Annotated in this window: 52 protein-coding genes and 3 pseudogenes (1 of these 55 only partly in view); 33 read left to right on the top strand and 22 right to left on the bottom strand. The window is 58.9% G+C overall.

All coding sequences use genetic code 11. The annotated features are described in order from the left end of the window. The 4 genes from AC1DE4_RS24180 to AC1DE4_RS24165 all read right to left on the bottom strand — a co-directional run. Positions 1-931, bottom strand: the 5' portion of a protein-coding gene (locus tag AC1DE4_RS24180) for an amino acid ABC transporter permease (protein ID WP_477883438.1). Its footprint begins 167 nt before the window's first position; 931 of the gene's 1098 nt are visible here — the first part of the coding sequence; the start codon lies at positions 929-931; the stop codon falls past the left edge of the window. Positions 932-933: 2 nt separating this feature from the next. Continuing rightward, entirely contained in the window at positions 934-2082 is a 1149-nt protein-coding gene (locus tag AC1DE4_RS24175; protein ID WP_477883436.1) for an amino acid ABC transporter permease, read from the bottom strand. Positions 2083-2150: 68 nt separating this feature from the next. Then, positions 2151-3170, bottom strand: coding sequence for an amino acid ABC transporter substrate-binding protein (locus tag AC1DE4_RS24170; RefSeq protein ID WP_477883434.1), 1020 nt, complete (start codon positions 3168-3170; stop codon positions 2151-2153). Positions 3171-3346: 176 nt separating this feature from the next. After that, entirely contained in the window at positions 3347-4822 is a 1476-nt protein-coding gene (locus AC1DE4_RS24165; protein ID WP_477883432.1) for an amidohydrolase family protein, read from the bottom strand. 170 nt (positions 4823-4992) lie between these two features. Between AC1DE4_RS24165 and AC1DE4_RS24160 the strand changes: the two genes are divergently transcribed. Beyond that, positions 4993-6558: an ABC transporter substrate-binding protein gene (locus AC1DE4_RS24160; RefSeq protein ID WP_192305231.1), complete on the top strand. Its 1566-nt coding sequence runs from the start codon at positions 4993-4995 to the stop codon at positions 6556-6558. Positions 6559-6735: 177 nt separating this feature from the next. Here AC1DE4_RS24160 and AC1DE4_RS24155 read toward each other — a convergent pair whose 3' ends face one another. Beyond that, positions 6736-6900 carry a hypothetical protein gene (locus AC1DE4_RS24155; RefSeq protein WP_169682114.1) on the bottom strand — a complete coding sequence of 55 codons (165 nt, stop codon included), beginning with the start codon at positions 6898-6900 and terminating at the stop codon, positions 6736-6738. Between the two features lie 13 nt (positions 6901-6913). On the opposite strand from AC1DE4_RS24155, the gene AC1DE4_RS24150 reads away from it, so the two are divergent. Genes AC1DE4_RS24150 through AC1DE4_RS24125 form a run of 6 tightly spaced genes read left to right on the top strand, consistent with a single transcriptional unit; the run spans position 6914 to position 13508 of the window. After that, on the top strand, positions 6914-7882 hold the full coding sequence (locus tag AC1DE4_RS24150; RefSeq protein ID WP_169682115.1) for an ABC transporter permease: 969 nt from the start codon (positions 6914-6916) through the stop codon (positions 7880-7882). 18 nt (positions 7883-7900) lie between these two features. Beyond that, positions 7901-8860, top strand: a complete 960-nt coding sequence (locus tag AC1DE4_RS24145; protein ID WP_477883429.1) for an ABC transporter permease — start codon at positions 7901-7903, stop codon at positions 8858-8860. A 5-nt stretch (positions 8861-8865) separates the two neighbouring features. Then, entirely contained in the window at positions 8866-10059 is a 1194-nt protein-coding gene (locus AC1DE4_RS24140) for an amidohydrolase family protein (protein WP_477883427.1), read from the top strand. Beyond that, the gene (locus AC1DE4_RS24135) at positions 10059-11546 is read left to right on the top strand and encodes an amidohydrolase family protein (RefSeq protein WP_477883425.1); all 1488 of its coding nucleotides are present in this window, start codon (positions 10059-10061) and stop codon (positions 11544-11546) included. The genes AC1DE4_RS24140 and AC1DE4_RS24135 overlap by 1 nt, the downstream gene beginning before the upstream one ends. Next, entirely contained in the window at positions 11539-12522 is a 984-nt protein-coding gene (locus AC1DE4_RS24130) for an ABC transporter ATP-binding protein (RefSeq protein ID WP_169682119.1), read from the top strand. The genes AC1DE4_RS24135 and AC1DE4_RS24130 overlap by 8 nt, the downstream gene beginning before the upstream one ends. Then, the gene (locus AC1DE4_RS24125) at positions 12519-13508 is read left to right on the top strand and encodes an ABC transporter ATP-binding protein (protein WP_477883423.1); all 990 of its coding nucleotides are present in this window, start codon (positions 12519-12521) and stop codon (positions 13506-13508) included. The genes AC1DE4_RS24130 and AC1DE4_RS24125 overlap by 4 nt, the downstream gene beginning before the upstream one ends. 178 nt (positions 13509-13686) lie before the next feature. On the opposite strand, the gene AC1DE4_RS24120 is transcribed toward AC1DE4_RS24125, so the two are convergent. Then, positions 13687-14364, bottom strand: a complete 678-nt coding sequence (locus AC1DE4_RS24120; RefSeq protein ID WP_477883421.1) for a GntR family transcriptional regulator — start codon at positions 14362-14364, stop codon at positions 13687-13689. A gap of 130 nt (positions 14365-14494) precedes the next feature. Between AC1DE4_RS24120 and AC1DE4_RS24115 the strand changes: the two genes are divergently transcribed. The 3 genes and pseudogenes from AC1DE4_RS24115 to AC1DE4_RS24105 form a co-directional block, all read left to right on the top strand. Continuing rightward, the gene (locus AC1DE4_RS24115; protein ID WP_037135497.1) at positions 14495-15124 is read left to right on the top strand and encodes a flavin reductase family protein; all 630 of its coding nucleotides are present in this window, start codon (positions 14495-14497) and stop codon (positions 15122-15124) included. Between the two features lie 22 nt (positions 15125-15146). Next, on the top strand, positions 15147-15869 hold the full coding sequence (locus AC1DE4_RS24110; RefSeq protein WP_169682121.1) for an aspartate/glutamate racemase family protein: 723 nt from the start codon (positions 15147-15149) through the stop codon (positions 15867-15869). 221 nt (positions 15870-16090) lie between these two features. Then, positions 16091-16249 (top strand): annotated as a pseudogene (locus AC1DE4_RS24105) (3,4-dihydroxy-2-butanone-4-phosphate synthase); the annotation flags it as partial. A gap of 471 nt (positions 16250-16720) precedes the next feature. Here the strand turns inward: AC1DE4_RS24105 and AC1DE4_RS24100 are convergent. Beyond that, on the bottom strand, positions 16721-17095 hold the full coding sequence (locus AC1DE4_RS24100; protein WP_169682122.1) for a DUF983 domain-containing protein: 375 nt from the start codon (positions 17093-17095) through the stop codon (positions 16721-16723). 53 nt (positions 17096-17148) lie between these two features. Beyond that, a complete protein-coding gene (locus tag AC1DE4_RS24095; RefSeq protein WP_169682123.1) occupies positions 17149-17565 on the bottom strand; it encodes a DUF983 domain-containing protein in 417 nt (138 codons plus the stop codon). A 314-nt stretch (positions 17566-17879) separates the two neighbouring features. On the opposite strand from AC1DE4_RS24095, the gene AC1DE4_RS24090 reads away from it, so the two are divergent. Then, entirely contained in the window at positions 17880-19256 is a 1377-nt protein-coding gene (locus tag AC1DE4_RS24090; protein WP_477883418.1) for an aminotransferase-like domain-containing protein, read from the top strand. Positions 19257-19298: 42 nt separating this feature from the next. Here the strand turns inward: AC1DE4_RS24090 and AC1DE4_RS24085 are convergent, their stop codons facing one another. The 6 genes from AC1DE4_RS24085 to AC1DE4_RS24060 all read right to left on the bottom strand — a co-directional run bounded on the left by AC1DE4_RS24085 (position 19299) and on the right by AC1DE4_RS24060 (position 24216). Further along, entirely contained in the window at positions 19299-19739 is a 441-nt protein-coding gene (locus AC1DE4_RS24085) for a type II toxin-antitoxin system HicB family antitoxin (RefSeq protein ID WP_169682125.1), read from the bottom strand. Positions 19740-19744: 5 nt separating this feature from the next. Beyond that, entirely contained in the window at positions 19745-19933 is a 189-nt protein-coding gene (locus tag AC1DE4_RS24080; RefSeq protein WP_477883415.1) for a type II toxin-antitoxin system HicA family toxin, read from the bottom strand. A gap of 384 nt (positions 19934-20317) precedes the next feature. After that, a complete protein-coding gene (locus AC1DE4_RS24075; RefSeq protein WP_169682126.1) occupies positions 20318-20617 on the bottom strand; it encodes a putative quinol monooxygenase in 300 nt (99 codons plus the stop codon). Positions 20618-20738: 121 nt separating this feature from the next. Next, complete coding sequence (locus AC1DE4_RS24070) at positions 20739-21539, bottom strand: type 1 glutamine amidotransferase domain-containing protein (protein ID WP_477883413.1); 801 nt, start codon at positions 21537-21539, stop codon at positions 20739-20741. 121 nt (positions 21540-21660) lie between these two features. Then, positions 21661-22416, bottom strand: coding sequence for an alpha/beta fold hydrolase (locus AC1DE4_RS24065; RefSeq protein WP_477883411.1), 756 nt, complete (start codon positions 22414-22416; stop codon positions 21661-21663). 267 nt (positions 22417-22683) lie between these two features. Further along, positions 22684-24216, bottom strand: coding sequence for an ATP-binding protein (locus tag AC1DE4_RS24060; RefSeq protein ID WP_477883409.1), 1533 nt, complete (start codon positions 24214-24216; stop codon positions 22684-22686). Between the two features lie 439 nt (positions 24217-24655). Here AC1DE4_RS24060 and AC1DE4_RS24055 point away from each other — a divergent pair, with 439 nt between their 5' ends. Both AC1DE4_RS24055 and AC1DE4_RS24050 read left to right on the top strand, forming a co-directional pair. Next, positions 24656-25762, top strand: a complete 1107-nt coding sequence (locus AC1DE4_RS24055; RefSeq protein ID WP_477883407.1) for an NADH:flavin oxidoreductase/NADH oxidase — start codon at positions 24656-24658, stop codon at positions 25760-25762. A 353-nt stretch (positions 25763-26115) separates the two neighbouring features. Next, a complete protein-coding gene (locus AC1DE4_RS24050; RefSeq protein WP_477883405.1) occupies positions 26116-28962 on the top strand; it encodes an ATP-binding protein in 2847 nt (948 codons plus the stop codon). A 19-nt stretch (positions 28963-28981) separates the two neighbouring features. On the opposite strand, the gene AC1DE4_RS24045 is transcribed toward AC1DE4_RS24050, so the two are convergent. Then, positions 28982-30691, bottom strand: a complete 1710-nt coding sequence (locus AC1DE4_RS24045) for an FAD-dependent oxidoreductase (RefSeq protein WP_477883403.1) — start codon at positions 30689-30691, stop codon at positions 28982-28984. A 455-nt stretch (positions 30692-31146) separates the two neighbouring features. On the opposite strand from AC1DE4_RS24045, the gene AC1DE4_RS24040 reads away from it, so the two are divergent. The 3 genes from AC1DE4_RS24040 to AC1DE4_RS24030 all read left to right on the top strand — a co-directional run bounded on the left by AC1DE4_RS24040 (position 31147) and on the right by AC1DE4_RS24030 (position 33851). Beyond that, positions 31147-31614 carry a GlcG/HbpS family heme-binding protein gene (locus AC1DE4_RS24040; protein ID WP_477883401.1) on the top strand — a complete coding sequence of 156 codons (468 nt, stop codon included), beginning with the start codon at positions 31147-31149 and terminating at the stop codon, positions 31612-31614. Then, the gene (locus AC1DE4_RS24035) at positions 31611-32351 is read left to right on the top strand and encodes an SDR family oxidoreductase (protein WP_169682135.1); all 741 of its coding nucleotides are present in this window, start codon (positions 31611-31613) and stop codon (positions 32349-32351) included. The genes AC1DE4_RS24040 and AC1DE4_RS24035 overlap by 4 nt, the downstream gene beginning before the upstream one ends. 129 nt (positions 32352-32480) lie before the next feature. Further along, on the top strand, positions 32481-33851 hold the full coding sequence (locus AC1DE4_RS24030) for an NAD-dependent succinate-semialdehyde dehydrogenase (protein ID WP_477883399.1): 1371 nt from the start codon (positions 32481-32483) through the stop codon (positions 33849-33851). Here the strand turns inward: AC1DE4_RS24030 and AC1DE4_RS24025 are convergent. Then, a complete protein-coding gene (locus AC1DE4_RS24025) occupies positions 33808-34344 on the bottom strand; it encodes an NB-ARC domain-containing protein (protein ID WP_477883397.1) in 537 nt (178 codons plus the stop codon). The genes AC1DE4_RS24030 and AC1DE4_RS24025 overlap by 44 nt on opposite strands. Between AC1DE4_RS24025 and AC1DE4_RS24020 the strand changes: the two are divergent. From AC1DE4_RS24020 to AC1DE4_RS23985, 8 genes and pseudogenes are all read left to right on the top strand, one after another. Continuing rightward, positions 34340-34534, top strand: a pseudogene (locus AC1DE4_RS24020) (LysR substrate-binding domain-containing protein); the annotation flags it as partial. The gene AC1DE4_RS24025 and the pseudogene AC1DE4_RS24020 sit on opposite strands and share 5 nt — an antisense overlap. Before the next feature lie 29 nt (positions 34535-34563). After that, complete coding sequence (locus AC1DE4_RS24015) at positions 34564-35064, top strand: N-acetyltransferase family protein (RefSeq protein ID WP_477883395.1); 501 nt, start codon at positions 34564-34566, stop codon at positions 35062-35064. A 113-nt stretch (positions 35065-35177) separates the two neighbouring features. Then, entirely contained in the window at positions 35178-36179 is a 1002-nt protein-coding gene (locus tag AC1DE4_RS24010; RefSeq protein ID WP_477883393.1) for a LacI family DNA-binding transcriptional regulator, read from the top strand. 148 nt (positions 36180-36327) lie between these two features. Beyond that, positions 36328-37362 (top strand): sterol desaturase family protein, encoded by a 1035-nt coding sequence (locus tag AC1DE4_RS24005; protein ID WP_192241072.1) that lies wholly within the window; start codon positions 36328-36330, stop codon positions 37360-37362. Continuing rightward, positions 37359-37670, top strand: coding sequence for a MocE family 2Fe-2S type ferredoxin (locus AC1DE4_RS24000; RefSeq protein WP_018857947.1), 312 nt, complete (start codon positions 37359-37361; stop codon positions 37668-37670). The genes AC1DE4_RS24005 and AC1DE4_RS24000 overlap by 4 nt, the downstream gene beginning before the upstream one ends. 74 nt (positions 37671-37744) lie before the next feature. Further along, on the top strand, positions 37745-38689 hold the full coding sequence (locus AC1DE4_RS23995; protein ID WP_025662313.1) for a substrate-binding domain-containing protein: 945 nt from the start codon (positions 37745-37747) through the stop codon (positions 38687-38689). Positions 38690-38740: 51 nt separating this feature from the next. Next, complete coding sequence (locus AC1DE4_RS23990) at positions 38741-39946, top strand: NAD(P)/FAD-dependent oxidoreductase (RefSeq protein ID WP_477883390.1); 1206 nt, start codon at positions 38741-38743, stop codon at positions 39944-39946. After that, complete coding sequence (locus AC1DE4_RS23985; RefSeq protein WP_477883388.1) at positions 39946-40779, top strand: sugar phosphate isomerase/epimerase family protein; 834 nt, start codon at positions 39946-39948, stop codon at positions 40777-40779. The genes AC1DE4_RS23990 and AC1DE4_RS23985 overlap by 1 nt, the downstream gene beginning before the upstream one ends. Before the next feature lie 323 nt (positions 40780-41102). On the opposite strand, the gene AC1DE4_RS23980 is transcribed toward AC1DE4_RS23985, so the two are convergent. From AC1DE4_RS23980 to AC1DE4_RS23965, 4 genes are all read right to left on the bottom strand, one after another. Next, the gene (locus tag AC1DE4_RS23980; RefSeq protein WP_018857951.1) at positions 41103-41324 is read right to left on the bottom strand and encodes a hypothetical protein; all 222 of its coding nucleotides are present in this window, start codon (positions 41322-41324) and stop codon (positions 41103-41105) included. Between the two features lie 294 nt (positions 41325-41618). Then, a complete protein-coding gene (locus tag AC1DE4_RS23975) occupies positions 41619-42137 on the bottom strand; it encodes an RES family NAD+ phosphorylase (RefSeq protein WP_026371874.1) in 519 nt (172 codons plus the stop codon). Further along, positions 42134-42523, bottom strand: coding sequence for an antitoxin Xre/MbcA/ParS toxin-binding domain-containing protein (locus AC1DE4_RS23970; protein WP_192241113.1), 390 nt, complete (start codon positions 42521-42523; stop codon positions 42134-42136). The genes AC1DE4_RS23975 and AC1DE4_RS23970 overlap by 4 nt, the downstream gene beginning before the upstream one ends. A gap of 251 nt (positions 42524-42774) precedes the next feature. Then, positions 42775-45801: an alpha-mannosidase gene (locus AC1DE4_RS23965; RefSeq protein ID WP_477883385.1), complete on the bottom strand. Its 3027-nt coding sequence runs from the start codon at positions 45799-45801 to the stop codon at positions 42775-42777. Positions 45802-46013: 212 nt separating this feature from the next. Between AC1DE4_RS23965 and AC1DE4_RS23960 the strand changes: the two genes are divergently transcribed. Beyond that, positions 46014-47150 carry an ROK family protein gene (locus tag AC1DE4_RS23960; RefSeq protein ID WP_477883383.1) on the top strand — a complete coding sequence of 379 codons (1137 nt, stop codon included), beginning with the start codon at positions 46014-46016 and terminating at the stop codon, positions 47148-47150. A gap of 15 nt (positions 47151-47165) precedes the next feature. On the opposite strand, the gene AC1DE4_RS23955 is transcribed toward AC1DE4_RS23960, so the two are convergent. Next, entirely contained in the window at positions 47166-48212 is a 1047-nt protein-coding gene (locus tag AC1DE4_RS23955) for a Gfo/Idh/MocA family protein (RefSeq protein WP_041912232.1), read from the bottom strand. Between the two features lie 269 nt (positions 48213-48481). On the opposite strand from AC1DE4_RS23955, the gene AC1DE4_RS23950 reads away from it, so the two are divergent. The 7 genes from AC1DE4_RS23950 (at position 48482) to AC1DE4_RS23920 (ending at position 55280) form a co-directional block, all read left to right on the top strand. Next, on the top strand, positions 48482-49780 hold the full coding sequence (locus tag AC1DE4_RS23950; RefSeq protein ID WP_113489847.1) for an extracellular solute-binding protein: 1299 nt from the start codon (positions 48482-48484) through the stop codon (positions 49778-49780). A gap of 68 nt (positions 49781-49848) precedes the next feature. Then, a complete protein-coding gene (locus AC1DE4_RS23945; protein ID WP_062369754.1) occupies positions 49849-50778 on the top strand; it encodes a carbohydrate ABC transporter permease in 930 nt (309 codons plus the stop codon). After that, entirely contained in the window at positions 50775-51617 is an 843-nt protein-coding gene (locus AC1DE4_RS23940; RefSeq protein WP_477883380.1) for a carbohydrate ABC transporter permease, read from the top strand. Before AC1DE4_RS23945 ends, AC1DE4_RS23940 begins: the two co-directional genes overlap by 4 nt. Before the next feature lie 41 nt (positions 51618-51658). Further along, positions 51659-52897 (top strand): ROK family transcriptional regulator, encoded by a 1239-nt coding sequence (locus AC1DE4_RS23935; RefSeq protein ID WP_477883378.1) that lies wholly within the window; start codon positions 51659-51661, stop codon positions 52895-52897. A gap of 31 nt (positions 52898-52928) precedes the next feature. Further along, positions 52929-53783 (top strand): sugar phosphate isomerase/epimerase family protein, encoded by an 855-nt coding sequence (locus tag AC1DE4_RS23930; RefSeq protein WP_477883376.1) that lies wholly within the window; start codon positions 52929-52931, stop codon positions 53781-53783. 22 nt (positions 53784-53805) lie between these two features. Continuing rightward, complete coding sequence (locus AC1DE4_RS23925; protein WP_113583040.1) at positions 53806-54876, top strand: ABC transporter ATP-binding protein; 1071 nt, start codon at positions 53806-53808, stop codon at positions 54874-54876. Positions 54877-55091: 215 nt separating this feature from the next. Beyond that, positions 55092-55280, top strand: a complete 189-nt coding sequence (locus AC1DE4_RS23920; protein ID WP_477883373.1) for a hypothetical protein — start codon at positions 55092-55094, stop codon at positions 55278-55280. Positions 55281-56177: 897 nt separating this feature from the next. Here AC1DE4_RS23920 and AC1DE4_RS23915 read toward each other — a convergent pair. Next, entirely contained in the window at positions 56178-56396 is a 219-nt protein-coding gene (locus AC1DE4_RS23915) for a helix-turn-helix domain-containing protein (RefSeq protein ID WP_477883452.1), read from the bottom strand. Positions 56397-56549: 153 nt separating this feature from the next. Here AC1DE4_RS23915 and AC1DE4_RS23910 point away from each other — a divergent pair. Further along, a pseudogene (locus AC1DE4_RS23910) lies at positions 56550-56675 on the top strand (LysR family transcriptional regulator); the annotation flags it as partial. Positions 56676-56775: the final 100 nt, after the last annotated feature.

The raw sequence follows: 56775 nt of genomic DNA, 5'->3' as shown, positions 1-56775 counted from the left end.
GCAGACCGACGATGGTGACGAGCGTTGTGTCCTGAAAGAAGCCGATGAAAAGCGCGACAAGTGGAGGAATAACCTTCTTGATTGCCTGCGGCAGTACTATCTTGAACATGACGAGCCAATAGCCCATCCCCAAAGCCGCCCCGGCTTCGAGCTGGCCCTTCGGTACATCCTGCAGGCCGCCGCGAACGATTTCGGCGATGTAGGCAGCCGCAAAGATGATGATGGCGATCTGGGCGCGCAGCAGCTTATCCACGGTGATGCCATCTGGCATGAACAGCGGCAGCATCACCGTTGCCATGAAGAGAATGCTGATCAACGGTACGCCGCGCACGATTTCGATGAAGCTTGTCGCCAACACCCGGATGACAGGCAGATCAGAGGCACGCGATAAGGCAAGCAGGATGCCGAGCGGCAGCGCGCAGATAAGACCGATGAAGGAAAGCATGAAGGAGAGCGGGAGGCCGCCCCACTGTGTGGTCGGGATCGCAGGCAGGCCGAAGATGCCGCCGGCCATCAAAACCCAAAGTCCCGGCAGGATAACGACGATCCAGAGCAGTAGGAGCCTGCTGCTCCACAGCCGCGGCACCATCGAAAGGAAGGAGGCGCCAAGGAAGACGATGAGTGCCAGCAACGGCCGCCATTGCTCTTCGAAGGGGTAGAAGCCGAATGCCATGTAGCGAAGCTTCGTGCTGAGAAACGGCCAGCAGGCGCCGCTCGCTGTCTTGCAGGCTTCCGGCGTGCCGGTAAACGTCGCGTTGAGAACGAGCCACTGGGTTGCGAGCCAGCCTATTGTGGCAAGGACCACGACGCAAAGCACCGTTATCAGCGCATTGCCTGGTGTGCCGAACAGATCGCGCCGCCAGCCGGATTGCCGCGGAGGAGGGGCTTCGCTTGTGGTTGTTGTGACGAGCACGAGTTGAAGTTCCGTCACGGTCAGCGATCCTTTAGAACTACGTGGCTGTTATACCAGTTCATGAGCAGCGAAATGGCGATCGACAGGCCGAGATAGGTTCCCATAAAGATCGCAATGGTTTCCATCGCTTGACCCGTCTGGTTCATGACGGTGTTGGAGACCATCACGAGATCGGGGTATCCGATGGCAATCGCCAGCGAGCTGTTCTTGAAGACGGTAAGATAGGTGTTGGTGAGCGGCGGAATGATCAGCCGCAGCGCTTGCGGCAGGATGACCAGACGCATAGCGCGGCGCCGGGGGAGACCGAGTGCCATCGAGGCTTCCCATTGCCCCTTGTTGACGGCCTGGATGCCCGCGCGCACGATCTCGGCGACGTTTGCCGAGACGCTAAGCGCCAACCCGAACAGCAGCGCGACGAATTCGGGCTTCACCTGCAGGCCGCCGCTCAGACGGAAACGGCCTTTTTCCGGAAGATCGAATGTCATGGCGATACCGCCAAGGAAAACCACGAGCGCGATCGGTGTGATCGCGGAGATCCAGGCGAAAAGTACGCCGTGGTTCGGCTGGCCGGTTGCAACCCGGCGGCGCATGGCGACGTGCCGGATGACAATGGCACAGGCTATGCCGATGACAAGAGCGGCGGCCCCCAAGGCAAGGCCGCGTTCGAAGGTGACGGAGGGGATAACGAGGCCGCTGTTCGACAGATAGACATGTGGCGCCAAAGTCAGCGCTGCGCGCACCGGCGGCAGCACATTGATAATGACGGCATACCAGAACAGCAGATAGAGCAGTAGAGGAACATTTCTCAACGCCTCGACATAGGCGAGCATCAGCCTTTGCAGCAGTGGATTACGCGACATGCGGCCGATACCGACCAGAAGCCCCAGAATGGTGCCGAAGAGGGCGGCAAAGATGGAGACCTTGACGGTGTTGGCGAACCCGACGAACAACGCTCGGGCTACCGTATCGGTCGGCTGATAGGATAGCGCGGCGTCGCTGATTACGAAGCCAGCCTGCCTCGAAAGGTAGGAGAAGCCGGTTGCGATATCGTGCTTGGCAAGATTTTGGCTTGCGGTCGCAAACATCGACCAAGCGATGAGAGCGATCACGCCGATCGCCAACCATTGATAAAAAAGCGCGCGGTAGCGCGCATTGCGCAGCAGAGCCATTCGAGCCCTCCGTCGAGAGAACCGCGAGAGGTGGTCGCGCCCGCGCGGGGGCGGACGCGAACCTTATCTCAACGGAAAGGCGGCGCGTAGAGCAGGCCGCCCGCGTTCCATTGGGTATTTGGACCGCGGGTCATGCCGAGACGGGTTTTCTCGCCGACGGCGCGTTCGAAGACTTCGCCGTAATTGCCGACAGACTTGACGATGTTGTAGCCCCACTTGTCGTCGAGCTTCAGCATTTCACCGAGCTTGTCGGTAACGCCGAGCATGCGCTGGATTTCCTGATCGTCGCTCTTGAGCTTCTCGTCCACATTGGCCTTTGTGATGCCCTTTTCTTCGGCCGCCATCAGCATCCAAACCGACCAGGAGACGATATCGCGCCAGTTGGAGTCATTCTGACGGACGGCCGGCGCCAACGGTTCCTTCGAGATCGTTTCCGGCAAAACGACGTAGTCATCAGGATTATTGGAGACCGCGCGGATCGAGGCTAGGTCCGAGCGGTCAGACGAGATCGCGTCGCACCGACCGCTGAAAAAGGCAGCGCGGTTTTCATCCGGGCTTTCGAACACAACGAGTTCGAACTTTGCACCCAGCTTGCCGAAGAAGTCGGTAAGGTTCTGCGCCGTGGTGGTGCCCGGCAGGGTGCAGATCGCAGCGTCCTTGAGTTCGGCGGCACTCGTCACGCCGAGCGACTTCGAGACCATCAGGCCCTGGCCGTCATAGAAGACGACGGGCGCAAAATCGAGGCCGAGCGAGGCATCACGGGTATAGGTCTGGGTGGTCTGGCGCGACAGGACGTCGATTTCGCCGGACTGCAGCGCCTGGAAGCGAGTGTTGATGTTGGTCGGTACGTACTCGACCTTTTCGCCATCACCGAAGACGGCAGCTGCAACGGCGCGGCAGATGTCGGCGTCGAAGCCTTCCATGCGACCCTGGTCGTTAGGGGCAGCAAAGCCCGGTGTCGCAAGGGAGACACCGCAAACGAGCTTGCCGCGCTGTTTTACGGTGTCGAGTGTGTCTGCATGCACTGTCGTGGTTCCCAGTAGTCCGAGAACTGCACCAAGGCAACCTGCCAGAGTCCGTCTTTTCATTCATTCCTCCCTTTTGATTGATGCATGATCGCCGGCAGCTCCTCTCCGCCTCGAGGGCCATAATGCATACACGATTGTGTACAATACCTTTCAATTATTGGCAACACGGACTCTGATAGCTGATGCACGAAGAATGCACGTCACCCGGCGTATGGCGGGATGCACGACTTCCTGGGTCAGCACATGGGGGGGTGAGGCGGCAAAACTGGTTCGTCGAAGGTGCGCAGCAGGCGGCCCCACCCGGGGTCGTGCATATGGGCTTCAAGACCGGCACGCGCCGCCAATGCCAATGCTTCCGCCTGGCCGAAGGAAATGGCCGCATCAACGTCGACGGTCCTTACCTGGCCACCCTCCATCAGGACATTGCCATCGACAATAACCATATCGACGTCGCTTCCGAGCGCTTGGTGAACGAGGCGGTGAACGGGCATCCACATCGGCATTAGATGTGGCTTGCGCATGTCGATGATGGCGATGTCGGCCTTCTTGCCGACTTCAAGCGATCCGATTTCATGTTCCATGCCGATGGCGCGAGCCGCGTCGATGGTTATCATCTCGAAGACCTTGCCCGGTGGCAGCAAGTAGCGATCGTGGTTGTGCAGCAGGTGCTGGGTGAATTGCGCCAGCCGGGCGGTCTGCAGCATGTCGAAATGACGGCTGGGTGCTGCGCCATCCGTCGTGATGGCAACCCGGATACCCTTTGACATCATCTCCATGATTGGTGTTGAGCGGCCGGGCGGGGCGTGTGTAACGTGGGTGCCGGTCTCGGCCAGGATATCGATTTCCTCATGCGAGATGCCCCAGCAGTGTTGGAGGTGGATATCCGGTCCGAGAAGGGCATTTTCCTTGTCCTGAAACGCCATGCGGATTTGACCGGCAAAGGCGTCGGAATGCAGCCGAACGCCCCACTTTCGTGCAGTTTCGCGGATGCGACGAGCTTGCAGGCGATCATTTTCGGTGAGTCTCACGGCCTGGTCCGGCGTGGAGGCATTCGAGGGTTCGACAGAGGGAACGATGGTGAACGGTGTGAGGAACACCTTGATGCGGCCCTGCGCGCTGCCGTCCAGCGCCTCAATAACGGCTTCGCTGCCTTCGATCATTTCGTCGAAACTGACGTGACGTCGCTCTGGTGAGCCGGTTTCCCAGCGCGTGACAGGATGCGGCCAGGGCAGGCCGGAGGGGCCGACGCAGATGATTTCCCGCAGTCCGATTTCGCTGTAGGCACGAGCGTGATTGATCGCAAATACCGGATCATCGGCACGCGGCATCGAGGTGATGATGCTGGCCGACGTCGTTACCCCTGCGCACAGGCGTTCGATGCCTGAAACGAGGCCGTCGGCGTACCAATAGTCTCGCGTGACGTAGTGGTAGTAGGTGGGCGTGACGACTTTCATCCACATGGAGTTGGTATCGGCCGCAATGCTGCGGATCAACGCATGGCCCGCATGTCCGTGGGCGTCAATGAGGCCGGGAATGATCAGTTTGCCGCGGCAATCGATGACCTGTTTGTCCGTGTGTCGTTGCTGAAGCTCATCTGCCGTGCCGATATCGACGATCCGGTCGCCCTGGATTGCCAGAGCGCTGTCCTCGATAATCCGCCTCTCGTGATCCACGGTTACCATGGTGCCGTGCAGCAGCAGCAAATTTCCCATGCTCTTTCCTCCGCTTTTTCGAACATCGTAATATTGGCAACTTTAATCGTTGTTTTTGGGTACGATAATTGTCAACAATATAATTGACAATGACGACGAGCAAAACAATACTCCGCTTTGCCTGGGGTCTAGGCCGGTCAGGCTTATCAACGATCCATAAGGGGGGAATCATGTCCCGTGTGAAAAGCTTCATCCTCGCCGCGATGGCCGCGGCTGCCATCGCCGTTCCTGCCAGCGCAGAAACACTTCGCTGGGGCGGACGCGCCGATCTCTATTCGCTCGACCCCTATTCGGTGCCGTCGACCTCGAACCTCGCTTTCCTCAATCACATCTATGAGGGCCTGGTGCGCTATGGGCCTGAATTCCGGATCGAGCCCGCACTTGCCACCGAATGGAAGCTGGTTGATGGCAAGACCTGGCGCTTCACCTTGCGAAAGGGCGTAAAGTTCCATGACGGCGCCGATTTTACGGCCGACGACGTGGTTGCATCCTTCACCCGCGTTTCCGATGCGACCTCACCGCTACGTGGAAACATTCCGCTCTATGCTGGAGTGACCAAGGTTGACGACTATACTGTCGATATCGCCGTTACTGCGCCGACCTCGCTGTTCCTCAACGACATCACCAACATTTTCATCTTTGATGCCGGCTGGCTGAAGACCAACAATAGCGAGAAGCCGACGGACGTTGCCACGAAGACCGAAGGCTATACCACCATGCACACCAACGGCACGGGCCCGTTCAAGCTCGAAAGCCGTGTGCCGGACAGCAAGACGGTTCTCGTCGTCAATGACGGGTGGTGGGATGAGAAGAAGCATAATCTCGACCGTATCGAGTTCGTGCCGATCGCCTCTGCCGCAACCCGTGTTGCTGCGCTTCTCTCCGGGGAAATTGATCTCATCGACAGCGCGCCGATCCAGGACCTGCCGCGGCTTGAGTCGTCGCCGGGCATCACCGTCAAGAAGCGCACCGAGCTGCGCACTGTTTTCCTGAACTTCAACCGCAAGGAAAAGCTGGAAGACGGTCGTCCGAACCCCTTCAACGACATCCGCGTGCGTCAGGCTGTCGAAGCCTCTGTCGACCGTGAGCTCATCAACAAAAAAGTCATGCGCGGCCTTGCCCGCCCTTCCGGTTCGTTGATCGCGCCAGAAATCTCCGGCTACGACAAGGCACTCGATACCTATAGTCCAGCTGATCCGGAACTGTCGAAGAAGCTGCTGGTCGAAGCCGGACAGACGGATCTCGCCTTCACCTACACTTGCATGAATGACGAAAGCATCAACGAGGAAGATATCTGCTCAGGTATCGCCAACATGATGAAGCGCGGCGGTTTCAAACCAACGATCGATATCGCTCCGCGCGCCGTCCAAACCCCGAAGCGCAGCGCCGGCAAGGCCGACATGTTCAACCTCAGCTGGGCGAACGAGCCGACGCTAGATGCCTACTCGATGTTGGCGCAGGTGCTGTCGACCAAGCAGGGCGCAATGGGGGTTTCCAATTACGGCAACTGGTCCAATCCGGAACTCGACAAGCTCGTTGCTGCCGCTGCCCAGGAACCGGACAATGCCAAGCGCCTTGCGCTTGAAGGCCAGGCCCTGAAGATCGCCAAGGACGAAGTCATGCTGATTCCGCTGCACCAGCAGCCGATCGCCTGGGCCATGCTGGGCACGGTCAAGAGTATCGACTTTCGCGCCGATAACAAACCGCGTCAGTGGTTGACCAAGATGGGACAGTAACGGCCAGACATTCTCGTGTGACAATAGAAGAGCGTTTCATCGAGCCATGAAGCGCTCTTTTCATGTGGGGTTGCACGAGTTCCATCGGTCACAGCTTGGCCGAAAATGTTGGTAATAACGCAATTTTTAATCACCAATATTGTCTACAATTACGTTGACAACTTTTTAAAGCCTGTCTTAATAGGCAAAGACGAGAGCAAGGGAGGTTGTGCGCGGAGGAGTGCTCGTCTCGCTACGATCGGCAAGCTGCAGCGGCGGGCGCTCGGCTTCCCGCGAGCCGGTCTCCCAGCTCTTGATGTGATTGATCGAGCCGTCCGGCCTTTTGCCGGGAGTGGCGCGCACCTAAGGGGTTCCCATGCTGGTTTTCATCATCAAGCGCCTCGGGAATGCGATCCTGGTGATGCTTGCCGTCGCCATGCTTGCCTTCCTGATCTTCAGGTTGGCGGGTGACCCCGTCGAGCTGATGGTCGGAGAGCAGACCTCGCAAGCGGACAAGGATGCGCTGCGTGACCGGCTGGGCCTTAATGACGGTCTCATCACCCAATATGTGCGTTTCGTCGGCGATGCAGCGCAGGGCAATTTCGGCGTTTCCTACCGTAACGGCCAGAAGGTGCTGCCGCTGATCGCCGAACGCTTCCCGGCGACACTGGAATTGGTGCTGGTCGCAACATTTCTGTCGCTCGTCGTCGGCCTGCCGCTTGGGGTGATTACAGCCATCAAGCGCGGCAAGTGGTATACTGAAGGCCTGCAGTTCCTGTCTATTGTCGGGGTTTCACTACCGAGCTTCGTCGTCGGCATCCTGCTCATCCTCGTCTTCGCCGTCATCCTTGGCTGGGCGCCATCCTTCGGGCGCGGGGACGTGGTGCAGATCGGCTGGTGGTCGACGGGGTTCCTGACGCCGTCCGGGCGCGCCGCCCTGATCTTGCCGTCGATCGCGCTGGCACTCTATCAGATCACGCTCGTCATGCGGCTGGTGCGCGCTGAAATGCTGGAAGTCCTTCGATCGGATTTCGTCAAGTTCGCCCGCGCCCGCGGTATCCCGCGTTGGCGCATCTATTTCCGCCATGCCTTGCGCAACTGTCTGATGCCGGTCGTCACCATGACGGCCATGAATGTCGGTTCGCTGATTGCGTTTGCGTTGATCACCGAGACCGTCTTCCAGTGGCCGGGTATGGGCATGCTGTTCATCCAGGCGGTGACCTTCCTCGATATCCCTGTCATGGCCGCCTATCTCTGCATCATCGCCTTCATCTTCGTCGTGCTAAACACGCTGGTCGATATCACCTATGCGGTGATCGATCCCCGTCTGCGTTCGACACGCTAACTTAAGGGGACCGGTTCGATGACCCTTCCACAAACGACCATGCAGCCAACGGCAAAGCCGACCCGTCCCTCGATCCTGAGGCGTATCCGCAGCAGCGACATCTGGTGGTCATTCACCCAGAGCCGCTCGGCGCAGATCAGCGCGCTCGTGCTGGCGATCCTCGTTCTCGCGGCGGTCTTTGCCCCGCTGATCGCCCCGCAAAATCCCTATGACGGCGCTTCACTCGACATGTGGAAGGCGGAACTGCCGCCGATCTGGGCTCCTGAAGGCGAATGGCCCTACCTGCTCGGCACGGATACGCAGGGACGCGATATGCTCTCAGCCATCCTCTACGGCACACGCATTTCCATCGTCATCGGCGTCGCCTCCGTGGTGCTGTCGCTGGTGATCGGCATGGCTGCGGGTTTGATCGCCGGCTATTTCGGCGGCTTCACCGACAATCTTTTGATGCGCATTGGCGATATCACGCTGTCGATCCCGACCATCCTTGTCGCCATCCTTGTTTCGACGGTTGTTCGGCAGATGCTCCCGGAATATCTGCGCGACGCCGGAGCTTCTGCGGTGCTCGTGCTTGCCATCGCGCTCTCAGCCTGGGTGCAGTATGCACGAACTGTACGTGCCCAGGCGATCGTGGAAAGCGGCAAGGACTATGTGTCGGCGGCAAAACTCATTGGTGTGCCGGCCCGCCGCATCATGATGCTGCACATCCTGCCCAACACGCTGACACCGGTCATGGTCRCCGCTACGCTGAACTTCGGCATGGCGATCCTGACGGAAGCGACGCTGTCGTTCCTCGGCATTGGCATGCCGCCGACCCAGCCGTCACTCGGCACGCTGATCCGCATTGGCAACCAGTTCCTGTTTTCCGGTTCCTGGTGGATCGTCCTGTTTCCCGTCATTCAACTCTGCCTGCTTGTCGTCACCGTCAACATGCTCGGCGACTGGTTGCGTGACGCCCTTAATCCGAAACTGAGGTAAGTCCCATGCACGATCTCCTTCTCCGCAATGTCAGGCCCATGGCCGGCGAAAGCTGCGACATCCTGATCAAGAACGGAAAGATCGCAGGCCTTGGTAACTATCAGCCCGAGACCGGCATGGCCGTGGAGGATGGTCACGGTGCAATCGTTTCGCCAGGCCTGATTGATGCCCATACCCATCTCGACAAGACGACCTGGGGCATGCCTTGGCATGTCAACAATCGTGCCGCGATCCTGCGTGGCCGCATCGACTTCGAACGCGAAAACCGCCTGGACATCGGCATCGATCCGCATCGCCAGTCGATGCGACACGCAATCGGCCTTGCGGCCCACGGCTCAACCCATATCCGCAGCCATGTCGATATCGACACTACGCACGGCCTGTCGATCGTAGAAGGCGTCTGGAAGACACGGGATGCGCTGAAGGGCATCATCGATATCGAAATTGTCGCCTTCCCGCAGTCCGGCGTCATGGTCATGCCGGGCACAGTGGAGCTTCTGGACGAAGCCCTGCGTCAAGGCTGCGAGGTGCTAGGTGGTATCGACCCCTGCGGTATCGATCGGGACCCCAAGGGGCAGCTCGACATCCTCTTTGCGCTTGCCGTCAAGCACGGCGTCGATATCGACATCCATTTGCACGAGGCAGGCGATCTGGGTGCCTTTACGATGGAACTGATTTTCGAGCGCACCCGCGCCAACGGTATGGAAGGCAAGGTGGCGATCAGTCACGCCTTCGCGCTCGGCATGAACGACTATCTCCGCGTCGGCAAGCTGATTGAAGAGATCGCCCGCCTCGACGTCGCGATCCTGACCACCGGTGCGCCCTCGGCCACCGTGCCCTCGATCATGCGACTGAAGGAAGCCGGCGTGCGGGTCGGCGGCGGCTGTGACGGCATTCAGGATACCTGGGGTCCGTGGGGCCAACCGGACATGCTCGACCGCGCAAAGATCATCGGCATGAAGAATGGCCTGCGCTCGGATCAGGAGCTGGCCCATGTGCTACATGTCGTTTCCCAGGGGGGCGCCGATGTCATGCGACTGGACGGTTACGGCCTCGATGTCGGCTGCAACGCCGACTTCACGCTGTTGACCGGTGAGACGCTGGCCCATGCAGTCGTTGACGTCGCGCCGCGGCCGCTGGTCGTCAAGAGTGGCCGCGTCGTTGCCCGTCAGGGCAAGGCCATCGTGGAGATGCCATAGTGAGCGATATCCCTCTCGATCTCGGCCGCCGTCCTGAAGGCCGCACGCTGATCACTGCAAGCTGGGTTGTCGGCCACAGGGACGGCGCCCACCGCCTGCTGCGCAACGGCGAAGTGGTGTTCGAAGGTGGCGAAATCCTGTTTGTCGGCCATCGCTTCCCTGGCGAAGTCGCCCGCCGCATCGATTACGGCAATGCGCTGATCAGCCCCGGCCTCATCGACCTCGATGCCTTGTCGGATCTCGACACAACCATCCTCGGCATCGACCATCATCCCGGCTGGGCCAAAGGCCGGGTCTGGCCGCGCTCCTATGTCGAGGCTGGTCCCTATGAAATGTACAGCCAGGAAGAGCTGGCCTTCCAGAAGCGCTTCGCCTTTGGACAACTGCTCTTGAACGGCATTACCACCGCTGCTCCGATCGCCTCGCTGTTCTATCGCGAATGGGGCGAAACGGTCGCCGAATTCGATGCTGCCGCCGATGCTGCCGGCGAACTCGGTTTGCGGGTCTATCTGAGCCCCGCCTACCGCTCCGGCGGTATGGTGCTGGAACAGCCCGGTCGCATGGTACCGGTGTTCGACGAGGAGCGTGGTTTCCAAGGCTTGAAGGAAGCCATCGCCTATATCGAGCGTCAGAACGGCCGCCATGGCGATCTCGTGCGCGGTATGCTGGCGCCCGACCGGGTAGAGACCAGTACGCTCGCGCTGATTCAGCGCACGGATGCGGCAGCCCGCGATCTCGGCTGCAAGTTCCGCCTGCACATGGCGCAGGGTGCGATGGAAGTCGATACGGTGCGGATGCTGCACGGCACGACGGCGCCGGTCTGGCTGGCCAATGCCGGCCTGCTCAGCGATCGGTTGATCGCGCCGCATGCGACCAATGCGACGGAAGAGGACCTGGGACTCTACGCGGAAAACGGCGTCTCGATCGTTCACTGCCCCCTGGTTTCCGGCCGTGGCGGCAGCATCCTCAATTCCTTCTCCGCCTGCCGCAAGCGGGGCATCAACATCGCGATGGGCACGGACACGACACCGGCGGACATGCTGATGAACCTGCTCGCCGGCCTGATCACCGGCCGCATCGCCGACGGTGCACCCGACAAGCTGCGTACGGTCGATCTCTTCGATGCGGCCACGATCGGTGGCGCTCGCGCGCTCGGGCGCGATGATATCGGCCACCTGTCGCCTGGCGCCCGCGCCGATATCGCCGTCTTCGATCTCGATGACGCGGTGATGGCGCCGTCGATTGACCCGATCACGACGTTGGTCACCGGCGGTTCAGGCAAGGTCACCCGCGCCGTCTTCGTCGATGGCCGCGTCTCGATGCTGTCGCGCAAGGTGGCGGGCATTGACATGGAAACGGCCCGCATTCAGGCACAGGTCCAGTATGACAGACTGATCGCCAAATACCCCGAGCGAAGCTGGGACAATCCCCCGGTTTCGGAAATCTTCCCGCCGAGCTATCCAATCGAGGTGGACGCAAATGGGTGAAGCACAACAGGCGGTCATCGATGTCCGCAACCTGAAGGTCGAGTTTCCAGGTCGCCGCGGCACGGTGACTGCGCTGTCTGATGTTAGCCTTTCGATTCGTGCGGGCGAAATTCTCGGCGTGGTCGGGGAGTCCGGCGCCGGCAAGTCGATGACCGGCCTTGCCATCCAGGGCCTGCTCGAACGCCCCGGTCGGATCGCCGCCGGCGAAATCTGGCTTGGCCAACGCCGAATCGACGCGCTTAACGACAAGGAAATGGAGCGCATCCGCGGCCGCGAGATCGGCGCGATCTTCCAGGACCCGCTGACCTCGCTAAACCCGCTGTTCACGGTCGGCGCGCAGCTCACCGAAACCATCCGCCAGCATCTCTCGCTCGGTAAGGCCGAAGCGCGGGCACGCGCCGTTCAGCTCTTGCGCGATGTGGGCATCCCCTCGCCGGAGGAGCGGGTCAGCCACTATCCGCACCAGTTTTCCGGCGGCATGCGCCAGCGCGTGGTGATCGCGCTTGCACTCGCAGCGTCCCCGAAGCTGGTCATCGCCGACGAGCCGACGACGGCGCTCGACGTGTCGATCCAGGCGCAGATCATTTCGCTGCTGCGCCGTCTCTGCAAGGAGAAGCAGACTGCCGTCATGCTCGTGACCCACGACATGGGCGTCATAGCGGAAGCCGCCGATCGCGTTGCGGTAATGTATGCCGGCCGCCTCATCGAGATCGGCCCGGTCGAGCAAGTGCTGCATGCCCCGTGCCATCCATATACGCAGGGGCTGATGGCCTCGATCCCGTCGCTCGGCGCGCGGGTGCAGAAACTGAACCAAATCGACGGTTCGATGCCCCGGCTAGACGCGATTCCGCCCGGCTGCAGCTTCAATCCGCGCTGTCGCTCCGCCGGGGCGCGGTGTCTAGACCAACGTCCCGAACTCACCGCTGTCGGCGATGGTGCAAGTGCCTGCTGGCTGAACGCAGGAGGAACCGCATGACCGTATCCGCTCAGAAAGTACCGGCGCTGACCGTCCGCGGCCTGTCCATGACCTTCGACGTTTCCGTCCCTTGGCTGAACCGCGTCATCGAGCGCAAGCCCCGTCAGTTCGTGCAGGCCGTAAACGGCATCGATTTCACTGTGCCGGCCGGCGGCTGCCTCAGCATCGTCGGCGAAAGCGGTTGCGGCAAGTCGACCGTGGCGCGGCTGGTGACCGGCCTGTTCAACCCGAGCGCGGGCGAAATTGGCTTCGCGCCGGGCCGCAAGGGGGCGCCGCTCTCCGCCCAGATGATCTTCCAGGACCCCTATGCCTCGCTCAACCCACGCTGGCGGGTGAAGAACATCATCGCAGAACCGCTGCGCGAGCTGAAGCTGCGGGGGACGCAGGCCGAAATCACCGAGCGCGTGGAAGACCTGCTGCGCACAGTTGGTCTTTCAGCCTCGGACGGCGAAAAATTCCCGCACGAATTTTCGGGCGGCCAGCGCCAGCGTATCTCCATTGCACGTGCGCTTGCGAGCGAGCCGGAATTCCTAGTCTGCGACGAGCCGACGTCGGCGCTCGATGTTTCGGTACAAGCGCAAGTTCTGAACCTCATGCGCCGGTTGCAGGATGAGCTGGGCCTGACATATCTCTTCATCAGCCATGACATGAGCGTGGTACGGCACATGTCGGATCGCATCGCTGTCATGTATCTCGGCCGCATCGTGGAAGAGGGGGAGACGGAAGAGCTCTTCGCGAACCCGCGCCATCCCTATACGCAGCTTCTGTTGCAGACCATTCCCAACATCGACGCGCCGCAACGCGATCGGGAGCTTTCGGGCGGTGAAGTGCCGAGCCCGCTAAAGCCGCCGACAGGGTGCACTTTCCATCCGCGCTGTCCGATGGCGACCGCGCGCTGCTCGGCCGAAGTGCCGGCCGTGCGCACGCTTGCCGGTGGCACGCGCGTTTCCTGCCATCTGGTAAACGATGAGGTCGTTCCGGCTTGAGTCGGCATTCATACTGCAAGGTGCGGCTTGCCACCTTCGCCGCAGCCGGGCGGAGGGGCTAGACGGACCGGATAAAGGGGAAGGCTTCCTCAGGGTCGTGGAGACAACCTCTCATCGCCTCGCATTCGCTCGGCACCACTCTCCGTCAAGCGGGGGGCTCAAGATCGAGCTTCGATTGTCACGCCAGCGCGGCACGCAGGTCGTGAGAAAGGTCGCGGATCTCGCTGAGGTCGAGCTCGGATTCAACGTGTTCGAGATGATGCGCCATCAGGTGGGTCGCCTTGTCTGCATCGTTGGCAGAGATCGCCTCTACGATCTCGGCGTGCTCGTCAGGTCCGCAGTTGAAGCGGTTTGTGTTGCGATAGACGGCCGTGATCAGGGAGGAACGGGAGATCAGGTCCCTCATGGTGGTGAAAAGGAAGTCGGAACCGACGGTTTCGGCAAGCAGCAGGTGGAAGCCGCCGGAGAGCTTTATGATATCAGTGGTGACATCCTGGGTATTGGCGATGCGCTCCTTGGCAACATGCTCGCGCAGGCGCTTCAGGTCAGCTTTGGAGACGGACTTGCACAGGCGCTCAACAACGCAACGCTCCACCGTGCGACGCACGAAGAACACGTCGCGCGCCTCTTCGACGGAGGGCTTGGAAACGAAGGCGCCGCGATTGGGAATGATGGTGACGAGACCGTCGCGTTCCAGGACTGTCAGCGCCCGGCGGATGCGGGCGCGGCTGACATTGAAGATCGCGGCCAGTTGCTCTTCCTTCAGCTGTACCCCCGGACGCAGTCGGCGCTCGGCGATGGACAGCCAGACTTTCTCGACAATCTGCTGCGTAGAAGGACCGTTTTGCTCAGTCATCAAGTTGACTCCCCATTGGCCGTAGAGAGCGTGATGCCGCAGAAAAAGTCAACCGTAACAATGGGATTTTGATTGCAAGATTGTGAACAATATGAAACGATATTGTTGATTAAAATATCGGAACTCGATCATGGAATTCGACTTCACCCAGCTTGAGCCGCAAAGCCGCTACCGTCTGCTGACGAACTTCATCGGCCCGCGCCCGATTGCGCTTGTCACGACCCGGTCCGAAGCCGGCCACAACAATGCAGCGCCGATGAGCTTCTTCAACGTCTTCTCTCACGATCCGCCCATCGTGGTGCTCGGTATTCAACCGCGCCTTTCCGGCGAAGAAAAAGACACGATGGCCAATATTCGCCGGACGCAGGAATTCGCCATCTCCATGGTGGATATGGCCATTTCCCGGCAAATGCTGGTGTGCGGACTGGGGTTTGACAACGAGATCGACGAACTCTCCATGGCCGGGCTGACGGCGAAGACCTGTAGCAAGATCGACGCGAGTTATCCTGCTGAAGCACCGTGCGTTTTCGAATGCCGGATCGAGCGGTTGATCGACTACCCGCGTCGTACCCTCGTTCTTGGCGAAGTCGTTCACATGCACGTCCGCCGCGAATGCCTGGATGAAGAGGGGCGCTATGTCGACCCTGAGCGCTACCAGCCTATCGCTCGGTTGCACGCCGACAATTACATCACGTCGGACCGTCAGTTCGTCCTGACGGCTCCACCGATTGCCGATTTCATAAAGCCGCAAGACAAATAAGGGCTTTGAAAGGTTCGACCATATGCACATTCGTTTGATCAATCCGAATTCAACCGCGTCCATGACGGCCCAGGCGCTGGCTAGTGCCCTGCGTGTGAAGCAGCGGGATACGGATGTCTCCGCCGTCAACCCCTTCGATGCCCCGGTCAGTATCGAGGGTGGTGCGGATGAAGCGATGGCGGTACCGGGCATGCTGGATGAAATACGCAAGGGCGAGCATCTGGGCGTCGATGCCTATGTCGTTGCCTGCTTTGACGATCCGGGGCTCCATGCCGCCCGTGAGGTAGCGCGGGGACCGGTGATCGGTATCTGCCAGGCCGCCGTGCAGGTCGCCATGACCATCAGTCGCCGCTTCTCGATCATCACCACGTTGCCGCGCTCCATCCCTATAATCGAGGATCTGGTGAGCGATTATGGCGCCGAGCGTCATTGCCGGAAGGTGCGAGCCATCAACCTGCCGGTGCTCGGGCTGGAGGAAGATCCGGTTGCCGCCGAGCAGTTGTTGATCCGCGAGATCGAGATTGCCAAGAAGGAAGACCGGGCCGAAGCCATCATCCTCGGTTGCGCCGGCATGTCGGCACTCTGCGATCGGTTGCGCGAGGCCACGGGCGTTCCTGTCATTGACGGCGTAACATCGGCGATCAAACTAGCCGAGGCTTTGGTCGGTGCCGGGTATACGACGTCGAAGGTCAATGCCTATGATTATCCGCGCGTCAAGGAGACCAAGGTGGCTGCCTGCGCTTGAATTGGAAACCAGACGACGACAACAGCAAACCGCCTAACCACGGCCGCGCGGCAAAAAGTGATCGTCGAGTAACGGCCTTCGACGCGCCAGCACGTTTCCCGGTCTGTTGGCCACGGCGTTTCTGAGAATCGCCCTCTGCACGCGTTCGCGGCTTTAGGGTGGCAGGGTACGCGACTGGGCCTACCGCTAGCAGCACGTTGCAATGGGCTATGTCGCTCTTCGGCGTCCTGTTCCGGCCAGGCCACACGGAAGCTGCCGTCGACCTTTCGAGGCTTGCAGGACTTGCTCCGTCGGGCGTGATCTGCGAGGTGGCAACGATAGCCCACTTTCCAGACTTGGAAGTATTCGCGAAGCGGCACGGTCTTCAGGGCCAAGGCTGACCGGGCCCGCCGGCGATCGCGTTCAACGCAATCGGAAAATGTAGCGCTCCGGGAACGTCTCTAAGCGTGGCACATTTGGTACCATCATGGGAAGCTCAAGTCCAAACCGAGCATCCTGCTAAAGGTGAAGGCGACTAGCCCCACGCCTATTAGTGCTAACATGAAGACTGCAGCCATCTTGCCGCCGGTGCGTAGCATAGCTTTCGTTTCCCCCTTCTCCCCCTGATCGTAGTGCCACTTGATGGCGAAGAACATGGCTATGCCTAACGCCAGTAGCTTAAAAGTAACGAAGACTATAGGTACCCAATCCATATTGAAGGCTCTCTTGTGCATCGTGACGACCAACTTTGAAACCGTGCGCAAGCACCCCGGCTTCCGGCTTGACGCGTCAACGCGTTTTCAATTCGGTCTGCGATTGCTGGTGTCGATATCAACCGCGCTCGGTGTGCGATTGCGTGGCTCCCGTCGAACCTAGTCGGGGTCGATCATTCCCTCTTTTGCGTTGAAGCAGAACCGGCTGCTGATAAGCCGGCCTTTCAACGCCCGAAGGGGCAGAAGACAAGCGAGAAGCACGGGCGGGAAAGCGGCGAAGAGGTGGACCCAGATAGAAGGCGAATAAGCAACCTGGATCCGGCACGCCAGCGCAACACCTGTTACCCATATGAAGCAAATTACAAAGAACGCCAGTCTATCCGCCGGCGCGGCCAAAGAACGATCGGGGCCACAAACTTCGCATTTAGGCTTCACAGTTAGAAAGCCAACATAACGCTGGCTTTGCCCGCACTGGGGACACAGCCCTCGCAATTCAGTTTTGATTGACGACAGCGGAGGCCATTGGTTGGTCATTTTCGTGCGTTCCAAGAATTGATTGGATGTGTCTATGCCCGCAGGAGCCGACGTCAGTCGTGCTCGATTTGCGGCTCGGGTGCAGTAGGCCTCACGTAGTCGCGGTCGATTTTTCCTTCCTCTGCCTTGAAGAAGAACTGACTGTTGATCAGCCAGCCCTTCAATGGCCGGAGCGGCAAAAGACATGCCAGCAGTACCAGCGGGAGAGAGGTGAATAGGTGCACCCATATTGAGGGGGAATAGGCAACCTCAATCCAACATGCCACCGCGACGGCCGGCACGCATGTGAAGCAGATCACGAAAAACGCCGGCCCGTCTGCGGGATCGGCGAAGGAGTAGTCGAGGCCGCAAACTTCGCATTTGGGCCTGACAGTCAAGAAGCCGTCAAAAAGGTGTCCTTGCCCGCACTGGGGACACAATCCGCGCAGTCCCGTTTGAATGGGTGGCAGTGGAGGCCATTCCTCCGTCATCGCGTTACACTTCCATAATTGATTGAATTAATGTATGCATACAATAATCCAATCAACTCCTACAGTTTACAATTTGTCGCAGCTGTCGGCGCGTACCTGAAAGTGATTGACCGGTTCAGATTTCAGCCTGAACACCGCCGCAACCTCGACGCATCTGGGAGCTGCCACTCGATCACCACTCCGACAAAACATCATTTCTGTTATTATGGCTCCGAAATTCTGGGAGTCGTTCATCCCGGCCAAGCTCCTTGACAATCAGGAGAAATATATGGAGCTTATATGGATACCATGTAGTTACATTGAATGGAAAATCGATGACCGCGGCATCTTGGACACCCTACCTTGGCACCCGCGAGGGACCCATTTATCTATCGATTGCGGATGCTTTGGCCGAGGACATCGCAAGTGGTCGATTGGCCGAAGGGGTGCAACTTCCAACGCAGCGCAAACTCGCTGACGACCTCGGCATCGACTTCACCACAGTCAGCCGAGCCTACTCGGAGGCCCGCAGCCGTGGCCTGATTGAAGGCAAGGTGGGTCAAGGAACATACGTGCGATCAAAGCGTGGCGCGCGACCATCACAACAGCCCTCTGGCGTCGTCGACATGAGCATGAACCTGCCGCCGCGGTTTCTCGATCCCGTCCTGGAACAGAGAATGTGGGATGGGGCGAAAGACCTTCAGCAACAGGGCTTGGACCTCCTGCTAAGGTATCAGGAACCCGGCGGCATCATGGAGGATCGTATCGTCGGCGCGTCTTGGCTTTCAAGGCGGCTTCCGGGGATATCGCCTGATCGTGTGGTAGTCGCCTCAGGCGCGCAGGGAGCGCTTCACGCCATTCTCAGCGTCTTGACGGAGCCTGGTGATATCGTCTGCGCAGAAGAACTCACGTACCCCGGATTCCGCTCGATCGCATCCCATCTCAGGCTCAAATTGGCACCGGTTGCAATGGACGATCACGGGCTTGTTCCGGACGCCTTTGCGCAGGTATGCAGGGAGGCGAAGCCGAAAGCGCTCTATTGTACGCCAACGCTTCACAATCCGACTACACGGACACTGCCCGTTCATCGAAGGCACGATCTCGTAAATGTTGCGCGGACATATGGCGTGCCGATTATCGAGGACGACGCGTATAGCGCCCTTGTCCCGGCCCCGCCACTGCCACTCGCAGCACTGCTGCCCGAGGCGGTCTATCATGTGGCGAGCTTATCCAAATGCCTGTCTCCCGCCCTTCGAGTCGCATATGTCGCCGTGCCTGAAGGTCGTACGCAGAGGGTGGCCAACGCGATCCGGGCGTCGGCGTCAATTGTTTCTCCGCTCACGAGTGCTCTCGCGTCTCAATGGATAGAGACGGGAGTAGCGGATGTTGTCAGAGGCGAAATAGTCAAGGAAACAGTGAAGCGCCTGGATTCCGTCAAGGCGCTCCTTCCGTTCGATGTCGAATCCTCTCCGGGCGGCTTCCACGTGTGGCTTAAGGTTCCTGAACCTTGGACGCGAGGCGAACTGGTTTCCAGATTGCGTTCGATAGGGATCGGTATCGTCACCAGCGACGCCTTTGCAATTGCGTCCGCGCCCGAAGCCATACGACTTGCGCTTGGCGCTCCGGTGAACCTGGAGGAACTTACACGTGCCCTCCGGATTTTGGCAGACCTTCTAGCCCAGCAGCCCGCGTTCTCGACGATGGTGGTCTGACCGAAGAATCGCAAGGCCTCGACCATCCTCACTGTCGCCCGCTTAGGCCCCTAGCCGTGTCTCTGCGTAGTTATCGTCGTAGTCGTCGTTTGCGTGCCCGATCTCATGCTTGGCAGCTCGGACCAAGAAGCCTGATCGGGTCAACCCATGGGCTTCTGCGAACGCATCAATTGCCTTTAGGACATCTTCTGGCAGAGTGATATTTACGCGAACCGCTCTTTTGGCTTCCGTCTTGACGCCAACTAGAATTGCAACGCCGTCTTGGTTCTCCGCGTCTGCCATCACCGCCTCCAGTGTGGAGGGTTCGGGAATTGCTTCGCCGTCTTCGGCTAGACCTTCAATGTGTAGGGCTAAGGCTTCTTCGGCCATAGCTCGCGCATCGTCGAGGTCCGTTCCAGCAGTGATCAGGCCAGGAAAATCGGGAAAGGACACGCCGTAATCACTGTCAGCGTCCTTATGGATCAATCCGATATAGTTGCGCATGTTCGCTACCTCAGTTTAAGTCCGGCTTGTTTCTCGATACTCTTCAGTGTTCCGATTGGGATGTCCCTTTTCGGGTGTGGAACAGTGACGCGTCCAGGTTTCTCGGGATGCCTAAACTGGACATGGCTGCCCTTGGTGGCGAAATCGTACCAGCCATCCTTTTGCAGGGCCACAATGATATCACCGCTCTTCATTCCCGGACCATACACACGAATGTGTATGGCGACAAGCGCAACATAATATGACTCCCGATCCTCAGTGAGTGAAGGTGAGGTTCTCGCCACCAACGCGCGACGGACCCTTCACAATCGAAACATGTTCCCGTTTGTACTTAGAAAGTCGTGACATATCGAAGGGAACCGGCGCCACAGGCGAACAAAGAAGATAAGCGTTAGCAGGTACATAGCTATTCGCGCAGATTGTTTCCGGTTCGATCCTGTTCACGACCTTAGAATTTGCTACGGGTGGCGACTGGGTGAGGAGACCTATCCTTGCCTAGAGCATCGCCGGTCACGTGCGGTGGAATAATTGCTCACCCGCGCCGCGACCGTCAGGGGCGGCGCGGAGCCGACAAGCACTTATCCGATTGCTACCGTCTCCAGGACCCATGCCGTTCGCTCAGCGAGTTCAGGAATCTTGCCGAGATAAGCTTGATAGTGGGGTGTCATGCGATGCGCCTCGACGGCGGCTGCGTCCAGGTAGAGTTCGTCCAGTATGTAGCGCTCGCCATGCGCTCGGTCGCACCATACATCCCAACGTAGATTGCCAGGCTCGGCTCTACAAAGTGGCGCCATGCCAATGAGCAATGCTCGCAGCTCGGGCGCCTTGCCAAGGTGAGCGGTCAGGATAGCGATGATCTTGGTCGGCGTTTGCGTCATGCCGAAAGCTCCTGATTGACCGCACGTGGGCGAGTCGTTGGGGCATATGACAGGTTGTGGGTCTGGACAACGGCATGGAAGGTGCACCAACACCTTTCATGCCGCACCGCACTTCATCAATTCAGGCCGAAACCGTCACTCGGTCGAGGGCGGCGATCAATTTCGCTGCAAGGGGATGATCCGATCGGGGATTCTGACCTGTGATAAGCTCGCGGTCTTCCACCACATGCGGGGAGAAGTCGACCGGGTTCGTTGTGACTTCGCCACCCGCCATGCTCAGCGCGTCGGGCATCGTGAAATAAAGCTTGCCATGGAGAATCTGCTCTTCGATTGGTTTCTCTTCGCTGGCTGAGAACACCGTCATCTTGTAGCTGGCATACTGCCAGCCCCTAGCGAGTTCGGACGCTTTGGAAATGTCGCCTGCAATCAGGGCGGCCCGATATTCCCTTGCGTGGGGTAGCGCGGCGAGCGAGGCAATAGGCCCGTGGCAAAGGAGGGCCGTTGGTTTCCCGCGTGCATGAAAGTGCCGCAGGATTTCGCCGAGATCAGCGTCCTGCATGAGATCGACGACCGGTGCCTGGCCGCCAGGCACAAACAGGCCAGCATAGCGATCGAGCCCGCCCTCTATCACCGATCGCAAGGTCCTAACATCGTTCATCGCTCGATGGTCCTTGAAAAATGCGTGCCCGCGCTTGTAGGCAGCTTCGTCGCCGTCAAAATGTTGCGCTACGTCCGACACGGGATCGATGTGCGGTTTGGTGCCGTCGGGGGTAGCCAACGTGATCTCGTATCCAGCGTCAACAAGGGCCATCGCTGGCACCACTGTTTCGTTTAGATATTGGCCGGTCGGACCGGTGCCACCTCCCTGAATTTCAATCCGGGTGGCGTTTGAGCCAACGACGAGAACGTTACCTTTGCTCATGGCGATCTCCTGATCTGGTGCGGTTAAGATCTGTGCGCCGGCGGACGGCCGCAGTGGTTGGGCTCGCCAGCGATCGGAATTTCATTGCTGCTCTGCCTGTGCCGTTGTCACGATTGCCAGTCTATTGAGCGGCCCTCACAATGAGATCCGCAACCTCTTTCGGATGAGACAGCATCGCGACGTGACCAGATGGCACTTCGACCATCTCGGCTTTCGCGGTTTTCACTTGATCCCTCTGTAAATCGGGAGCGATGATCTGATCCTCAGTCGCCACAACCATGAACGACGGTTTGTCGCGCCAGGCGGCATGGCTGACGGGCGTGGTGGTGGCGTTCGCGTGCAGCCGTCCTTGAACAGCGGCAACGAGCCTCTGCTCTTCCGGAGGCAGCCCGGCCGCGAAGTATCTGGCGATACCGTCATCGCTTATCTTGAGAAACCCGTCCTCGTCCTTGATGTATGTTTTTCTGCTTTCTTGGGCCGGATATTTGGAGGCGACGTCCACCAGCGATTTTCCGACATCAGGCGCATAGGCAGCCACATAGACCAATGACTTGACCTTCGGAGCATCGCCCGCTTCGGTGATGACGACGCCGCCCCACGAATGACCGACGAGCACGACAGGCCCTTCGGCATCACGGATCGCTCGCTCCGTGAAGGCCACGTCGCTTTCCAGAGATTCCAGTGGATTTTGGACGGCGATGACTTTCAGTCCGGCTCGTTCCAGGAGAGGGATGACCTTCTGCCAGGACGATCCGTCGGCGAAAGCGCCGTGAACAAGGACGACGGTCTTGGCTTTGAGATCCGCCGCGACAGCGTCGGGACATGTGGTTGCGAACGCCACCAGGGCGCTGAAGAGAAGTCCAAGAGTTCGGGACATCCGACATCCTCCGATAGGTGCTCTCAATGGCGATACCGGGAATAATCATCCAAGGGAGGCTCGGACGCATATTAATTGCGGTTAAATCCTGCGATTATTGCGTGGTTAGACGTGCGTATGCGTCTTCTCAAAGTCTGTGTCTGGTCCCGATGGAAAATTGGTCAATCAGAAACCGGCGGCGCCGAGGCGGGCCGCCGGTAGCGCGTGTCAAATAGGTCGGGCAATCGTAAGTCGCTGCCCGAACGCTGGAATTGCAAGAATGGTTCACTACGCTTGGAGTTGAATCGCCCGTCCGTTATGCGAAGAGACAGCCATGCTTCCGCGGCGCTGTCGGGGCGCTTGGGCTTGGTACAAAGATCGGCGTTCCTCGATGAGGGCGCGCTCCCCCGTGGCAAGGAGCTTATACGCGGCATAGGTCCTAGCGATCCCCGTCAACATGAAGTGCGCAGGTCCTGTTCCCGGATGAGGTGAAAGGAGAGATTTGTCGACAAGGTTGCCGATCGATTCAATGATGTCTGCGTGCCCGTGGCCATCGTCTTCCAGGATCGCGATGGCAGCATCAACGGAGAATTCGCCCGCAAACACCGACAGTCGCCTGAATACCTGTTGATCGGGTTCGGACAGGAGAGCGTAACTCCAATCCATCATCGCTTCAGCTGTTTGATGGCGTGCGCTGGCGTGGCGGCTGCCTCTCCATCGTAAGGTGAGCTGATTGTCCAATAGTTCTGCAACTCTCTCTAAGCCATAAGGTCCCATGCGGCTTGCCACGAGTTCAATCGCCAGCGGATTGCCGTCCAACCGTCTGCAGATGGTCGCTATTGTTGCTACTTCCTCGGTGCCCATAGGCTCCAGGTAGCCGCTATCGATCGCACGGTCCACGAAGAGCTGGATCGCCGGCCAAAGCAGCGCCTTTGCGAGGGTCAACCGACCTGCATGAGGAGGAACCGCAAGTGGGCGGAGAAGATAAACTCCTTCGCCGGGCAAACGGAAGGCTTCCCGGCTCGTGGCGAGAATATGCGCATTGGCACTATGCCGCAGAAGCGACCCCACGATATCTGTCACGGCGTCTATAACGTGTTCGCAATTGTCAATAACCACCAGGGCGCGCTGTGACGACAGGTGGCCGGCAATGTCGCCTATGGTATCCTCTTCTGAAAGGGGAATTCCCAGAGCCGAGGCTACCGCTCCCAATACCGCCGTTTCATTATCGATCGTGCCAAGATCGACAAAATAGGCATATTCGAACGTGGGTAGCGCGTGCGCCACTAAAATGGCGAGTGTCGTTTTGCCGACTCCGCCCGTCCCCACAATTGTGACGAACCGGCGCTCCGCCACCATCTGCGAAAGTTTGGAAACGTTCTCGTCGCGGCCGACCGGATGGCTCAACGGAGGCGGGAAGGCGGTTGTCGTTGCGACGGATCCACTGTGGTTCAAGTGTGTATAGACGGTTTTTTCGAGTTCGGCAGTGTCCTCCCATTTGACCGGGGCGACGAAACTGTAACCGCGACCTGCCACGCTGACGATATAGCGATTGCCGTTTTCGCCGCAGCCGATTTCGCGCCTCAGATGTGTCATTTGCACTCGTATGTTTGAGGCTTCGACATTGAGGCCGGGCCATGCAAACGCCATAAGTTCCGCTTGGGAAAGGACGCGCCCGTGATTTTGGACCAGAGCAACAAGGATGTCGAAGGCGCGGCTACCAATTGCAAGCAGATCATCGTCTCGCAACAGAACCCTTGCCGCCGGATTCAGGCGATATGGCCCAAAGCCGAAATAGCCATTCCTGCCGTGAAATCCCATTTCGGTTCCCCTCAATGGCTTTGCCCTCGTGGGCACGGTGAAATCCACATAAGTTCACACACTGATAATACAGGACATCGCGGGCAACGGAGGTTAAATGCGGTAAATAATCGGCTGGGTTCGTTTCCCAGGATGCGAGCGCTTGCGCGCGATGGAGATTTCACGGGCTTTGACAATATTTTACGCGCGACGGAGACGCTGCCGGCGTAGTTTTTGATCTTGTCGAGGAATTCGATCGCTGATGGCCGGTGAGAGTGACGACCCCTCCAAATCGATTTGCAAGTTGGGGCGCGGGTCGAGGTCGTTTCCGTTGGTCGGAGCTTCCGCAACCGTACGCGAATCCCGGGCGAGGCGGCTCCCGATCTTGGGGTGCCGAGCCTCAAAATGCGTCAAACTGCAGTCTTTCGCAAAGCGCATCGAATGACACGGAGTGAAGCTAATGCCCACAGCGTCTCTCTTCAAACCCATTAAAATTGGGAGCCTAAACCTACTTAATCGCATAGTGATCGCCCCGATGTGCCAATACTCGGCCGAAGAGGGCTGTATGAACGAATGGCATCTCATTCATCTTGGGAAGCTGGCGTTGTCCGGCGCGGCTTTGCTGACCATAGAGGCAACCGCCGTCCTTCCTGAGGGGCGTATAACCTATGCGGATCTCGGCTTGTGGAACGAGCGGTGCTATGCGGCGATGGGACTTATACTTGAGAGTATCCGTCGCTGGACGGATATGCCCATCGGAGTTCAGCTCAGCCATGCGGGTCGGAAAGCGTCGACTGAAGTTCCCTGGAAGGGTGGAGCACAGATTTCACCATCCGAAGCGCTCGGGTGGCAAACATTTGCGCCGTCGGCACTTCGGTACAACAAGGGCATGTTCAATCCCGCGGCCCTGGACAAGGAGGGATTGAAGCTTGTTCGGAATGCGTTTGCAGCGGCAGCAAAGCGCGCCGTCAAGCTCGGCCTTGATCTGATCCAGGTCCATGCGGCTCACGGATATCTCCTTCACCAGTTCCTCTCTCCACTAAGCAATCGCAGGGACGACGATTACGGCGGATCGCTGGCAAATCGGATGCGCTTTCCTCTCGAAATATTCGATGCCGTCCGCTCGGTGGCACCCGCTGAGATGCCGGTCTCGATCAGGCTGTCCGCCACTGATTGGGTCGAGGGAGGCTGGGATGTGGAGCAAACGCTTCACTTCGCCGCGGAACTGCAGCGGCGGGGTTGTGATGCCATACACGTCTCCAGCGGCGGCTTGCATCCTGCCCAACATGTTCCGATCGGGCCGGGATATCAGGTGCCGTTTGCCCGCGCGGTCAAGAAAGAAGTCAAGATACCCGTGGTCGCGGTTGGGCTTATTACAGGTTTTGAGCAGGCTGAAGCTATCGTCGGAACGGGTGATGCGGACATGGTGGCGCTTGCCAGGACCATCCTGTTCGATCCAAACTGGCCCTGGCATGCCGCCGCGCAGCTTGGCGGCAAGGTACAGGTCCCGAAGCAATACCTTCGGTCACAGCCCAGTCGATTCAATAACCTGTTCGAAAACGAATGACATACAAGGTGGGCTTGGGGTTGCCACTTGGTGGAGGTGACTCAGTCTCATCAAATGAGTTAATACTACGACCGCCCGACTGCTTTCGGGAATACCGAGCCGCTGGTTAGCCCAAATAGCGGCGGGGCAATGGAATTAGAGCAAACGACACGGCATTGAGTTGCATCGGCAGAATTTGCCGGCGAGCGATGGTGGTGATACGCAAGAACCAATTGCGGTAGATTGGTCTATTTGTAGCATCCATTGGCAGACAGCCCACTGCGTGGCGAACTGAAATTACCGTATCCGCTCGCGCGATAGTGACCTCGACATATTTTTTTGTGCGGCCGACCAAAGCGCGCGAAGAGGAACACATGGCATCAACGGAACCGTACGAGGTGGTCGCTTTTGGCCCCTTTAGCCTTCACAGGGAGCAGCGTCGCTTGTTCTGCGGCTCCGAGGAGGTTCAGCTTGGCGGTCGGGCAATGGAGATGCTCGTAACCTTGGCCCGGAAGAAGGGCGAGTTGGTTCGAAAGGAAGAACTCTACGACGCTGCGTGGCCCGGCATCTTTGTCCATGAAGCCAATCTGAAAGTGACAATCGCCTCGCTGAGGCGAGCGCTGAGGGAGTATTCTCCCGCGGAGGACTATATCAGGACACTGATAGGCCGCGGCTACTGGCTAAGCGATCAGATACCGTCCGGAGAGATGCAGAGCATCGCGGATCTCCCTGTTGTGGCCAACACCCGCTTTCCCGAGTTGGGTACGGTGATCGGGCGCGATGCCGAAATCGCCGAGCTGCGAGACAAGATTGCCGCTAACCGTCTGACGACGATCGTTGGCCCCGGCGGCATTGGAAAGACAACGTTGGCCGTCGCCACCGTGCAACTCATCGAAGACGAGGAGGGAGGCCTCGTCACCTTCATCGACTTCTCTCGTGCGACCGGCGAGGAATTCGTCATTCCCTCGGTTGCCGCCGCACTTGGCATAAGCTCAGCAAATCAGGATCGACTTGAGGCGATCTCGTCGATCCTCGCTCGACGGAAGGCTTTGCTCTTGCTGGACACGTGTGAGCATGTGCTCAACGCCGTCGCGCATCTTTGCGACGTCATCCTCGCAAACACGAGGGACGTTAGGATCGTCGCAACGAGCCGCCAGGCTCTCCGGGCGAAGCGGGAAGAGGTCTTCTGGCTTGCTCCTTTGGAGGTTCCGCCGGCTGGCCGGACCTACACGGCCGAACAGGTGGTTCAGTATTCGGCACCGCAACTTCTTGTCGAACGAGCGTCCGAGAAGGGGAAGTACACGATTGAGGATGAAGATGCTTCTGCGGTCGCCGAGATATGCAGGCGGCTCGATGGATCGCCTCTCGCAATCGAGCTAATCTCGTCTCGGCTCACAAGCCGAAGTGCTGCCGGCGTTCTCAAGGAACTTGATGATCGCTTTGCCACACTGGTTGGAGCTGAGCAGGATGGTCCTCTTCGTCAACAGACCCTGCTCGCGACGCTGGAATGGAGCTACGGGCTCCTCTCCAAGAGCGAGGCGGCCGTGCTGCGTTCCATCTCGATCTTCATGGGAACGTTCGATATCGACGCGGTTGTGAGCGTCGTTTCTGACCTCGATCCAACAACCGTTTTTGATGCTATCGCCGGGCTACGCGCCAAGTCTATGCTGAGTGTCGAACAGATTGCAGGAGCGATGCGATATCGCCTTCTAGACAGTACTCGCGCGTTCGCGGGCAACCTGCTGGAAACCTCCGGGGAATTGCCTGCGATGTCAGGAGCACACGCCCGCCTTATGCTGGGTATATTTGCTCGCGCGAACGCCGACCGCGCAAGGCTTCCGGCGCGACAATGGCACGCTGCCTATGCCGGCCATGCCGACGATTTGCGCAGAGCCATCGGATGGGCGTTGTTTCTTCGAGGCGATCCGCTGCTCGGTATCCAATTGGTCGCATCCGGCGTACCTCTATGGCATGAACTGTCGTTGAGCGAAGAGGCGCGAAGGAACTGTGAGCGGGCCCTTGCCGAGTTCGATCGCATTGGCTGCAAGGACACGGCTCTGAAGCTTAAGCTCGTCGTGGGGCTTGCAGTCGTTAATAGCTACGTATCGGCTGACGCTGGAAAAGCGATCGAGATCTTCGAAACCGCAATCAGGCTTTCGCGTCAAATCGGCGATACCAATGCCGAGTGCCAAGGTTTGGGTGCGCTGGCGAGATATCGGCTTCTGCCCGGCAACCAGATCGAGGCCAGGAAGATTCTTAAGGAACTGAAGCGTGTTGCTGAACGATCGAACAACCGTGCGGCGCGCTGGGAGCATGAGATTCTTCTTACAGAATTAGAGATCATTCACTGCCAATATCCACCAGCAATTGCCAGGATGAAGAAGTTGAGTCAGGAGGTGCGGGGTTTCTCCGATGGGACAGGTTCTCGATTTGATCTCGATCCGAAGATCAGGAGCGAAACGACGCTTGGCGCGCTACAATGGCTGGGCTCTGTCAGGCCCGGAACGGGTCTGAGTACGGTTAAGCTTTGCGCGCATGAAGCTCTGGAAGTCCATCACGGATGGACCCTCATATCGTGCTATACCCACGGAGCGCTTTTCATTCTAAGCGAATGTCAGGAATGGGCTCTGGGCACGTACTACGCCGAGCAACTGAAAGATACGATTTATCGTCACGGCATGCCGACATGGATCCCGGTGGCCAACTGCTACGCAGAAGCGCTCTACGTTCTTTCGGGTGATCGAGATGACCCGGATGGGCCTATGAGGGCGTTTGACGAACTCCGCACCGGCCTTCGGCAATTAGGACGTCATGTCTACTACGCGCTCCTGATACGCGCCCTTTATTCAATCGGACATGTCAACGAAGCAGCACGGATTCTCAACTATCTGTTTGATATCGGACCGCAGCGTTCAATGGTGCCCGAGTTATTGCGCCTAAGGGCTGTCAAGGAACGATCGATTGGGCGCGACGAAGAAGCACTTTTCACTTTGCGTCAATCGCTGCAAGCGGCGGAAGAAAACGGTGCGTGGGGATGGCGGATCCGTAGTGCAACTGACCTTGCTATCCTGCTCAGAGACCGTTTGCAGATCGATGACGCCAAGAGCGTTCTCGAACCAGTTTATGGCCAGTTCATAGATGGGTTCGATACTCCCGACCTGCAGAGAGCCGGAAATCTCTTGACGGAGTTGCGGAATTTTGGACGCGCTCAGAGTACATAGCGAGTTGCCAAGGCGATGCTCAAACACCCATCGGCTGACTCGCGGTTTCGCGGGTCACCGGATTATTCGTCAGCCAGCCGTGGATTGAATGCACCACGACTGATCCCTCGCCGACACTTGAGGCAACACGCTTCACCGATTGGGCACGGACGTCGCCAACCGCGAATATGCCAGGAACGCTGGTGGCATAGGGCGAATTCCTGGGCGCACCATTGTTGTCGTGCCCGGTGAGGATAAAGCCACGATTGTCGAGTTCGATACAGCCATCCAGCCAGTCGGTGTTTGGGATAGCGCCGATCATCAGAAACAGGTTTGAAATAGGCTGCTCGAACTCGTGTTTACCGTGTTGCAGCCATCGGACGCTGGAAAGGTAGTTTCCGCCGACAAGCGAGGTGATCTGGCTTAGAGTGTGCAGCGTGATCCGTGGGGATACGGCGATGCGCGCGACAAGATAGTCCGACATGGTGTCAGACAGGCCATTGCCCCGAACGATCAGATGCACGTGACGGGCCGCTGCGGACAGGAAGATTGCGGCCTGCCCGGCGGAATTCCCGCCGCCCACAACCGCGACTTCGGTGCCTTCGCAAAGCTGCGACTCGATCGAGGTGGCCGCGTAGTGAACTCCTCTTCCTTCGAAGCGCAGAGAATCGGGAATGTCCAATCGGCGGTAGCGCGCGCCAGTTGCGACGACGACAGATCGGCCAAACACCACGTAGCCACCCTCCAGATGCACCCCGAACGGATAGCAGGTGCAATCGAGACGACACGCCGGGTCGGCGACGACGAACCGAGCGCCGAACTTCTGAGCCTGAATTTGAGCGCGCCTCGCAAGGTCCTGTCCCGAAATACCCATCGGAAATCCGAGGTAGTTCTCGATGCGCGAACTCGTGCTCGCCTGCCCGCCGGGGCCAACCGCCTCCAGGACGAGCGTGTCCAGTCCCTCGGATGCTGCGTAGACCGCCGCGGCGAGGCCGGACGGCCCGGCACCAACAACAACCACGTCGTATAAATGTGAGGGGTTCAGGCGCTCCGTGATCCCAAGACCCTCGGCAAGATCACGGTTGGTTGGTCGAGTGAGCACCTTGACGCCATTGAGAACAACGATCGGCAAGTTGTCGGTATCGGCATGGAAGGATTCCATTGCCGCTCGCGCAACTTCATCGGTGTCGGTGTCCAGGCAGCGATATGGATAGCCGTTCCTTTCGAGAAACGTCTGGATGCGGACCGTATCTCCGGCGCGACAACTACCCACGACCACGGTTCCGCCTTCGGCATGCTCGAGAAGCCTTGCACGTCTGAGGATGAACGAGCGCAGGATGATCTCTCCGATATCCGGTTCAGCGCTGACCAGCCTCAGTAGTGATGGACGGGAAAGACGAATGACGGACGTGGAAACGGTCGCTCTCCCACAAACGAGAACCGCCCGGCCACTCAAGTGATGCAGTTCCCCGGTGAACTGGTTTTCGCGGTGTGTGGCGATAAGCGCATGTCCGCCTTGTCCGTCGCTTTCGAAAACGTCGACAGATCCGTTCAGAATGACGAAGAAATCAACCTCCCGATCGCCGACCTCGTACAGATACGTGCCGCCATCGAAACGATCCTTGCGTCCGAACGGGATAATGCGCTCCACCATATCGGACGTGAGGCGGGGAAACGCCTCACCGGGGATTTCACGAAGCGCGGCGGAAACCGGGCTGCTGATAGTACTGAAGTCAGCTCTGTCGGCCATCGGGAAAAACCTCGGTAAAGCCCGTGTGGTGCACACTTGCTCGAGAAAAGCCTACGCTTGCCGGCCGAGGGCGGCCTGTTAAAGGGCGCTTATCATCGCGAAATTCCGGGAACGGCCGGACGCGTACGCTGGTCGAACGCGACGGCCCCTTTTCAAGAACGACGAGGCGATCGGTCGCTTCCCGGCATGCGAATGACGTTGGGTAGCTGCAACACAGCTCCTGAACGACTGGTGCTGAAGACCCGTTCCCTTCGCACGATGGGCGTTGTTAAGTCGAGCAAGAGAGATGGCATGCCGGATTTCACGCGCATTGACGGCGTTTAGCGTGCGTTGCCAGAATGAGATGTTAGCCTGCATCCAATTCAAAACGACGGACACGCATCGTCCGAACGTTCCGGCTTGTCGGGCGGTTCGCTCGGACGATGCCCTCCCATCGGAAATCCAAGGGACGCAAGATGACCAGGCTAATCGCTACCCTTACGCTGGATGACGCCAAACTGATGCTGTCAGCGGCAGAGGCAAAGGCGGCGGAGTTTGCCATTGCCTACAATGTCGCCGTAGTCGACGCCGGTGGACATCTGATCGCCTTCGTCCGTCAGGACGACGCGCTGATCGGTAGTATCGATCTGGCCATCAAAAAGGCTGTCACGACGAGGCTCTTCGACAAGAAAACTGACTACCTGGCAAAGCTGGCGCAACCCGGCGAGCCGCTCTTCGGTATTGATCAGAGCAATGACGGCAACGTCGTCATCTTCGGTGGCGGACTTCCTGTCATCCGTGACGGTCGTTTGATCGGCGCCGTTGGCGCAAGCGCCGGATCGGTGGAGCAGGACATTGCTGTCGCGCAAGCCGCCGTATCGGCCATCGACCTCATGCCCGCAGACTCGCAATTGCTAACTTCAGGAAAGGAGCAAAGACGATGACAACCAATATCGAAGGGAAAGTCGTGCTGATCACCGGAGGTGGTACGGGGCTGGGCGCCGAGACTGCGCAGATGCTTGCTCAAAAGGGGGCGAAGGTCGCAATCGCTGCGCGTCGGCGCGGAAAGCTCGACGAAGTCGCTGCCAGAATTTCCAACTCCGGCGGCAAGGCGAAGGGCTATGAGCTGGACGTCGCCAACAAGGACCAGTTCAACTCGGTCGTGAATGCGGTGGCATCCGACTTCGGAAGGCTGGACGTCCTTATCAACAACGCAGGGCTGATGCCCATCCGCCCGATGGCGGAAGTGAACACGGACGAATGGGACGCAATGATTGACGTCAACCTCAGGGGGACGCTCTACGGTATTGCCGCGGTTCTCCCGATGTTCATCAAACAGGAAGCTGGCCACATCATCAACATCAGCTCTGTTGCGGGCGTCAAGGTTTTCGCACCTGGTGGCACGGTCTACTCCGGCACCAAATTTGCCGTTCGTGCTATCTCTGAAGGGCTGCGCCAGGAGATAGGCAGCAAGATAAGGGTGACCTCGATCGAGCCCGGCGCGGTCGATAGCGACCTCAAGCACACGACCAGCGGCACATCACAGGGCGCGGTCATGGAATTCTACAAGTCGGCAATCCCTGCAAGCTCGGTTGCCAGGGCAATCACCTTCGCCATCGAGCAGCCTGCCGACGTGGACATCAACGAGATCGTGTTGCGGCCGACGGCACAGGAATTCTGATCCGCCGATCAAACCCGCTACCACACCGCCTTCCACTGATCGCGGCTCTCGATGGAGCGCAGTGCTCCGGGAATGCGCGCCGCAGTTCCCAAGATCTGGTCCGACCCAGACATCAAAAGGAGGAATGACATGGCTTATCAGAGCGTAAATCCTGCGACCGGCAAGGTTCTCAAGACATTCAACAACCACAGCGATGAAGAAATCGAGAGGGCGCTCACGCTGGCACACTCCCTCTACAAGTCGCCATGGTGCAAGGGCGACCGGGGGCCTCGTCTTGAGGTCCTGCGCCGGTTTGCAGAGCTGGCTAGCGCGCGCGTCGACGACCTGGCGCGCATTCTTACCCTGGAAATGGGCAAGCGGATCAACGAGGCGCGGACCGAGGTGCGGATAACCGCCGACATCGCCCAGTATTATGCCGACAATGCCGAAGCCTTTCTAGCACGCGAGAAGGTGACCACACCGAAGGGCGAGGCATGGCTGGAGTACCATCCAATCGGCGTCGTCGTTGCTGTCGAGCCCTGGAATTTCCCTTTCTATCAGCTGATCCGCGTCGCGGGACCGAACTTCGCGATCGGCAATCCCGTGCTCGCAAAGCATGCCAGCATGGTTCCGCAGGCTGCGGTGGCCTTCGAGGAGCTTCTTGCCGAGGCGGGCGCACCTGAGGGCGCCTGGACGAACATATTCGCGACGGGAGATCAGATTTCGAAGCTCATCGCCGACTATCGCGTCCAGGGCGTGGCTCTAACAGGTTCCGAGGGCGCTGGCAGTATCGTGGCGGCCAACGCTGGCAAGAACCTCAAGAAATCAGTGATGGAACTTGGCGGGAGCGACGTCTTCGTCGTTCTCGACGATGCCGACCTGGACAAGGCGGTCGCCGCTGGGGTCGAGGCCAGGCTTCGCGGGTGCGGCCAGGTCTGCAATGGTGCGAAGCGCTTCCTCATCCACGAGAAGGTTGCCGACGAATTCACGAAGAAGCTAGCCGACAAGTTCACGAACACGAAGATCGGCGACCCCATGGATGAATCTGTCGGATTGGGGCCGATGTCGTCGATCGGGGCTCGTGACGATATCGCAGGACAGGTCGAGCGAGCAGTGAAGGCCGGGGCCAAGGTGCTGGTTGGTGGGAGCGCAATCGACGGACCGGGGGCCTACTACAAGCCGACCATCCTGACCAATGTGTCTCGAGACAACCCCGCCTATTTCGAGGAGTTCTTCGGCCCCGTGGCGCAGGTACATGTGATCAAAAATGATGATGATGTCGTCAGGATCGCAAACGACTCGAATTTCGGCCTTTCGGGGGCGATATTCACTGCTGACGTTGAGCGGGCGAAATCCCTCGCGTCGCAGGTCGAGACCGGCTCGGTATGGATCAATACGTCTTCCTTCACTGGACCGGAGCTTCCGTTCGGCGGGGTGAAGAGATCCGGCTACGGTCGCGAACTCGCAGGAGCAGGTATCAAGGAGCTGGTAAACCAGAAAATGGTGCTTGTCGCACACTAAACCGTAGCGGGTACCGAGCATAGTGGGTCGCGTACAAGCGGCCCATCATGCATGAGGCGGCTCGAGACAGGAGGACGGAAGACGTTCCCCGTTTCGGCCAATGCACCCTTGCTGCAGCAGCCAGAAACGCGTCTGCGCAAGCAGCCACTGCTTCGACAACATGTTCACAGTTGTCGAGGACAAGCATGAAATCCTGGTCGGCCGCGAAGGCGGCGATCGCGGCTTTGATATTCGCCGAGTGAACCCTTAATCCCATCGCCGTGGCGATCGACGTCGGTACGAGCGTTTCATCGTTCACAGTCGCCAGATCAACGAACCAGACGCCATGTTCATAAGCCGCGGTCAGTCGGCCAGCGATTGCGAGCGCCAATCTCGTCTTGCCGACGCCGCCCGGGCCTACGATCGTCACGAGGCGCGAGCCCTCAAGGGCACGCCCGATCGCATCAATGGCAGGATCTCGCGGATAGTGGACATAGTGTCGGGGACGAAGCATGGATGGCTTCGGCCTGGGCTTCGTCATGGAGGATAGGGTCGCCGACCATCTTGCGAGCGGCAGGCTGGTCCGGGTGCTCGACGACTGGTGCCCGCCATTTCCGGGCTATCATCTATACTGCCCGAGCAGGCGGCAAACTTCGGCCGCGTTTTCGGTGCTGGTCGAGGCGCTTCGCTACCGCGGCGAATGAGCCTGCAAAGCATGGAACTGGAAAGCAAAATGGAACCGGAAACCAGCGACGAGTTTGAGACGACCTTGAGGCCAGCCACAAAGGCAGACATCGATCTCCTTGGCATGTACGGAGCGGAGCTTGTCTCGATCCACCACGGCTGGGATGAGCGACGCTTTATCGCCGGAGGTCCTAGAACGCCGACGGCATATTCGAGCCACCTGAGAAGTCAACTCGACAAGCCAGACGTCGTGGTCCTCGTTGCCGAGATCCATGGAAGGGTCGTCGGATACGCTTATGCGGGTCTTGAGGGATCCGATTATATGTCACTGCGTGGGCCGGCTGGCGTCATCCATGACATCTTCGTCGAGGAGCGCCACCGTCGACGAGGAGCCGGTCGAGCGTTGCTGGCGGCAATGGTCGGCGAATTGGGAGGGCGTGGGGCCACGCAGATCGTCTTGTCGACGGCGCATCGCAACGACGCCGGGCAACGTCTCTTCGCGTCTGTGGGTTTTAAGCCAACGATGGTGGAGATGACCCTCCAGCTTTGAACGGCGGCCTCGATTGACAGCAGCTCTTTGATCGGCCCACGTTGGTTCGAACTAAGGGCAAGATTGCAAAACGGCGGTGCCCATTGGATAATTCCGCGACACGCGGGGGGAACATGAGCAGGGCGAATTACACGGATATTGCCCGCGAGGCGGGGGTGGGGACGGCCACCGTCGAGCGAGTGATGAACGGGCGAGGGGGCGTCAGGCCGGAACTGGTCGAGAAGGTCGTTATTGCCGCGCGCAGTCTGGATTATCCGCGTGTCCTTCCCGATACGCATCGCGGCCTGCTGCGGGTTGACGTTTTGATGGTCCGTCCGGAAACCACGTTTTATCGGCGGCTCTCCAAGGCATTCGAACAGATTGCCCACAGTATTGATCCGCTGGTCGTCGTCCACAGGCGCTTCGTCGAGGAAATGAACCCGCAGGAAATCGCTCGCGCAATCACAGCGGCGGACTATCCGCGAGCTGGGCTTATACTCGCCGTCCCCAACAGCCCGCTGGTCAAGGCGGCGGTGGAAGCTGTGGCAGCGCAGGGTATCCCTATCGTCCATGTGGTTACGCGCGCGTCTGAGGATCACGTCGAATTTGTCGGAATAGACAACTATGCCGCCGGCCGCACGGCGGCCCATTTCATCTGCCGCATGGTTCGGTCGCAGGGGCCGGTTGTCGCCCTTTGCCACCCTATCTACCAGGTACATCGCGATCGGATCCGCGGCTTTTCCGAGTACTTCCGTGATCACCCCGGTTCGATCAACTTCGAGTGGCTCGGCTTTACCCGTGACGAGGAGCGGTTCAGTACGGAGACCTTGATCATGGCGATGGAGAAGTATTCGAACCTCGTCGGGCTCTATAATGCCGGTGGCGCGAATTCCGCCTTGATCGACGTTCTCCGCCGCAGCGACCGGGGCAGAGACATTCTTTTCGTCGGTCACGAACTGACCGACTACACCCGCACGGCGCTGCGCGACGGCATCATGGACGTGGTGCTCGATCAGGCGCCCGAAGCACAGGCGCAGCGCGCCCTCGATATCGTGCTGCACCGCGTCGGTCTTACGAAAATCGAGCCTGACCGTAACCCCATTCGCTTCATCACGATCACCGCCGAAAGCCTTTGATCTATTTTGATCAATGAAGTCTTCGCAGGTTTCAGTGTCTCCTGCTAGTTTCAAAAGCGGGAGGAGAGCCGGCGTTTCAAGGGAAACGAAACGGATTCAGGCGCTTGGCCACTCCTTTCCGTAAAAGGATTTGCCGAAGGAGAGCGCCATGGACGACCTGAAATACGGGACGCGGAACAAGCGAGGCGACTGGGCGCCGAACAAGCCGGTCGAGACTGCGCCGCTGTTCGTCTTTCCCCCAAAGCTGATGGCAATCGCAAAGTGGCTGCCGCACTATTTCTTCCCCTGGAACGTCATCTTCGCGGCTTCTGCCGTCGCCTATTGGGCTTTGATCGTTCCGTCGGTCGAGACGCTGCAGACGTTGAGTGTTGGGTGGGCACTTTGGCTCTATGCGGTAAACGCAGTTTGCGTGTTCCTGTTCTACGGAGCCTTCGAGCTTCATCTCTATGTGTTGAAGCGGCAGGAAAACCGCTTCAAGTACAATGGCAAATTCCCGGCTGATCAGAAGAACAACGTCTTCTGGTTTGATCGCCAGAACCTCGACAACATGTTGCGTACATTCCTGTCGGGCGTGACGATCTGGACGGGCATCGAGGTCGTGATGCTCTGGGCTCATGCCAATGGCTATGCGCCGTGGCTGAGCTTTTCGGAAAATCCGTGGACACTGGCGCTTGTCGCTCTCGTTGTTCCTATCATCCATGAGTTCCATTTCTTCTGCATCCACAGGCTCATCCACACGCCGTTCCTCTACAAGTGGGTGCACTCGGTACACCACAATTCGGTGAATCCGTCGCCCTGGTCGTCGCTGTCGATGCATCCGGTGGAACATCTCCTTTATCTCGGGACCGCGTTTTATCACCTCATTCTGCCGTCAAACCCGATCCTGATGCTCTATCAGCTTCACTATGCGGGCTTCGGCGCAATCCCCGGTCATGTGGGCTTTGACAAGGTGGAAGTGGGTGAAGACAAGCTCGTCGACAGCCACGCCTATGCACATTACCTGCACCACAAGTATTTCGAGGTGAACTACGGCGATGCCCTGATCCCGCTCGATAAGTGGTTCGGGACCTGGCACGACGGCTCCGCCGACGGCGAGGCCCGCATGCAGGAACGCTATCGCAAGCGCAAGGAAAGGCTCTCCGCCCGCAAGGCTTCCTCCGAACTGCAGGGAGCTGCCAAATGAGCTGGGTATCCGCATGCAAATTCGAAGACATCGAACAGGAAGGCGCGATCCGCTTTGATCATGAAGGCCGCACCTATGCGATCTACCGCGGACCGGATGACAGCATCTACTGCACGGCCGGTCTCTGCACCCATGAGAAGATCCATCTTGCGGACGGGCTCGTCATGGACTTCGAGGTGGAATGTCCCAAACATTCCGGCGCCTTCGACTATCGGACGGGGGAGGCCATGCGGCTTCCGGCCTGCGAGAACCTCAAGACCTATCCGGCCGAGGTGGTTGATGGAGAGGTTCGTGTGGCCCTCGGTTAGGCCGCGCTTCAGCCAATAGCCCATCGGGCTTCCGGAGTGCAATCGGGGTGATCCGGCACCTTACGGAGGATGACATGAAATCAGTGTGCTTGGCGGCTGCTCTGGCCGCCATGATGGGAAGTGCTGCCTTCGCTGAAACCATCGGCGTCTCGATGCAAAGCTTCGACAACAACTTCCAGACCCTTCTGCGTGAAGGCATCACTGCCCGGGCATCGCAGGTCGATGGTGTCAGCGTGCAGGTGGAGGATGCCCAGACGGACATTTCCAAACAGCTGAACCAGGTCAACAACTTCATAGCCGCCGGTGTCGATGCCATCGTCATGACGCTTACAGACACGTCTGCTGCCCCCGGCATCAGCGAAGCCGCGGAGAAAGCCGGCATTCCTCTGGTCTATCTCAACCTTGAACCCGACAATTCGGGCAAGTTGCCGGAAAAGCAGGCCTATGTCGGTTCGAAGGAAACGGATTCTGGCAGGCTTGGCGCAGAAGCGGCATGTTCGCTTCTGAAGGAGAAGGGAAAGGCCAGCGATGCGCAGGTCTATATTCTGATGGGCGATCTGGCTCACCAGGCCTCGCGCGATCGCACCAACTCCTTCAAGGAAGCGTTGGCGGCCGGAGATTGCAAGGGTGTCACGATTGCGGACGAGCAGTCCGCCGCCTGGAACCGCACGACGGCAATGGATCTGACGACGAACTGGATCACCGCGGGTAAACCGATCGATGTCGTCTTTGCAAATAACGATGAAATGGCCATTGGCGCCGTTCAAGCGTTGAAGGCAGCGGGCGTCTCTATGAACGATGTGATTGTCATCGGTATCGACGCAACCCAGGACGCCCTTGCCGCAATGGCTGCCGGTGACCTTGATGCGACCGTCTTCCAGAACGCAAAGAGCCAGTCAGCAAGTGCAGTGGATTCTGCAGTCGCACTTGCGCGCGGCAAAGCCATCGACAAGCAGGTCTGGGTGCCCTTCGAACTCGTCACGCCGAAGAACATGGCCGACTACACAAATAAGAACTGATCCTTCCGACCGGCGCTTTCATGCGCCGGCCACTTTTCAAGGGGAGAACGCATGAGCGGGATCGTCATTATCGGCGCCGGAGAAGCCGGCACGCGCGCAGCCTTTGCCTTGCGGGAGGCTGAATACGGCGGAGCCATTGCGATGGTCGGCACCGAGCCGAACATGCCTTATGAGCGACCGCCTCTCTCCAAACCACTGGACGGGGCGGTGCAGATGAAAGCGATCTGCTCCGCTGAGGCACTGGACGCTGCCGGCATCGAGTATTTTCCCGGCAGATCGGTGTCTTGGATTGATCCGCACGAGCGGCGCGTCGTTTTGAGCGACGGACAGGCGCTGGCTTATGACAAATTGCTTCTTGCAACCGGCGCGCGCCCCAGGCAGTTGTGCTGCCCCGGCGCGGAACGGGCACTTGATTTCCGGACTTTCTCGGACGCGTCCACGATCTTCTCACGCGTGGAGAGCGCCAGAACCGTCGCCATCATCGGTGGCGGACTGATCGGTATGGAGCTTGCAGCGGTGTTGCGCGGCAAGGGGGTTGCTGTCAACATTATCGAGGCTGCATCAAGGCCGCTCGGTCGCGCTGTGCCGGCACGATTTGCGCAAAGCCTGCACGCCCGCCACGTCGAGGAGGGCGCCGGCTTTTATCTCGGGCAGGGCGTTGCTGAAGTCAGATCCGATAGCGTCGTGCTGGCTGATGGTAAGCAGGTTCCCGCCGATATTGTTGTGGCTGCAATTGGCGTCGTGCCGAACGTTGAACTCGCACAAGCAGCGGGGCTTGCGACGGATAACGGCATTCTGACGGACAGCTTTCTGCGCACGAGCGATCGACATATCTTTGCTGCCGGCGACTGTGCCGCAGTAGCCCAGCCGGGAGGTGGCCATGTCCGGTTCGAAAGCTGGCGCAACGCGCGCAACCAGGCGGAGACTGCCGCCCGCAATATGTGCGGTGCGAACGAGACCTTTGCTGCGATGCCCTGGTTCTGGTCGGATCAGTATGATCTCGGCCTGCAGGTCGCTGGCGTGCCGCAGCCGCGGCATCAGATCGTCCTCCGCTCGCTTGACGCGGGTGTGCTTGAATTCTATCTCGAAGACGGCCGCCTCGTTGCTGCCGCAGGACTTGGCACCGGAAACAGCCTTGCCAAGGAAATCAAGCTGGCGGAGCTACTGATCATGGCGGGTGTCAATCCAGATGCTGCTGATTTGGAAGACCCGGCGGTCAATCTGAAGGCCCTTCTCAAAACTGCGCGGGCTGCGTGATGCAGGAGTTGCTGTTCTTTCAGTCGCTCTGGGCCATGGAGCGCCGCCATACCGACGGCCACGAGCGCAGCCTCGAAGAGAACATCGAGATGATTGCGGAAGCGGGCTTCGACGGCATCAGCGCCCACTATACGAAGCGATCGGATGTTGTCGGCCTCAATGAGGCGATCCGGGGCGGGGGGCTGAAGATCGAAGGCGTGTGCTTTCCGCGTTCCGTGGAGGACTTGCGCCTGCCGCTGGAGCTCGCGGCAGAATTTCCGGTCACTCATATCAATTTGCAGCCCGACGTGCGCCTGAGAAGAGTGGAGGATTGCCTACCGCTCCTCGACGGCTGGATGCGGCTTGCGCAGGACGCCGGGATTCCCGTTTTCATCGAAACCCATCGCGACCGGATGACGACGGACTTGTACTTCACGCTCGACCTTCTCGATCGGCGACCGGATCTGCCACTCCTCGCCGACCTCTCGCACTTCCTCGTCGCTCGCGAGTTCGCTTTTCCGGTTACGAAGGAAGACGATGCATCCATCCGGCGCATACTTGCCAATGCGCACGCCTTCCACGGCCGTGTTGCCTCGCGTGAACAGGTGCAGATCGAGATCTCCTTCCCGCACCATCGTCCGTGGGTCGATCTCTTCCTGGGCTGGTGGGAGTACGGTTTTCGCGCGTGGCGTGCGCGCGCTTCGGAAGACGCCAAACTGGTCTTTACCTGTGAGCTGGGACCGAAGCCTTACGCGATAACCGGAAGGGATGGTAACGACACGACCGACCGCTGGGCCGAGGCCCTCATGCTCCGCAAGATGGCGCATGATCTTTGGAACGCCACCGCGCAGTAGAGCCGTCGCCAAAGGCAGCTAACTTTACCGCCGCGCCGCTGGCCATCACGTAATCTTCGGTGCGTTTAAAGATGCTGCTCGTTCATGAGTTGACGGCCTGCTTTACGGAATGCCGAGGCCGCGGCAAATGTCGCGGCCTGGCTGTCGACGGAGGCGGACAAGGGCCAACCGGGGTCTGTCGGGCCTTGGTGCCGATAAACCCTGCTCACAGAAGAGCTAGAGTACATAGCATAATACCACTTTGACGGGAAAGTTTCGCGCATCCCTTCGAAGAGGATGGCTCAGCATTTAGGTGGGGCAAAGGACGGGGCCCGCAGCTCAGCCTATTCGTCGTCGTTTGGCACCAGAACGTCGAAGACTTCAAGGAGAGCCTCTGCAATGGCGGCTCCGAGCGCGTTTCCGGTCGCAGCGATTGCCGGTTCATCCATATCGCGTGCTGCAATCGCCAAGTTCCCACCTTGCTCGGCGACGATTGCCCGTGCCCGCTCGATTGCCCATTGCGCGAAGTCATTCCGGCTTTCAATCGTAACTGTTTCGGTTTCCATGAGCTTTCTTTAGAGATCCTTCAGATTTATCTGGGAAAGTGCCGCTGCGCGTTGAGTTGTGCGTACGCGCTCGTTAGTCGAAGTATCGGTGAGACGCCCGCCTTGCAAGGCCAATGAGCCAATCCGCGGCGCTCCCGCTTCGCATTACTCGCACCAAGACCGATTTGTAAATTGCAATGGTGATAAGTGTGCAATGGGAGCCAGGCGCCTACAAGTCCGGTGACGTCTGACCCCTTGGCATGTTGCGACGAGGCTTTGGTGCAGGACAGGGACAGGTAAGCATCAGGGTCGCCATCAGAGCCAAGACAGTTGGTCTCTTGGCAGCCGCCCGCTTGGGTCGAAAACCTCTACCCGATGGGGCAAGTTCGGTCCCCAGTCCCAGAGCACGAGATTGCGGTCTGTCGGATCCGTGCCGGGCGCAAAACTCGGAACAACTACGCCGGCAATACCCCTGGCCGTAAGCCGGTCGTAGATTGACCAAGAGGACGGCCGGTTGCCGTTCGCAAGCGCTGTCGCCCAGGCGCAGCTCATGTCCTCCAGCGTCACCGAGAATTCCCTCCGGCCCTCATCGGCGGAGAGATCGGCTATATCCTCGCAGTCGATTTCATAAGAGCACAATACACAGGGGTCGATACGGTGAGCGAAACCCTGGTTGGCCTCTTTTATGGCCGTTAAGATGCTCAATCCGAGATAGAGCGCCGGTACGCCCCGGGGATTGAAGCGAGCGCCACGGATCGCCGCACCGTCACCGGACGTCGGTTTGAAAGACCAGCGTGGATCATGGGCTCGGTAGCAGGTTGAGGTAAACCTCACGCAAAGCCACCAACCGCCATGTGATCGAGATAGTCCCTGACCGCCCCGGCCTTGCCGTCCTTGACGAGCGCTTCTGCTGTTCTTCCGCCAAACGCCGGAAGCGGCTGAGCACGGTACCATGCCATGGCTTGTTCTTTGCCACCTGCCCAGTCGCTGACCCGGCTGATGATTTCAAGCATTTCTCGTAGACGCCCCTGGGCTTTTGCTGCTCCGCTTCGCTCTGCTCTGTAGAGCGTCTCGCGTGATAATCCGGCTGTTTCGGCAAGCTGGCCTTTGGACATCCCAAACCCGTCCGCAACCTGCGCAATGCCAATCTTGCCGGACCTGTCCATGTAGGACAGAATTAAGGGTTCATTTTGAGCGGGTTGCTTGAGAGCCTGTCCCATCGTCTTATTGCCATATTGGATGTCACATTTTCTGTACAAAATATATGACATACCTCGGCTCCATTCAAGGAGGCAAAATACACAACGTCGCGGATACGGGCACGAATTGGATACCGCATGGGCAGAGCCTCCATTGAAGAGATCACCGTGATTGGAACCGACATCGGTCGATATTCTGCGACCGCTGCAATCAGGCGGGGCCTATATAAACAAAGCCAGACATGACATCGCCGACCCTGACCCGGCTGCTGCTAGCGTGGCTGCAACCGCCAGGTCCGGATTTCAAAGGGCATGATATCTGCCGGTCCAACACGTTCAATCGGCTCTTCAAGGATGTTCAACGCTCCTGAAGCCTGCCATCCCGACGGCAATGTCAGTGACAGGCGCCCGCGGCGGCCTGCGGGTTCGTAAATCCGCAGGATCAGACCCTTTCCCTCCTCGGTCGGCTTCAACCCCGAGAGGGCGACCGGTATGCCCTCCACGCCGAGAGGCGATAGTGTGCCCGCCGAGAGACCGCTTGCCTCGATGGTAACGAGTGGCTGATTGAGATCGATCGCCTCCTGCAAAACGCCTCCTTCATGCCATGCGCCCTCATGTGGCATCAGTGCATAGGTGAAGCTCTGTTCGCCTTCGTCGGCAAGTGGATCGGGATAGATCGGTGAGCGCACCAGGCTCATGCCGATGACATTGCCGCGCGCGCTGTGTCCGTATTTGGCATTATTGAGCAAAGCGACGCCAAAGCCCGGTTCGCTCAGATCGACAAAACGATGCGCGGCAGCCTCGAACATCGCCTGTTCCCAAGACGTGTTCGTATGCGTTTGCCTCTCGACGACGCCGTAAGCGCATTCGAAGTTGGCGGTGCGCGAGCGCACAGCGACCGGGTTCAGCGTTCTCAAAAGCGTACGCCGGTCATGCCAGTCGATCGTCATCTCGACGTCAAGCCGGCGCGCATTGGCCGTCAGCACATAGAGCTGAGTGACCGTTGAGTTTCGGTATCGGTAGGCGACACGGATCGCGGCACGGTGCGGTCCCTGTTCGACAAGCGTAATGCTCTCAGGTTTGTCGAGGCGGACAGCCTTTTCGGCATAGTCGGCGTCAACGTCCCAGGCATCCCAATTGCGGGGCTTGTCGGCCGGATAGACCCATAGCTGATTTGCCGTGCCATCTATCGCTTCCCTTCCCGATGCCTTGTGGACGAGGCTTGAAACGGCTCCATCCTTGCCGATGACGACCGACAGATACTCGTTTTCGAGGCTGTGCGCCGTGGCTTTCAAACTGCCTGCGGGCCTGAGTGTCTTGCGATCAAAAACTGCGACGGAAAGAGGCGCGACTTGATCGGCGCATGACAGAACCGTTCCGTCGGAGAGCTTTGCAGCAAGTGGCCGCGGTGCAAGTGACGGGTTAACCGCAATCAACGCGTCCGACACTCCACCTGCCGGAAGATTGGCCGACAGCGACTTGAGGGCCTTGGCCTGCTCCACCCTGGCATTGTGTATAACCCCGTCGAGCTCCTGTTCGGCATCGATATAGACCTCGCGTATGCTCGAGCCCGGCAGGATGTCATGAAACTCGTTCTTCAGGACGACGCGCCAATCCGCCTCGAGGCTTTGAGGTCTGTCGGCGCCCAGCAGATGAGCGAGTGAGGCGAGTGTCTCTGCTGTTATCAGCGCCCGTTCTGCTTGGCGGTGCTTGCGCTTGACGCCGCTTTGCGATGTCAGCGTGGCGCGGTGGAGCTCGAGGTAGATTTCCCCATCCCAGACCGGAAGGTCCTTATCTGCCGCAACCCGGTGCGCCATTTCGTAATAGCCCTTCACCGTGCCCCAGCGTGCGGTGGGGATTGCAGGGAAGTCACGCAGTTGCACTTCGCGTTCGACCATCTCCGGGGTGACACCGCCACCGCCATCGCCGTAGCCGACCGCCAGCAGAGACGTGTCGTGCTGCGTCTTGCCGCGGAAATTCTTCCACGTCGGCACGAAGCAGTCCGGCTGCACAAAACCGTTATAGCCCTGCATGGGGTTGTCGAAGGTATGGGTCAGTACCTTGCTTCCATCCAGCCCCTTCCACCAGAAAAGATCAGACGGAATATGATTGGTCTCGCTCCAGTTCACCTTGATCGTGAAGAAGCTGTCGATACCTCCAAGCCGTAAGATCTGTGGCAATGCCCCCGAAAAGCCGAAGCAATCTGGCAGCCAGCAGACAGTGTGGCGCAAGCCGAATTGCTTCTCGAAATAGCGCTGCCCATAAAGCACCTGCCGTGCAAGGCTTTCGCCGGTTGGCATGTTGGTGTCGGGTTCGACCCACATGCCGCCAACAGTTTCCCACTTGCCCTCGGCGACCTTCTTCTTGATGCGCTCGAGAAGCTCGGGATCATCTTCCTCCATCTGCGCGTAATAGTGAGCAGTCGATTGATTGAACCGGAAGTCGTCCGACCGCTCCATCAGCGAAAGCGCGGTATTGAACGTTCGTCGCATCTTCCGACGCGTCTCGCCGTAGGGCCAAAGCCAGGCGAGGTCTATATGAGCATGGCCGGTCAGTAGCAATTCGCCGTTCGGCGGAAAACGTGTCTGAAGCTCCTTCAGTCGGGTAATCAGCGCATCGAAAGCCGTAGCTGCCAAAGCGCTCTGCGCCTCACTCAAACCGGCCGGATTTACCTGAAGCTCCGGCAGCTCCCAGATCTTCTGCTGCATGACCGCATCGGATGTGCGCGAAATATAGGATGATGTGTCCGAAGGCCAGTCGAGGCTGCCAAGCGCCCGTTCGGCCGCATCAATCATGTGCGGCACCACCTCGTGGGTTTCGAGTGCGTCTGCGGCCTCGCCGATTTGCCGCAATAGAAGGTGAAGCTTGTGGACTGGCTCATCCAGCCGGATCAGCCGCGCCTTGTTGAGCCGCGGTGCCCGGTTCGGCTCTCCAAAGGGAAAGCGCGCGACGCTCTCCGTGGTAATCGAAAACTCCCTGCCTTTGATCGGGAACTCCTGATGATAGGGGTCGAGCCCGAATGTCTCGGTCTGGCCGCCAGAATAATGCAACGTGATCAAGCTCTCGCCACCGAGATCGAGCTGCAGGCGAATGTCATCAATTGGCCAGTCGCGCGGCGCGCTCACCGATGTCGCGAAATGAACTGTCCCCTTGCGGTGCGGCCAATCCTGATGATGGGCAATCGGCTCGCCCTCAAAGGTCCAGCCGTCGATCAGGACGCTTTGCCTGTCGCGCCAGTGGGCGAGCTCGGCTGTACGGACCTTCAGACGATCAAGGCGTTGGGCAATCGTGAGAGACATGGCGGGTCCTATCGGAAAAGAAGCAACTGTGGGCGGGGAGAACACGTGGTCGCGCGATTGAGCCGCTGGCATCCGCGTCCCGTCTCCTCCAACCGGGGCGCGTTGCAGTGCTTAGATTAAGTAACTTTGTTTTCGCGTCAAGCGCACAAGAAATAAGTTGCGAGAGTTTTCCTTGTGATACACAAGCATTCAGGTGCTTGGGGAAGACAGTTATGCGGTATCTTCGTTCTGGGCCGCGACGACGCCAACCAGATGAATCGGCCGTTTCGCGGGGAAAAACAATTGGTTTGCGGTCGGGAGAAATCGCAGACAGAAATATCCGCGTCATCCTTGAGGCAATCCGCCGGCACGGTCCATTGACCCGCATGGAGCTCGGCCAGCACTCCGGGCTCACAGGCCCGGGTATCACCAATATTCTGCGCCGCCTCGGCGACGAGGGTCTGGTGACATCGCATCGGCGAAGCGGCCCCGGTAGTGGTGCAACCGCCACCGAATTTGCGTTACGTCCGGATGGCGCATTTTCAATCGGCGTCAGGGTCCGCCAAAGCAGGGGCGAAGCCGTCCTTATCGATCTCAGCGGCCAGGTCCGCGACCGCCAGTATTTTCCGCTCGTGCCGACAGCAAGAGTTCCGTCGATCCTTTCAGCCACGCAGACCATGATGGGTCGGCATGCCGGCCTGCCGATCATTGGCATGGGGATAGGCTCAAATGATTGGACTTCGCAAGAAAGCGCTGAGCTCGACGCGGCATCGATCGTTGTTCGCAGCCATGTGGAAAATGAGTGCACGGCAAGCCTCCTTGCCGAGCGCACCATTGGCGCGCCTGCCCCCGAAGGTGGACTGGCGATGATCATCATCGACGAAGATGTGCAGGCCGGGTTCCTCGTTCGCGGCGTTCCTTATTCAGGCATGCATGGACGCGCAGGCAGCATCGGCGAGATGCTGACTGGCCCCGACAATGTCCAGCTGAACACAGTGGTCGGCTTCGGCGCCCTGCGCGCACTCGTCAGTGATGACGAGTTCAAGTGCCTTATCGCGGGCGAGGAGGCGTCTTCCCCTCAGTTGACCCAGTGGATCCGCGACGCCGCAAGCCACCTGCTCGACCCGATCATTGCGATTGCAGGCTTCATCGCGCCGAGCACCATCATGATTGGCGGCGACCTTCCGCGAGGCGCTATCGAGGCGCTGATTCACCAGCTCTCCGTCGAACGCCGTGACACATCCAAAAGGCCCTTCCTGACGCCATGGATTTCGCCGATGAAACCCGCAAGCTTCAGTGGCGGCGGTGTTGCGTTGGGGGCGGCACTGCTTCCCTTTCTCAACACCTTGCTGCCGCCGGTTTCCGTCTGACACCGACGTGCCGTCTCAGGCCAATGCCTCGTCTGCGTGGCTGATATCCGAGGCAAGCGCCTTATCGAGCACCTTTTGGATATTTGCCGCGCGGCGGAAGGAGGGTTCCTGTGTCTTGCCTGCCCGGACGGCCTGCACGAACCGCTGGTAGTTGGTCTCCACCGGCTCGAAGGGAATGTCACGCCATGTCGCGGTGTGAACGTCTTCTTTGAGGCAAGCGCGCAGCGTTGACTTTCCGGTGTCATAGATCATCTCGATCGACCCCGTCTCGCCATAGACCCTGAGACGCAGTTGATCCATCTGGCCGGCGGCAGTTCGTGTCGCCTGGATGGTGCCGATCGCCCCTGTCGTGAAGTCGACATTCATCGTGAAGCTGTCATTCGCATCGAGATCATATTCGCCGATCTTGTCGCCCGGCGCCTTGTTGAAGGTTTTCAGCCGCGCGAAGACATGGGCGACGTCCAGTCCCGAGCCGTAGGAGGCAAAATCGACGATATGGATGCCGATATCGCCGAGTGCGCCGTTCGACCCATGCTTCTTGCTGAGACGCCAAAGCCACTTGCTCTCGGTTTTCCAGTCGCCCCAATGACGCCCGACAAGCCAGCTCTGCAGGTGGGATGCCTCGACATGCCGGACCTCGCCGATCTCACCGGCCAGCACCATCTGGCGGCCCTTCTGCAGGGCGGGCGAATTGCGATAGGTGAAGTTGACCATGCCGACCTTGCCCGCTTTCTCTATGGCATCGGTCATTTCCATCGCCTTGATGGCATCGGTCGCCAGCGGTTTCTCGCAAAAGACATGTTTGCCCGCTGCAATCGCCTGAAGCGTAGTCGGGTGATGGATACGGTCGGGCGTGACGTTGGCAACGGCATCAAACTCGCCCCAGGCAAGGGCTTCCTCCAGCGAGCTGAAATGGTTGGGGATGCTGTGCTCCGAACAAAAGACCGCCAGCCGTTCTGGCACGACGTCCACTCCGCCCACGACGCTAACGCCGTCGATCGCCTTGAAATTTACAGCATGCTGGTTTGCCATCCCACCGGTGCCGAGAATGAGTAAGCGCATCTTTTCCTCCATGGAAGTCACATTTGGCCATAGCCGAGGCAAAGCCTCACCACGCCATTGCGGGTGCCCGAAATGGCTCAATTCTTGTGTGATCGGGAAGTGCGGTTGCGAGCCGCTAGCTTGTGTTGAATGTCGCCGGCATCTCAATCCTCCCAAGCTGCGGCTTGACATCAAATCAAAGTAACTTAATCTAATTAATGCAGCATGGAAATGAGGAGAGGTCAACCGACCACCAGGCTGTATCCGTTTAAATGGGGAGGAGACCCATCATGAAGAGAGCGTTCATCAGCGCACTAGCGCTGAGCACAATGTTATTTTCAGTGCCTGCCGCATTTGCCCAGGAGCTCGCGACAAAGGACCGGATCGGCGCTGCCGACGCACCGAAAACCCTCGTCGTACGGCTCACGAACGATAGTCCCAACAACGCCGATCCGGCTATTGCCGAGGGGTATCAGAAACTCTTCGTCGACTTCATCAAGAAGCATCCCGAGTGGAAACTGCAGATGCAGTTCATGTCGGCTGACATAGGCACCGAACAGGCCAAGATGCTCGAGCAGGCAAAGGCCGGAAATGCTCCGGATTGCGCTGCGGTCGACTCCTTCGTGCTCTCCCAGTTCATGGTCAACCATGTCCTCGCCGACTTCACGCCCTATTTCTCGAAGGACGAGATCAACGATCTTTTCCCCTTCATCCGCAACGGCATTACCGACAAGGACCAGACGATCCGAGCATGGTGGTGGGATACTGATCTTCGCGTGCTCTACCGCAACAAGTCGATCGTTGCCGATGCTCCCCAGACCTGGGATGACCTGAAGAAGGCCGGTCTTTCTTCCGTAAAACAGGGTATGGAAGGTATCCTCTTCAACGCCGGTCGCTACGAGGGTTCCACCTTCGACTGGCTGGCGAACTACTGGGCGCTCGGCGGCAAGCTCGTCGACGATTCCGGTAAGCCGATCTTCGGCGAGGGTGAAAACAAGGAGAAATTCCTGAAGGCCCTGACCTATTACAAAGACCTCGTCGATTCCGGTGCAGCGCCGAAGCGTGTGACAACCATCGGCAACTATGACGACCTCAACGCCGCGGCGGCGGCCGGAACCACCGCTCTCTTCATCGGTGGCAACTGGCAATATGCCCAGTTGAAGGTCACGCTCGACGAAGACGAGTTCAAGAACTGGACCTTCTCGCCGATCCCCGGTCCAACCGCCGATCAGCGCTCCACAGGAACGGGCGGATGGACAATCGCCTCGTTCAGCAAGGACAAGGACAAGGTGGAGATGTGCGCCAACCTTGCTCGCGAAGTCTACATGGGACCAGCAAATGCGCTGCAGCAGCAGTTGCCGACGCGCAAGGCGCTCTTCGACAAATATGATGTCTTCGCCACCGAAGCCAACAAGACCTTTGCCGGGGCTCTCGTCGATGGTCAGGCCCGTCCAGGCGCCCCGATCTATCCGGAAATCTCCAACCAGATCCAGATCATGATGGGCGATGTGCTGTCTGGTACCAAGAAGCCGGAAGAGGCTCTGGATGCCGCGTTCAACGCGACGATGGAGGCTTACAAGCGTCTCTAGCGAATGAGATCGCGGCGGCGCCCACGACGGGCGTCGCCGTTCGTGTCAAACCCGGACAGAGAAGCCCAATGAGCCCAATTGCCATCGAGGCTGCCAGCGCGCCTCACAGCAGACCGTTCATGCGCCGTTTTGCCGGGGCACCCTTGCCCTGGATCATGCCCGTGATCGTCGTCATCGGCATCTTCTATCTCTACCCGGTGATCGACGTTTTCCGCCTGTCGTTCACCAATGCAACTCTGATCGGCGACAATCCCGTCTATACGCTGAGCACGATATCAAACACGCTGAGTTCGCCGCAGCTGCCCGACATCCTGTGGGCAACCGTCATTTTTGTCGGTGGCAGCGTCATCGGTCAGCAGATACTGGGTCTTGCCGTGGCCGTCGTCGTCGTTCGCGGCGAGAAGCGTGGCCTGTTCGGCACGACCATCCTGCGCACGACAGCGCTCGTTGCCTGGGTCGTTCCGGGGATTGCCGGCGGCATCATCTGGCAGATGCTGTTTTCCGAGGCTCCATACGGAGCGCTAAACAGCATCTTGCGGCTCATGCACCTGCCCGTCGTCGCCTGGCTTTCCGATCCGGCAATCGCCCCGTGGTCGGCGCTGATTGCCAACATCTGGCGCGGCACTGCCTTCTCGATGGTCGTCATGTACGCCGCGCTCAAATCGATCGACCCCTCGCTGTACGAAGCGGCTGACGTCGACGGCGCAACGGGCTCGCAGCAGTTCTTCTTCATCACCATCCCCCAGCTGCGCGCAGCCATGCTCGTCAATATGATCCTCATTACGATCATGACGCTCAATACCTTCGATGCGATCATCACGCTGACGGGCGGAGGCCCCGGGCGCGCGACCGAGGTTATCTCGCTTTACGTGTTCAATATCGTCTTCCGCAATTACGACCTTTCCGGCGGAAGTGTGCTCTCAGTTCTGATGCTGATCATCAGCCTCGGACTTGCCTTCGTTTACGCATCGTTCCTGCCCAAGGAGGAACAGCAATGAGCAGGCGTACCGGCACGCGCTCAGGCGATTTCCTGAGCTACCTCTTCATGCTGGCGATGTTCATCTTCTTCGCCGGTCCCCTCAGCTATCTTCTGTCGATGGCCTTGCGTGACAAACGCGAAATCTATCGCGGCGTGGCACGCTATATCCCGCACAACCCCACCATCGACAATTTCGTGACAGTGCYCAACAACAGCTACTTCCCGCTTTATCTCTGGAACGGGCTGAAGCTTGCCGCGCTGAGCGGTCTCGGCGTTCTGATCGTCGCCTTGCCGGCCGCTTACGCCTTCTCGCGTTTCCAGTTCCGCGGCAAGGGGCTGTCGATGATGGGTCTTTTGCTCTTCCAGATGATCTCGCCGCTGGTCATCATGGTGCCGCTCTATCGCTACATGAACCGTCTCGGTCTGCTCGACACACATTTTGCGGTGACGATGGTCTACATTGCTCTTGGCGTGCCACTCGCGACGTGGCTGTTGAAAAGTACAGTCGACGGGATCCCCCGCAGTCTTGACGAAGCGGCCATGATCGACGGATGCAACCGGTTTTCGGTTTTCTGGCGGATCGTCCTGCCGCTGTCAGCGCCTGGTATCGCTTCCGTCTTCATCATCACCGTGATTGCAGGATGGTCGCAGTTTCTCGTGCCCTTTCTTCTGCTCACACAAAACAATCTGATGCCGATCGGTGTTGGAATCTTTAACTTCCGTGGCATGCAAACCGACTCGTCCATCCAGCTGCTTGCGGCCGCCTGCCTGATCTCCGTCGTGCCCGCGATCGTAGCGTTCCTGTCGCTCCAGCGGCTAATCCTCGGTGCCATGACCAGCGGCGCGGTAAAGGGGTAAGGACGGTTTGCGTTTCCGTGGCTGATCAAGGATCCCGATTCATGAACCAGATAACCGGCACTAGATTGTCCCCCGACCTGACGGGGGCCAATGTTGAGGATGCGGGCGAGCACAACAGAGCCGTTGTACTGCGCTGTATCCATCGGCAGGCACCGATTTCACGAGCCGAGATCGCCAGGCAGACCGGTTTTACCAAGCCGGCGATCGCCCGGATCGTTGATCGTCTGCTTGACGAGGGACTTATCATTGAGGCTCGCCGCCGGCATGGGCTGAGGGGCCAGCCGGCAATCGAGCTCGAGATCAATCCCGACGCCTTCTTCGCGATCGGCATCAACATCGACCGCGATCACCTGACGATCCTCGCTGTTGATGCCGTCGGCAACGTGCGCGCACGCGTCCATCACGAGAAACGTTATGTGCGCCCGGCCGAATTCATGCAGCTGACGGCCGATGCGATATCGCATTTCCAGCGAAGCCGCCTTATCGACGACGCACATCTGGCCGGAATTGGCCTTGCGATGCCGGACTGGCTCGGCGAAATCTCGTTCCTTGGCATGCCTGACGACTACTCCGATTGGATGGAGTTCGACGTACGCGCGGCACTTGAAAATCTGACACAGCATCCGGTCTTCATCGAAAATGAGACGAATGCCGCAGCCCTTGCGGAGCTTGACTACGGCCTTGGAGCGGAAAGCCGCAGTTTCTTTTATATCGCCATCAATGCCTGCCTGGGCGGAGGCCTCGTGCTCGATGGCAGCGGTCATCGTGGCGCCATGGCTCTGAGCGGCGAAATCGGTTGGCTGCCGATTGCCAATGACCGGGACAAGGCTGCACAGAAGGTCGATCTGCTTGGCGAAAAGGTGACGCTCTTCTTCCTCTACAAATTCCTGGCAGAGCACGGCATCCGTGCGAGCGTACCCCAGGACCTCTTATCGCTTGACGGGCACGGCAGAGCGCTTGTTTCGAAGTGGCTCAAGGAAATGAGTGCGCATCTTGCCGTTGCGGTCAAGCATATCGGCATGATCGTCGACCCTGACGCCATCATTATAGGGGGCCGACTCCCGATCCGCATGATCGACGAGTTGCTGCGCTATGTTCACGAACATCTGACGGCAGGAGACACCACTTTGCCTTCGCTGCATCGCGCTTCGCTCGGCGAGGACGCCTCAGCGCTTGGTGCGGCAGCGATGCCAATGGGGGCGGCCCTGATGCTGGCATCGGCCGACGCCGTTCAACGCACCCGTTCGCCCCTCAAATTCATGGATCGCCTGAACAACTGACGCAGCCGGCAATGCCACTGGGAGGATTTTGATGAGGATTGGGTTTTATACGTCGACATTCAACGATCGGCCGCTTGAGGAAGTAGTGGAGTTCGCTGCCTCTGCCGGTTTCGACGCAATCGAATTTGATGTCGGCGGCCATATCAAGACGCCGGAGAGGGTGCGGGCCGCCGTAACACTCGCTCGCGACCACAATCTCTTCGTCTCCTCTATCACCTGCTTCGGCAATCAACTCGACAGCGATCGCGGCAAGCGTAGCGAACTTCGCGCCAGAACGGAGGATTTTGCTGAGGCGATCGGCGAAGCGGGCGTGCCGATCTTTGTGATCTTTCCCGGACGCGACGACAATGCTGATGACGAAGCCAACTATGATGGTTTTGCCGAGTTCGCCAATCGGCTGATCAGCAAGACGGCAGCAAGCGGTCTCATCTTCGCAATCGAGAACTGGCCGGGCCCCAAGGACAACTTCATTGGAACCACGCCGAAGGGCTGGGAAGAGCTCTTCAAGCGGATACCCGACCGGCGCTTTGGTCTCGAATTTGATCCTTCGCACCTTATCCGCATTGGCATTGACCCCTATGCCGCGATGGACGCAGTCAGGGATCGCATCGCCATCCTCCACGCCAAGGATACCGCAATCGATGCGGCCACGCAGCAGGCCGTCGGCTATCACGGGAAGGGTTGGTGGCAGTACAAGCTGCCAGGCAAGGGCCTCCTCGACTGGCCGCGGTTCCTGCGCCAGGCCCGCACCAACGGCTTTAACGGCACCCTTTCGATCGAGCACGAGGATGCCGCCTACGGATGGCCGGGCAAGGATCTCGAAGCACGAAAAGAGGGCGAACGCCTTGGCCTCGCCTATCTCAGAAACGTTTTGAACAAGCTTTGAGAGCGACCCCGGGAGGACGCAAATGGCCCATGTCAGAGTGAATAACGCGCGCAAGGATTATGGCGCCTTCAAAGCCATCAAGGGCGTTTCCGTCGATATCCGCGATGGTGAGTTCGTCGTGCTCGTCGGGCCCTCGGGCTGCGGCAAATCCACCCTGCTCAGAATGATCGCCGGTCTGGAAGACATCAGCTCGGGCGAGATCCAGATCGGCAAGCATATTGTCAATGAGCTGGCGCCAAAAGATCGCGACATTGCCATGGTGTTTCAGAATTACGCCCTCTATCCGCATATGACGGTCGCCAGGAACATGGGCTTCTCATTGCGGCTGAAGCGCATGCCGAAGACGGAAATCGATCAGCGTGTCGGCAACGCTGCCAAGATCCTGGGTCTTGAGGCCCTTCTCGAGCGCTATCCGAAGCAATTGTCCGGCGGCCAGCGGCAGCGAGTTGCGATGGGCCGCGCGATCGTTCGGGATCCTGCCGTTTTCCTTTTCGACGAACCTCTATCGAACCTTGATGCCAAGCTGCGTGTCCAGATGCGATCCGAGATCAAAGAGCTGCATCAGCGGCTGCAGACCACGACTATTTATGTCACGCACGATCAGATCGAGGCGATGACGATGGCGGACAAGATTGTGGTGATGAAGGACGGGTTGATTGAACAGTCGGGTTCGCCGCTTGAGCTCTACGATCGCCCGAACAACCTCTTCGTCGCCGGTTTCATCGGTTCTCCCGCAATGAACTTCATCAAGGGAAGCATGACGAACGAGGGCTTCCGGACAGAGGACGGGCTCGTCCTGCCAAGCGAGCGACGCCCGTCCGGCGCCGTTACCTACGGCATTCGCCCGGAGCACATCAGGCTCGACCCCAATGGCATCGAAGTGAAAACCGTTGTCGTTGAACCGACGGGGTCGGAGACGTTGGTGATAGCCCGCCTTGGTACCCAGACGATCAGTTGCGTCTTTCGTGAAAGGATCAGGGCAGCCCCCGACGAGGTACTGCGGATTGCTCCGGTCCACGATGCAGTCCACCTGTTTGACGAGGGTGAACGGCGCATCACCGCAGGCGAACCGATGTTGACCACGTGCGCGTGAAAAGGGTTGCCGCTGTGGACATTGTGCGAGATTGCCTCATGGCAATTGCGTCACCGCCTGTAGGTCAACCGGCTTGGTTCCGGCGCTTCGTGTGAGAGGCTTGGTACGTGTGTACCAAGGCCGTAGTGGTTTTTCGCACCGGTTCACGGGACCGTTGGGATAGTTGCACGTCCGACCGAGGTCTAGAATTGCCCCGGCTTCCGGGGGGCGGTGTTGTGACCGAGACAATTGCGCAAGAATTGATCTTCACCTTGCGTGTTGCGCAAGAGATTGCGTCGCGGGAAAGCCCCGACTATGACCTCGTTCTGCTTTTCATCCAGAAAGCCCTTGAGGCGGCCACGGAAGTGGCGTCGCGTCACGGCATCATGGTCGATTTCGATGATGTCTCGGAACGCGAGCATTGAGCGCGCGGTCGCGGCCATTCGTCTTTAGCTCAGACCGAACGTCGTCGACCCAGGGCGGTGGTCAATGTCCTGGGTTGGCTCACGGTTAATTCCGGCGTTGTCGTCCTCCTCCAGATCTGCCTCTTCTTCGACAATTTGAGGTCGGGGATCTTATTTTATTGCAAGCTAATTTGCGCTTCGATAGCCTCTGTCCACGTGGGGAGGACTCAAATGCAAAACATCGATTCGACTGCCGCCGAGCCAATCGTGACAACGAGGGTATGGAGGATCGCGGATTTTTGCTTGCAGCACCGTTTGGACGGCAAGGAAGAAGCAAGGCTCACGGCTTTGTTTGGCCAATTCGCGACGACCAGTGAGCTGGTTCACAACGTGACGCGCAGATCGCGGTCAAGGTGACAAATTCGGCCGACAACCGCTCAGCTTAAATCTCATTCGGCCTAGCTGACCACGAAGCGACCCAAGGAGTGGTCCACGCCGCCGCGCGGCATACGGACCGCCGTGCGCCGTCCAAAAAGCCCTCGAGGTCGCCACGGAAGAGGCGTCGCGTCACGGTGTCATGGTCGATTTTCATGGCGTCGCGGAACGAGACGCATTGAGAGCGCGCGGTCGAAGCAAATTCGCCATGAGCTCCAACCGCACACCCGTTGCTCCGGAGGGGCTGGGGTCCTGGCTCCAAAAGCAACGTGCTGGAAGTTAAGCGTTCATGGTTAATTTAGTATTTACGCAATTACTAATGTGGGGAAAAATGCTTCGCAGTCGCGGTTGCAGGGCAGTCGCGCGTATGGCCAAGAAACTACCGCAATCGGGAAATTGTTTGAGATCGGAGGTCGAGAGCCGTTTTCTTTCAAGAGCCCCGTTTACGCAACATTGGAATGGGCAGTTTCTTTCCCATCAGGTTTATTTACGGCAATGATTGCAATCAATTTCCGCTCGATGCATTAGTTCATATGGGTCCACGCCGATCGCCCTGCTGACGAGCAAAAACTCTGCGGAATCTAATCGTCGTTCTTCAGTCTCGATCTTGGAAATCACGGTCTGCCGCTGGCCGATACGTCTCCCGAGTTCCACCTGAGTAATGTTGGCCTTTCTCCTCGCTTCAACAAGAAGTTCAATCAATCGTCGGTAAAGTATGCGGTCGAATGAGGACAATGCCAAATGCCAGTTGAAATTTCACCGGCACTTCCGATAAAACCGATTTTCGAATACCCCAAAATAGGGTATCGTCAGTTTCGTGATCGCGACGAGAAATGTTCGGGGGAAGCAGCTTTCATGGAATTGCGTCAGCTATCCTATTTCAAAGCGGTGGCCGAGGAGCTCCACTTCGGCCGGGCGGCAGCCAGGATGTGCATTGCCCAGCCGGCCTTAAGCATGCGTAATCGGGCGGTCCCGCAAGAGGCAAGCTCCTAGTACAATCCCGGTTCAACCGCGATGAAGGGAGATGACGATGTTCTATGCTGCTTTGGACGTGTCACTGCGCGCAGTGGCTATCTGCATT

It is taken from the genome of Rhizobium sp. 10N414 (assembly GCF_056394785.1).
The sequence above is the reverse complement of the archived record's forward strand: the minus strand, read 5'-3'. Positions and strand labels throughout refer to the sequence as shown.

What these genes read in the sequence shown, in the direction of transcription:
- AC1DE4_RS23965 (WP_477883385.1), bottom strand. Translation starts at nt 45,801, where the DNA reads ATGTCTCTCACGATTGCCCAACGCCTTGATCGTCTGAAGGTCCGTACA.
- AC1DE4_RS24120 (WP_477883421.1), bottom strand. Translation starts at nt 14,364, where the DNA reads ATGACTGAGCAAAACGGTCCTTCTACGCAGCAGATTGTCGAGAAAGTC.
- AC1DE4_RS24045 (WP_477883403.1), bottom strand. Translation starts at nt 30,691, where the DNA reads ATGGCCGACAGAGCTGACTTCAGTACTATCAGCAGCCCGGTTTCCGCC.
- AC1DE4_RS23930 (WP_477883376.1), top strand. Translation starts at nt 52,929, where the DNA reads ATGAGGATTGGGTTTTATACGTCGACATTCAACGATCGGCCGCTTGAG.
- AC1DE4_RS24140 (WP_477883427.1), top strand. Translation starts at nt 8,866, where the DNA reads ATGCACGATCTCCTTCTCCGCAATGTCAGGCCCATGGCCGGCGAAAGC.
- AC1DE4_RS24150 (WP_169682115.1), top strand. Translation starts at nt 6,914, where the DNA reads ATGCTGGTTTTCATCATCAAGCGCCTCGGGAATGCGATCCTGGTGATG.
- AC1DE4_RS24050 (WP_477883405.1), top strand. Translation starts at nt 26,116, where the DNA reads ATGGCATCAACGGAACCGTACGAGGTGGTCGCTTTTGGCCCCTTTAGC.
- AC1DE4_RS24100 (WP_169682122.1), bottom strand. Translation starts at nt 17,095, where the DNA reads ATGACCAACCAATGGCCTCCGCTGTCGTCAATCAAAACTGAATTGCGA.
- AC1DE4_RS24130 (WP_169682119.1), top strand. Translation starts at nt 11,539, where the DNA reads ATGGGTGAAGCACAACAGGCGGTCATCGATGTCCGCAACCTGAAGGTC.
- AC1DE4_RS23935 (WP_477883378.1), top strand. Translation starts at nt 51,659, where the DNA reads ATGAACCAGATAACCGGCACTAGATTGTCCCCCGACCTGACGGGGGCC.
- AC1DE4_RS23925 (WP_113583040.1), top strand. Translation starts at nt 53,806, where the DNA reads ATGGCCCATGTCAGAGTGAATAACGCGCGCAAGGATTATGGCGCCTTC.
- AC1DE4_RS24075 (WP_169682126.1), bottom strand. Translation starts at nt 20,617, where the DNA reads ATGACGCAAACGCCGACCAAGATCATCGCTATCCTGACCGCTCACCTT.
- AC1DE4_RS23955 (WP_041912232.1), bottom strand. Translation starts at nt 48,212, where the DNA reads ATGCGCTTACTCATTCTCGGCACCGGTGGGATGGCAAACCAGCATGCT.
- AC1DE4_RS24035 (WP_169682135.1), top strand. Translation starts at nt 31,611, where the DNA reads ATGACAACCAATATCGAAGGGAAAGTCGTGCTGATCACCGGAGGTGGT.
- AC1DE4_RS24015 (WP_477883395.1), top strand. Translation starts at nt 34,564, where the DNA reads ATGGAACCGGAAACCAGCGACGAGTTTGAGACGACCTTGAGGCCAGCC.
- AC1DE4_RS23945 (WP_062369754.1), top strand. Translation starts at nt 49,849, where the DNA reads ATGAGCCCAATTGCCATCGAGGCTGCCAGCGCGCCTCACAGCAGACCG.
- AC1DE4_RS24175 (WP_477883436.1), bottom strand. Translation starts at nt 2,082, where the DNA reads ATGGCTCTGCTGCGCAATGCGCGCTACCGCGCGCTTTTTTATCAATGG.
- AC1DE4_RS24000 (WP_018857947.1), top strand. Translation starts at nt 37,359, where the DNA reads ATGAGCTGGGTATCCGCATGCAAATTCGAAGACATCGAACAGGAAGGC.
- AC1DE4_RS24065 (WP_477883411.1), bottom strand. Translation starts at nt 22,416, where the DNA reads ATGTCCCGAACTCTTGGACTTCTCTTCAGCGCCCTGGTGGCGTTCGCA.
- AC1DE4_RS24080 (WP_477883415.1), bottom strand. Translation starts at nt 19,933, where the DNA reads ATGAAGAGCGGTGATATCATTGTGGCCCTGCAAAAGGATGGCTGGTAC.
- AC1DE4_RS24060 (WP_477883409.1), bottom strand. Translation starts at nt 24,216, where the DNA reads ATGGGATTTCACGGCAGGAATGGCTATTTCGGCTTTGGGCCATATCGC.
- AC1DE4_RS24025 (WP_477883397.1), bottom strand. Translation starts at nt 34,344, where the DNA reads ATGCTTCGTCCCCGACACTATGTCCACTATCCGCGAGATCCTGCCATT.
- AC1DE4_RS23985 (WP_477883388.1), top strand. Translation starts at nt 39,946, where the DNA reads ATGCAGGAGTTGCTGTTCTTTCAGTCGCTCTGGGCCATGGAGCGCCGC.
- AC1DE4_RS24165 (WP_477883432.1), bottom strand. Translation starts at nt 4,822, where the DNA reads ATGGGAAATTTGCTGCTGCTGCACGGCACCATGGTAACCGTGGATCAC.
- AC1DE4_RS23995 (WP_025662313.1), top strand. Translation starts at nt 37,745, where the DNA reads ATGAAATCAGTGTGCTTGGCGGCTGCTCTGGCCGCCATGATGGGAAGT.
- AC1DE4_RS24095 (WP_169682123.1), bottom strand. Translation starts at nt 17,565, where the DNA reads ATGACGGAGGAATGGCCTCCACTGCCACCCATTCAAACGGGACTGCGC.
- AC1DE4_RS24085 (WP_169682125.1), bottom strand. Translation starts at nt 19,739, where the DNA reads ATGCGCAACTATATCGGATTGATCCATAAGGACGCTGACAGTGATTAC.
- AC1DE4_RS24010 (WP_477883393.1), top strand. Translation starts at nt 35,178, where the DNA reads ATGAGCAGGGCGAATTACACGGATATTGCCCGCGAGGCGGGGGTGGGG.
- AC1DE4_RS24090 (WP_477883418.1), top strand. Translation starts at nt 17,880, where the DNA reads ATGACCGCGGCATCTTGGACACCCTACCTTGGCACCCGCGAGGGACCC.
- AC1DE4_RS24070 (WP_477883413.1), bottom strand. Translation starts at nt 21,539, where the DNA reads ATGAGCAAAGGTAACGTTCTCGTCGTTGGCTCAAACGCCACCCGGATT.
- AC1DE4_RS23990 (WP_477883390.1), top strand. Translation starts at nt 38,741, where the DNA reads ATGAGCGGGATCGTCATTATCGGCGCCGGAGAAGCCGGCACGCGCGCA.
- AC1DE4_RS23970 (WP_192241113.1), bottom strand. Translation starts at nt 42,523, where the DNA reads ATGGGACAGGCTCTCAAGCAACCCGCTCAAAATGAACCCTTAATTCTG.
- AC1DE4_RS23960 (WP_477883383.1), top strand. Translation starts at nt 46,014, where the DNA reads ATGCGGTATCTTCGTTCTGGGCCGCGACGACGCCAACCAGATGAATCG.
- AC1DE4_RS24125 (WP_477883423.1), top strand. Translation starts at nt 12,519, where the DNA reads ATGACCGTATCCGCTCAGAAAGTACCGGCGCTGACCGTCCGCGGCCTG.
- AC1DE4_RS23980 (WP_018857951.1), bottom strand. Translation starts at nt 41,324, where the DNA reads ATGGAAACCGAAACAGTTACGATTGAAAGCCGGAATGACTTCGCGCAA.
- AC1DE4_RS24160 (WP_192305231.1), top strand. Translation starts at nt 4,993, where the DNA reads ATGTCCCGTGTGAAAAGCTTCATCCTCGCCGCGATGGCCGCGGCTGCC.
- AC1DE4_RS24170 (WP_477883434.1), bottom strand. Translation starts at nt 3,170, where the DNA reads ATGAAAAGACGGACTCTGGCAGGTTGCCTTGGTGCAGTTCTCGGACTA.
- AC1DE4_RS23950 (WP_113489847.1), top strand. Translation starts at nt 48,482, where the DNA reads ATGAAGAGAGCGTTCATCAGCGCACTAGCGCTGAGCACAATGTTATTT.
- AC1DE4_RS24005 (WP_192241072.1), top strand. Translation starts at nt 36,328, where the DNA reads ATGGACGACCTGAAATACGGGACGCGGAACAAGCGAGGCGACTGGGCG.
- AC1DE4_RS24110 (WP_169682121.1), top strand. Translation starts at nt 15,147, where the DNA reads ATGCACATTCGTTTGATCAATCCGAATTCAACCGCGTCCATGACGGCC.
- AC1DE4_RS24115 (WP_037135497.1), top strand. Translation starts at nt 14,495, where the DNA reads ATGGAATTCGACTTCACCCAGCTTGAGCCGCAAAGCCGCTACCGTCTG.
- AC1DE4_RS24055 (WP_477883407.1), top strand. Translation starts at nt 24,656, where the DNA reads ATGCCCACAGCGTCTCTCTTCAAACCCATTAAAATTGGGAGCCTAAAC.
- AC1DE4_RS24040 (WP_477883401.1), top strand. Translation starts at nt 31,147, where the DNA reads ATGACCAGGCTAATCGCTACCCTTACGCTGGATGACGCCAAACTGATG.
- AC1DE4_RS24030 (WP_477883399.1), top strand. Translation starts at nt 32,481, where the DNA reads ATGGCTTATCAGAGCGTAAATCCTGCGACCGGCAAGGTTCTCAAGACA.